Raw genomic sequence first — 57,671 nt, 5'->3', positions numbered from 1 at the left:
AATGTAAGTCCCAAGTATGACTCTGGATTGTAATATAATCCTTCATTTCCTTTAATTGATCCCAACTCATCTTTGCTGTTTCATTTGGATAGTGATTGTTCCCATTCATCTCTAGGATTCGGCTTGCAATCACAAAGATTTCTGCATGCATATCATATTTTTTCAATATCGGGTAAGCTTTTTCATAATTACTAAAATACCCATCGTCAAAAGTAATTAACACAGGCTTTTGAGGTAACGGCGCTTGGTCGTTTAAGTAATCATATAATTGCTGAACAGAAATGGCCTGATAGCCTTCCATTTTAAGTAATTTCATTTGATTTTCGAAGCTTTTGGGTGAAATAACTGTAGTATTGTTTATATTGTCCTCTAAATGATGGTACATAAGAATAGGTATTTCCTGTTCCTGATACCCATAAATAGGATAAGGTCTAATAAGAAAAAGGATATAAACAAAAACGAAAACAATTATTTTTTTTGTCATGTCCTCACCTTGTTTGCATGTTTATTGTAATAAGCATATAAGCTCTATGTTAGTGTGTACGAACAAGTACGGACTATTCCTTGAAAACTGTATAAAAAACAATAAGTAAGGTCACCTTGATAGTATGGGGGTGTTTATATGGAAGAATATTACCATATTATTTTTAGAACTTGCTTTTTGTATGTGTTTATCATCATCGTTTTCCGTTTAATGGGTAAACGAGAAGTAGGTGAATTATCAGTCATCGATTTGGTCGTATTTGTATTAATTGCAGAAGTAGCAGCCTTTGCGCTAGACGATTATAAAAATCCTCTCTTTAATGCCATACTACCGATCATTATTTTGCTCTTTATTCAAATATTAAGTGCCTTTTTGTCATTAAAGTTCAAAAAAATACGTGACCTAGTGGATGGTGATCCTGCTTTATTAGTAAAAGACGGTGTTATTTTAGAGAGTGAGATGAGAAAACACCGCTATAATTTAGATGATTTATGTCAGCAATTACGAGAAAACGGAATTGCATCTGTGACAGATGTAGCCTTTGCGTATTTAGAGCCTTCAGGCAATCTTTCTGTCTATAAAAAAGATGAAAAAGCCTTTGTGTATCCATTGATTATCGACGGTGATATCCAAGAGAGACATTTATTTACCATGCATAAAGATGTGGATTGGCTAATGGGTGAGCTAGCAAAAAATAATATTACTGACAGTGAAACAGTATTTTTTTGTATTTGGGAAGACAATAAGCTGCATATCCAATTAAAGGAATCCTAGACTTTCTTTGCTAATTTTTTAATGTAACGGAAATCTGTAATACGCAACTGATTGGTAAATAATAAAAAGGTAAATAGCAAAAATAATGTCACACCACTACTTAAAATAAATGGTAGTGATAGTATTGGAATAAGGAAATACTGGGCGACGCAAACAGCAATAAAACAACTATAAGGCACGACAAACATTCTGAAGCCAGCACGCAGGTTTTTACGTTGTCTAACTGTTGCAATATGCAAGAATGACGTTAGTAATACCCCAAAGCCAATAGCTACAACGGCTCCTTTTTCCTGGATTCCTGGTTGAGAGGCAAGTACAAACATCACGAAAAGTTTACCTAGTCCACCATAGATGGAGTTCATCATGGCAGCTCTTGCCTCACCAATTGCCTGTAAGATGGAGTGTAGAGGGCTTTGAATATAATAAAAATAAAAAATAGGAGCTAAAATTTTAACGTACCCGCGATTTTCTTCTAAATGAAAAAGCTTCATCGCTAATTCATCTCCATGCACAAAGAAATACGTAGCAGCAAAGCACCCCACTAGCGAAGACAATCTTAGGGACACCGATATTCGTTCCTGTAATAGAGGGGTGTGCTGACGAGCGACGGCATCACTAACAGCTGGAATGAGCACAATCGATAAGGCTGTTGATACAAACGCAGGAAATAACAGTAATGGCACCAAAACACCTGAGATGACACCATATAAAATAGTGGCAGCAGAAGCAGTTAAACCGGCCACAGTTAAAGCTTTTAAAAAGATAATCGGCTCTAAAAACCAAGTGAAAGAACCAAAAAGCTTACTGCCTGCAGAGGGAAGGGCAATACGCAACATTGGTGATGCAGGATACCCTTCAATTTTAGTTTTTCGTGTCAGTAATTTCTTTTTGGACACGATATAGTGTAGCCATAAATACAAGAAGGCTACAACTTCAGCTAGCAGTGTAATGCCCATTGCGGCCGCAGCCGTGACAGCAGCATTATTGTAATTAGCCACATAGGGTAGCATTAATGTAATGAAACTAATACGTACAATTTGTTCGATCATTTGTGCCCATGCTGTCGGTGTTATCTTAGCAACACCTTGTAAATAGGCACGTAATAAGCCAGATCCAACTGATACTGGTACAGCAAAGAGTGCAATCCATAGTGTAAATGTTGTCTGTTCATTATGTAATAGAGTTGTTGAAATATATGGTATTGTTAGTGCAACGAGTGGCATAAAAATGATCATGCCAATGAATGACCAAAGAATGGCTGTACGCATGACACCAAAGATGTTCTCACGTTTATTTTTTGCTAGTAATTCAGCCACTATTTTAGCCACAGCGATAGGTAGTCCTAGTTGAATGAGTGAGATGAAGAAAATAAACGCTGGATAGACGGTCATATAAATACCGACAGCCTCTTCACCAGCAATCCGCATAAATTGCATTCTATAAAAGAAGCCAAAAAGTTTAGATAAAAAAATCACAAACATTAAAAATAATGTACCTCGTACAAAAGAACTCATGCCATCCGTCCCTTCTCAAGCCGCAAAAATTCATTTACACTATTTGTATGCAAGCATGTCTTACGTTACGACTTTGATTGGAGATGATTCAAAATGAGTATGCAATATGAGCAACTATTTGAAAAGATTCGTCCGGCAATTGATAGTAAGATAGCAGAGTTTCAGCATTATCAATATACTGCTATTACAGCTGAAGAACTCTGGCGCTACTGTATTGAAAAAAAATGGCGTAAAAAGAAAGTTGATCAACTGCGTATACATGAAGTCATTTCTACCATTTTTTCGGTATCACCATCTGATATCGTCTCATTTAATCAAGTAGAGTTTTTACAAAGTAATAATTGGTTTGGAGAAGTCAATACAGAAGAGTTACAATTACTGCTTGGTCCAGTCAGAACGTAATCAATGATGTGTCAAATTTTACAATAATTCAAAGAATCCTATACGTGTTGAATTGACACCAAGCGCAACCTGTTTCATAATAAGTGTGTTGCGCTTTTTTTATTTTGAATAAGTTCTTACTTACATAAGTCTTCTATGCTTTTATTGACATTTAGAAGGCTAGTACCTAATAATACTAAGATAAACTTGCGCGTTATGAACGATTGAAATAAGTATAGCAACCTTTTTGAAGCACAGGTAACACGATTCTAGATGAAAAGGAGGATTAAACGTTTCAAAAGGTATTGCTAGTTACTTGTTTGGCGTGTAAGGACAGCCCTTACACCAATTCGAGGAGGATTTATTGATGAAACTAAAAAGTCGTATAGTTGCATTCCTACTGATTATCGTGCTATTGGCAGCAGGTATTAGTACGACTGTAACCGGCGTCTTAAAGGACATCAAGCTTGGTCTTGACTTACAGGGCGGGTTTGAAGTGCTTTACGAGGTAAATGAATTAAAAGAAGGACAAAAAATTACACCAGAAATTGTCACAGCAACATCCACTGCACTTGGTGAACGTGTAAATACGATGGGGGTTAGTGAACCGAGTATTCAGGTTGAGGACAAAAATCGTATTCGTGTGCAATTAGCTGGTGTTGAAGATCAGGAATCGGCACGTAAGTTATTGTCTACTTCTGCGAATTTAACATTCCGTGATGTTGATGATAATTTATTATTAGATGGAGACGATTTGAAAGCTAATGGTGCTAAAGGCTCCTTTGACCAACAAAATCGTCCGATTGTATCCTTAACTTTAAAAGATGCGAAAAAATTTGCTGATATAACAAGTAAAATTGCAGCAAAACCCGCAGGTCAAAATTTACTGGTTGTATGGTTAGACTTTGAAGAGGGTGTCGATTCCTATAAAGCGGAATCACAAAAAGCAAAGCCTCGCTATGCATCTGCAGCAACAGTTAGTCAAACATTAAATACAACTGATGTTATGATTAGCGGTAATTTCTCTGTTGAAGAAACAAAAAATTTAGCAGATATTTTAAATGCTGGGGCATTGCCTGTAAAGCTAGATGAAATTTATTCAACTTCTGTTGGTGCTCAATTTGGTGATGCAGCACTGAAAAGCACTATTTTTGCTGGTATTGTCGGCGTAGTAGTTATTTTCTTATTTATGCTATTCTACTATCGTTTACCAGGCTTTATTTCCATCATTACACTGGTTGTGTTTACATTCCTAGTATTAGTGGTCTTTGACTGGATTAATGCGGTATTAACACTCCCAGGTATTGCGGCCATTGTCCTGGGTATAGGGATGGCAGTAGATGCCAATATTTTAGCGGCAGAACGTATACGTGAAGAGCTACGAGTGGGTTATTCCGCTAAACAAGCCTTCCAAATTGGTTCTAAACAATCTTTATCAGCCATTGTCGATGCGCAGTTGACAACTTTATTAGCTGCAGCAGTATTGTTCCAATGGGGAACAAGCTCTGTTAAAGGATTTGCTACAACATTAATTATTAGTATTTTATTGAGCTTCTTAACAGCAGTTTGGGGCTCACGTGTCCTATTAGGACTACTTGTAAACAGTGGCTATTTCAACAGTCCTGCATGGTTTGGTATTGCAAAATCTAAACAGCATAGTCTAGATGAAAATATTGGTACATTAGATTTATCAACGAAATTCGATCGATTTGACTTTGTTCACAACCGTAAGAAATTCTATACGTTCTCATTAGCCATTTTAGTGGCTGGTTTAGTGGTTCTTGGCATCTTCCGCCTTAACCTAGGTATCGATTTCTCAAGCGGTACTCGTGTCCAAATTGAATCGAATCAAACATTAACAAAAGAAGAAGTGTCCAAATATCTAGATAGCATTGATTTTTCATCAGAAGATATCATACTCTCTGGTGAGAAAAGTAATACAGCAGTCATTCGCTATAAAGATGACCTTACACAAGCAGAAATTTTAGAATTTAAAAAAGAAGCTGGCGAAAAATATGGTCATGAACCAGCTGTAAGTACTGTATCGCCTACAGTTGGTAAGGAACTTGTAAAAAATGCGATTAAGGCTTTATCTCTTGCAGCAATAGGGATTATCATTTATGTAGCAATTCGCTTTGAATGGCGCATGGGTATTGGTGCAATTGTTTCATTATTGCATGATGTATTCTTAATTGTTGCCGTCTTTAGCTTCATGCGTTTAGAAGTAGATATTACGTTTATTGCGGCTGTATTAACAATTGTTGGGTATTCCATCAACGATACGATCGTTACCTTTGACCGTATGCGGGAAAACTTAGATCGTTATGATACCATTAATGACCGTGAAGTATTGGCGAATATTGTGAATAAATCGCTACGCCAAACAATGGGTCGTTCGGTTAATACAGTATTAACTGTAATTATCGTTGTTGTAGCCCTATTAATTTTTGGTGCACCATCTATTCAAAACTTCTCTATCGCGTTATTGATTGGTTTGATTACAGGTATGTATTCTTCAATCTGTATCGCAGCTCAAATCTGGTATTCATTAAAAATTCGTGAAATGAAAAAATCAGATGGGAAGCTACGTAAAAAAGAGAAGAAGCAATGGGGTACAGACGAGCCTACTGTATAATATAATGAGCAGAGAATGGAAAACATATGGTTTTCTATTCTCTGCTTTTTTCATGCAAAAAAACTGCTGCCTTTTATAAAAAGCAGCAGAATTTTCATATAGTTTTACAATTTAAATTGCTGGATTAAGCCTTGTAGCTGTTGCGCATTTTCACTTAATTCTTCTGCGACAGTATTTACCTGCTGCATGGTCGCAACTTGCTCGTCAACAGATTCTGCAATCATATGAGAATTCGTTGCTGATTCGTTAGAAACATTGGCAATTTCCGTGACAGAAGCTGCAACCTGCTCTGCACTAGCAGAGATTTCTTCTGATGTGGCAGAAATTTCTTCAATTTGCTCTGTGAATGCAGCAACAGCAGAGGTGATGGAATAGAAAGCATCTCCAGCCTCATGAATTTTGGCTACACCGTCCTTTACAGAAGCTAAACCATTATCTACTGATGCTGCTACATTTTGTGTATCGGTTAGAATTTCTTTTGTAATAGCAACGATTTGATTGGCAGATTGAGTCGATTCCTCAGCAAGCTTTCGTACCTCATCCGCTACGACTGCAAAGCCTTTCCCATGTTCTCCTGCTCTTGCTGCTTCAATAGCTGCATTTAGTGCCAGTAAATTTGTTTGTTCTGAAATTGCTGTAATCACTGTTGTAATTTGCCCAATTTCTTCTGATTGCTTACTTAGTTTTTGCGTTAATGTTGCAATATCAGAAGTTGCTAGTGCGATCATATTCATCTGTTCTTTTGCTGTTGCAATCGTTGCACCACCTGTATGGGCAAGCTGAGTCAGATTTTCTGCATTGTGATGAAGACTTTGAGTCGCCTCTGCAATGCGTTGGACACCTGATGCAGTTTCATCCATTGCCACAGCACTTTGCTGAGAGGCACTAGCAGAAGAAGTGATATGTGTTACATTATTTTGAATTCGTTGAGCAATATTATCGGACGTTGCAGTTACTTCTTCAGTGCTAGCAGAAAGCTCTTCTGAAACAGCCGATAAATGGGATGCACGATCTTGAATGTTAGTCATTAAACCAGCTAGATTTTGTTTTAATGTATTGACTGCATTGGCAAGTGTACCGATCTCATCTTTGGATTGATGGTCAAGCTCAGCAATTGTTAAATCACCTTGTGCTAATGTATCTGCTGCTCCAATAACCTTGCGTAGGGGCAGGACAATGGAGGCTTTGACCATATGCATAAAATATAAACCAATAATAATACTTGCAAGGAGAAGGCTAATAGCAATGATAATAGCGCGTGAAACGGTTTGATTAACAGATTGGTCAACATTTTGAAGCTGTTCATCGTGATAAGCTAATAATTCAGTTGTTAACTTAAAAATGTCCTTATTGTATTTTGTAACATCATTATTGATGATTGAGAGTGCTAGATCCGTGTTGCCACTATTAAACGCTTGTAAAGCTTTCTGTGAATTTGACAGTAACTCTTTTTGCAATTCCGTGATTTGCTGCATAATATTTTTTGTATAATCTGATCGAACAATAGTAGAAAGTTCATGAACTGTTTCAGGTAACAACTTTTCATAGCGATCTAAATTGGCCTTAGCTGTTTCGTCCTTCTTATTTAAAATATAGGCGCGTAAAAATAAACCTTGAGAAGCAAGTTGTTGTTGGATTTTATCTGTTAATTGGATTTGCACCATCCGATGCTTTAATACTTCTTCTAAATCATTCTGAGTTGTTTTAAATTGAATAAATGATACGATGCTTGAGATAAAAAGTAAACATGTTAAGGAAATGAATCCTATATTTAATTTTTTGCGAACGGACATAAACTTCCTACTTTCTTTTATTATATGGAAAAAATTGATGTACTGAAATTACTATAACTTGATATATTTACATGGTCAATAGTCAAGGAATTTTCAATCGTAGGAAATCTTATTCTCCAATAAGTTTTTATAGAAGGATAATATACCTACTTTTGATTCCTCTGATAAAATAGGAATTTCAACTTTTTTCGTCAGAATTGATTGACAATAGGATTGGATTGGCATAGAATTAAGGCTAACTTTTTGTTCGGTCAAGGTAGAAGATCTCGGGAGCGAGGTCAGCCACAGAACAGATGAGCTGAGTTTAGATGAGAATAGCTGAGAAATTGTTGAATAAGAGTAGTAGCCTAAGTGTGTAATAAAGAGAGTCAGTGGCTGGTGTAAACTGATTTACAGCTTATGTGAATGGACTTATGAGAGTCGCTTATAAAAAAGCGAACGTGATTCCCCACGTTATAGGGGTGCTTTCAAGGTATGGTTTACCATAGCCATGATGTAAAGCACAAAAGTGAGAGCATATGCTCTAATATGAGGTGGCAACGCGGTCATAATCGTCCTCTGCAATTAGGAATAATCCTTTTTGCAGAGGGCTTTTTTATTTTCATTCAGCATTCGTCTAGACATTAGCTAAAGGAATCTTTGAAAAAGGAGCAAAAAAGCTATGCAAATAACGAGTTCAAGAACAAAAATGAAAACGATCAATGGCGATTCTTTAACACCTATTTTGATTTTTAGGCGTTTACAGGGAAAACATAAATTTTTATTGGAAAGTTCTGCCCAACACGAAGGAGCTGGAAGATTTTCCTTCATTGGTGCTAATCCACGAAAAACATATAAAGGTGTGGGCCAAGAAATCCAAGAGTTTTCCTATAAAACAGGAAAAACATACGTGCATCAAGGGGAACTTTTTGTTCTTCTTAAACGCCTCATGCCACGTATTTCCAATACGACGAAATTTCCATTTTCAGGTGGTGCCGTTGGATATATAGGCTTTGGCGGTACAACGATGTTCGTAGATAAAAAAATAGAACTGCCTGATGCTTATTTTCATGTCTATGAAACGATTATTGTCTTCGATCATCAAACAGATGAAGTGACATTGATTCATACAAATATAGATGCAGAAAAGCAGGAACCTGATTTGGAAGAATTGGCTCAACAAATAGTAAACGGGCATATCAGTGACGAAGCATCTTATCGTTATCAACCGCTTGATACTACAACAAACGAATCATTTGCAACGGTTTTACAGACAATGCAAGCCAACTTACATGATGACATAACAAGGGTAGTTTTGCCGAACCACAATGTAGCCAATTTTCAAGGTGATACGTTGGCTTTGTATCGACAGCTACGTAAAAAAAAGCCTGCAGCCTATATGTATTATATTGAATTTGAGGATCATGTTGTGTTAGGTACTTCTCCTGAAAGTCTAATCCGAGTAAAAGGTGAAAGCGTTATTGCGACTCCTACAGAGGGAACATATCCGCGAGGGGAAACAAAAAATGAAGAACTAGAAAATGAACGTAAATTATACAACCATGAAAGCATTAGGCAATCACATGCACTTCTTGTTAGGGCTATTCAGCAAGAATTACAGTCGGTTTGTTTCCGAGATTCTGTTCAGGTCATGGAGGCTATGCGTATCCAGCGGTCCAAAAAGGCACTGCACATGACGACTATGGTGGAAGGAAAGCTTTTACCAATGCTTCATGCCCTGGATGTTTTAGCAGCAACCATATCCCCACTTTCAGCAACGGAGCTTCCGTATGCAGCTGGTTATTTTGGTGCTCTCGGCTTTATTGGATTTAATGGTCATTTGGATTTTGCCTTAACAGGTCAATCTATTGTAGTTAAACAGGATACCATGCATTTGCAAGCAACAATAACTGTTACCAAATATACAAATGTGCAAAACGTTTTACATCAAGTGCAAGAGGAAGAACTGGCATTTTTACAGTTACTGGTGAACAATGGGGGGCAAAACTAATGGAACGATTACAAAGGAAAGTACTGCAGGGAACACATCTCATGTACGAAGAAATGCTACAGGCAGCGCAATGGTTATTTCAGGATGATACTCCTAAAGAAGAAATAGCAAGCTTTTTAACAGCTTTAGCTGCGAAGGGAGAAACTGCACATGAAGTAGCCGCATTAGCAACTATTATGCGATCTTTTGCTCTTGATATAGCCGTAAAAGAAGGTGGCTATATGGATAATTGCGGTACAGGTGGAGATGGTCTTCATACTTTTAATATCAGTACAGCTTCTGCTTTCGTGTTAGCTGGGGCAGGTGTCAAAATTGCCAAGCATGGGAACCGTAAAATCTCTTCCTCCTCTGGTAGCTCAGATGTGCTAGAGGCACTAGGTATTCATACAGCTATTTCCATCCCACAAACAGCCCATTTGCTAGAGCGAGAGGGAATCGCTTTTATTTATGCACCGAATGTTCATCCGAAATTAAAGAGAATTGGTGAAGTTCGCCGTTCATTAGGAAAACCGACAATCTTTAATCTTGTTGGTCCTTTAACAAATCCGGTCCCATTATCCACACAATTTACAGGCATTAATCGACCGAATTTTGTTATGGAATATGCCTCAGTCTTACAAATGCTTGGACGTGAGCGGGCCATTGTCGTCTCAGGACCACAAGGCTTAGACGAGGCTTCATTAGCAGGTCAAAATACATTGGTTTTAGTAGATAAAGGAGATCTAATTCCCTTTTCCCTAACCGCAGAAGATGTCGGTCTTCAAATGGCCCCTTTAGAGGCCATCCGTGGTGACAATGCAGATGAAAATGCGGTGATTATGCAAAAAATATTGGCTGGGGAACAGAGTCCTTATTTAGATACAGTCGTATTAAATGCTGGCATCGGCTTATTTGGCTATGGTCAAGCGGAAACCATCAAAGAGGGTGTAGCTATGGCAAAGGAAAGTATTTTTAGCGGGAGAGCACAACAAAAATTAGAGGCGGTTGTAACATATAGCATGCAAATTAAAGAAGTGGAGGTAGGGTAATGAATATACTCAATAAAATATTACTGCAAAAAAAGATTGAGGTAGGTGCTTTATTAGAGCAGCCAGATCCTTTAGCAAACTTTACAGAAACGCCACGTCGCTCGTTCATTGAATCATTGTGTCAAGCTCATACACTGCAAGTCATCGCGGAAATGAAGCGTGCTTCCCCTTCAAAAGGGTTAATAGCTGGCGGAGCAGACCCAGTTGCTCAAGCAAAAGTCTATGCACTAGCAGGAGCAGCAGCTATTTCGGTCTTAACAGACAAGGAATTTTTTAAAGGCTCCTTTGAAGATTTAGCAGCAGTTGCTGCTGCTGTAGATACCCCACTTCTTTGTAAGGATTTTATGATTGATCGAGTGCAGATTCGATTTGCCAAGGCGGCAGGTGCATCCATTATTTTATTAATTGTGGCAGCCTTAACAGACGATGCCTTACGTGATTTATATAGCTATGCAACGGGCTTAGGCCTAGAGGTTTTAGTGGAAGTACACGATTGTGAAGAGCTTGAACGCGCTCTTGCGGTAGATGCAAAGTTAATTGGCGTTAATAATCGTGATTTACGTACCTTTGAAGTAAGCCTAGAGCGTACCAGAGAAATTGCTAATGTGTTTCCATTTGATGAGAATCGAGTATTAATTAGTGAGAGCGGTATATGGACGCAGGACGATGCGAAGCTAGTAGCCTCGATGGGGGCTAGTGGTGTCCTGGTAGGTGAAGCTTTGATGAGGAGTGGAGATGCGGGGCAAGCACTACGAGATTTGCAAGTAAGTAAAGAGGGGGCATCGGTATGACAAAGGTCAAAATTTGTGGTCTACAGGAGCAAGAACATGTCAAAACAGCTGTTCATGCTGGTGCAGATGCTATAGGGTTTGTTTTTGCACCGAGTAAACGCCGTGTATCCATTGAGCAAGCCCAACAGTTAGCGAAGCATGTACCACAAGGTGTTTTAAAAATAGGTGTCTTTGTGAATCCAACGTCAGCCGAATTAAAGGAAGCAGTAGAGCTAGTGCCCTTAGATTATGTGCAATATCATGGGGAGGAAACGCCAGCATTTATTCAGGAGCAAGGTTATCCCGCCATAAAGGCATTATCGATACGAGAAAAAGAGGATGTTCAAGCGGCTGCTAGCTATCAGGTAGATTATTATTTATTTGACGCGCCTGGTACAGAGTTTAAAGGCGGGAGTGGTCACACTTTTGATTGGACACTCCTTGAGCAAGTAGGGATTCCAAAAGAAAAATTACTATTAGCGGGTGGTCTCAATGTAGACAATATTGAAGCGGCTATTACAGATGTAGGGCCTTTTATGGTGGATGTTTCGAGTGGTGTAGAAACAGATGGAAGCAAGGATTCTAGCAAAATACAAGCTTTTTTACAGGCAGTAAAGAGGGGGAGCAGATGATGGGAATATCAATAGCAAATAGTGTACCGACAAAAGAAGGGCGTTTTGGACAATTTGGTGGTCGGTTTGTGCCCGAAACATTAATGACAGCCTTGCTTGAATTAGAAGCTGCTTATGAGCAAGCATTACTAGACCCTGCATTTACAGAGGAGCTGTCCTATTATTTAGAAGACTATGTTGGCCGTGAAACACCGCTCTATTACGCAGAAAATTTAACGAAGGCGCTAGATGGAGCAAAGATTTATTTAAAGCGTGAAGATTTAAACCATACAGGTGCACATAAAATTAATAATGCGATTGGGCAAGCACTTCTAGCCAAACGCATGGGTAAAAAGAAAATCGTAGCTGAAACAGGAGCTGGTCAGCATGGTGTGGCAACAGCTACTGCATGCGCATTATTAAATCTAGAATGTGTTGTTTTTATGGGAGCAGAAGATATAAAACGTCAGCAGTTAAATGTCTTTCGTATGGAGTTGCTTGGCACAAAGGTTCAATCGGTGGAAAGTGGTTCTAAAACATTAAAGGATGCTGTGAACGCTGCCCTACGTTACTGGGTAACAAATGTTGAGGATACCCACTATATTTTAGGCTCTGCCTTAGGTCCTCATCCATTTCCGAAAATTGTTCGGGACTTTCAGCGTGTCATTGGGGTAGAAACTAGAAGGCAAATCATGCAAAAAGAGGGGCGTTTACCTGATGCAGTTGTTGCCTGTATTGGAGGTGGCAGTAATGCAATCGGTATGTTTCACCCATTCGTTGATGATGAATCAGTTGCCTTATACGGTGTTGAAGCAGCAGGAAGTGGTCTTGAAACTGGGAAGCATGCTGCGGCCATCGCAGGTGGACAATTAGGTGTATTACATGGCGCCTACATGTATTTATTACAGGATGAAAACGGCTTTGTCCAAGAAGCACATTCTATTTCAGCTGGGTTAGATTATCCAGGGAAAGGACCAGAGCATTGTTATTTACATGATATTGGTCGAGCTCAATTTGACTCCATCACAGATGCTGAAGCACTGGAGGCACTACAATTATTAAGCCGAACAGAAGGGATACTGCCTGCACTTGAAAGTTCGCATGCCATTGCTTATACGGCAAAAATTGCAAAGACCATGGCAAAAGATCAGATCATTGTTGTGTGCTTATCTGGTCGAGGAGATAAAGATGTTCACACAGTTCGAGCAGCACTAGGGGGGGATGTAAAATGACAACTTTACAGCAAGCGATCGAACAGGCAAATGCTGCAGGTCATAAGGCTTTCATACCATATATCATGGCAGGTGACGGAGGGCTAGAGACCATTAAGCCAATTATCTTAAAACTGCAGCAATTAGAGGTAACAGCTATTGAAGTAGGAATTCCTTTTACAGATCCTGTTGCTGATGGTCCAACGATCGAACGAGCAGGAGAACGTGCTCTCATAGCTGGTGTGACATTAAGAAACGTGTTGCAAACACTCGCGTCATTTAAAGATGAAATAACAGTGCCTCTCGTAGTCATGACTTATTTCAATCCAGTATTAGCATATGGCTTAAAGTCTTTTGCGCAAGCCTGTGTAGCTGGAGGAGTTAAGGGATTAATTGTACCAGATGTCCCTTTGGAAGAGAGCGAGTTGTTACGTGATGCATTAAATCCATATGGCATTGATGTGGTACAGCTTATCTCATTGACAAGCCCTCCAGAGCGTATAGCACGCATCGCAGCAGCTAGTCAGGGCTTTGTTTATGCAGTGACCGTTAATGGGATCACAGGAGCAAGATCGCGTTTTGCCGATAATTTAGAACAGCATTTTGCCAGCTTACGTCAAGCAAGTCCAATCCCTGTGCTTGCAGGCTTTGGTATTTCAACACCTGAGCAAGTGAAAAAGATGGGGGCTTTGGGAGATGGTGTAATTGTCGGTAGTGCCATTGTGACGGCATTGCATCAAGGAGATTTGGCAATGGTGGAAGCATTAGTAGCCGCCTCGAAAGGTATGTTAGAAAAGTCTACTCTTTAGAAGAGTAGGCTTTTTTTGATGAAGTGCTTTAATTGGCGGAAAGAAATGGAAAAGTGACGGATAGAAATTAAAAACCAATGGATAAAACTATCAATCTAACGGATAGTGCGCAACCAATAGAAATTCGGTATAATAGCTTTCGTAAGGAAGTGAGCAGATGATTCTATCGAAAAAAAGATGGCAGGTGGAGCGTCCTGACGCAACATTTGTACAAGCATTACAAAATGACTTACAACTTTCTGCGATTGCAGCAAAAATTTTAGCAGCACGAGGCTGCGAAACAACGGCTGAGGCAGAAAGCTTATTAAATATGACTGAGGCAAATATCCATGACCCATTTCTTATGCATGGTATGGCTGAAGCGGTAGCACGAATTGAACAAGCACTAGAAAATGGTGAGAAAATTTTAGTGTATGGTGATTATGATGCGGATGGTGTGACAAGCACAACCGTTATGTTACATGTTTTACTAGATCTTGGAGCAGACGTCTCCTTTAAAATTCCGAATCGTTTTATCCATGGCTATGGTCCGCATGAAGCCCTATTTCGGGAGGCCTATGAAGATGGTGTACAGTTAATCATTACAGTGGATAATGGTATATCTGGTATTGAGCCTATTCGAGTAGCAAAGGAGCTTGGTATGGATGTCATTGTGACAGATCACCATGAACCAGGTGAGGAGCTACCACCAGCAGATATTATTCTTCATCCCCGAATACCAGAAGGGCAATATCCATTTGGCGAGCTAGCAGGAGTAGGGGTAGCCTTTAAGCTGGCACATGCTCTTTATGGTGAACTACCAAGCCATCTAATAGAATTTGTGGCGATTGGCACTGTAGCAGATTTAGTTCCGTTGGTGGATGAAAATCGCTATCTCGTGAAGAGGGGCATACAAGAAATGCGTCGTTCCCTTAGTCCATGGGTACAAGCGATGTGTGACATAGCCAGTACAGAGCAGACGAAAATTACAGAAGAAACGATTGGCTTTTATTTTGGTCCACGATTGAATGCTGTTGGTCGTCTAGGTGAAGCAGCTCCTGGTGTTGAATTATTAATGGCGGAGGATAATGCTAAAGCAACCGCATTGGCAAAAAAGCTAAATGCCTGCAATACCGAGCGCAAAGATATTGTGAAAAGTATTACAGATGAAGCCATCGCACTGATTGAAGCAGATGAAAAAATCGGCAATTCCTTAGTTCTTGTTGTTGCTGGCGAGGGCTGGAACGCAGGTGTTGTAGGAATTGTAGCCTCACGTCTCGTTGAACTGTATTACCGTCCAACGATTGTGCTGTCACTCGATCCAGAAAAGGGCATAGCAAAAGGTTCTGCTCGAAGTATTGAAGGTTTTCATCTATATAATGAACTAGCTAAAAATCGAGATATTTTACCACATTTTGGTGGACATCCTATGGCTGCAGGTATGACCTTATCATTAGAGCATGTGGATGAACTACGTACTCGCTTAGATGCTCAGGCAAGAGCCTGTTTAACAGAGGAGCAATTAACACCTGTAGTGCATATTGATATACCGCTCAGCATAGATGAAATTTCAGCGGATGCTATTGAGGAAATTTCAACACTAGGACCATTTGGCACAGATTTCCCTAAGCCTGTGTATGTGCTGGAGGATGTAGAAATCGCCTCCATGCGTAAAATTGGAGCGGGCGAGAATCATATTAAAATGGAAATAACAAACGGCTATGATAAATTGGATAGTGTTGGTTTTAACAAAGGGCATTTACATGATGAATTAACGTATGGCATCAAAGTTTCCTTTATAGGCGATTTGCAAATTAACGAATGGCAGGGGCGTAAAAAAGCCCAATTTATGATCGAGGATGTCCAAACTACAGAATGGCAGTTATTTGATATTCGTGGTATCCGTCAAACAGCTCGATGGCTGAATACCGTACCGAAGGACGTGGCCCGGTTTATCGCCTTTCGTCCAGAAACGATGACCTATTATCAATCATTAATAGGTGCATCTATTACACTGGTTGACCCAGCCCTTTCAAATATTGAACAAAGTGATTACATCGTGCTCTTAGACTTGCCACACAATGTTCAAAAGCTAGAGGACGTTTTACAGAAGACAGCCCCTTCACGTATTTATGCTCATTTTTATATGCCTGACTCACAATACTTCAGTGGTCTACCTACTCGTGAGCAATTTGCTTGGTATTATAAGTTCTTGAAAAATCGACCAGCCTTTCCGCTTGATATGCATATCGCAGATTTAGCGAAGCATACGGGGTGGCCATTAGATACACTAAAATTTATGACACAGGTGTTTTTTGAGCTTGATTTTGTTAAAATGGAGAGTGGACTGACGACTGTCAACGTGAATGCTCCAAAACAAGCACTAACAGAGGCACCGTCTTACAAACAACGTTCAGAACAGATTGAAATGGAGCAAAAGCTTGTCTATGCTCCTTATATAGAATTAAAACAATGGTTTGATGAACGTTTAACATCAGCGGACGAATAACGTTTCGTAGGAGGAGCAATAACATGGATTTAAAGCAATACGTTACAACGGTTGAAAATTGGCCGAAAGAGGGCATTACCTTCAGAGATATTACAACAATTATGGATAATGGTCCTGCATACAAATATGCAACAGACCAAATCGTAGAATATGCAAAAGAAGTGGGCGCTGAAATTATTGTTGGCCCTGAGGCACGTGGTTTTATTATCGGTTGTCCAGTTGCCTATGCACTTGAAATCGGCTTTGCCCCTGTTCGTAAACCTGGTAAATTACCACGTGAGGTAATAAGTGCAGACTACGGTCTTGAATATGGTAAAGATACGTTAACAATGCATCATGATGCAATTAAGCCTGGTCAAAAAGTTTTAATCTGTGATGATTTACTAGCGACTGGTGGTACAGTTGAAGCAACGGTTCGTTTAGTAGAACAATTAGGTGGTCAGGTAGTAGGCTGTGCATTCCTGATTGAACTTCTAGAATTAAATGGTCGAGAAAAGCTTGGCGATTTAAATATTAAAACACTTATTCAATATTAAGAGCATGGCAAAAAGCGCCCTATACTGTGGGCGCTTTTTTTATACTTCGTCATAGGCTTGAATAATTTTTTGCATTGTTCGCAAGGTATCGTAGAAATCTGCGTATTTTTCGGTTCCAATATCCTCGATAATTCTATCTTGAATGCCTTGCCAAATCGGTGCTGCTTCATGCAGCTTTTCTAAACCTTTTTCAGTGAGCGTTATTTTTTTGGTACGAGCATCATTGGTATCTCGCTTTAACTCAACATAGCCATGTTGCTTTAATAGATTAATATTACGTGTTATAGTGGTTTGATCCAGTTGTAAAATTTCACCTAAACGGCTGATTGAGACAGCTTGTTGAAGGTCAATATGTGCAAGCATTGAATATTGTGTAACTTTTAAACCTGTAGGCTGTAGCAGCTTATCATATAATTGTGTGACAACCCTTGTTTTTTTTCTAAGGTTTGCACAAACACAAATTTGTGTATAATCAATATTTTTAAGTTGATTCTTCATCGACAGTACTCCTTTAAGGGGATTCTACTCATTATAAGTATACACCCAATAACTAGAAATTACTTCTTGACAGCTTTATGAACGCTTACTATGATTATACATGTATATACATATAAATGAAATAAGCAGACTTAAACATGTATATACATGTTTTGTAGTCTATCAAAGAAAAGAAGGTGTTGAGGTGAAACGTGTTCATTATAGTTGGTTTATTTTAATCGTCACATTTTTCTCGATAATTGTCGCAGGAATTACAATGTCATCATCTGGCGTGTTTATCGACCCTCTTGAAAAAGAATTTCACTGGGATCGTTCAACCATTGCTTTAGCCTTTGCTGTAAGTTTGTTTTTATATGGCATATCTGGACCATTTATGGCTGCATTACTTGAAGTCATTGGCTTAAAGAAAATGATGCTAGGTGCTATGGCAACTTTAGTATTAGGAATGACTTTAACATTTTTGATGAGTGAATCCTGGCAGCTAATTGTTATTTGGGGGGGCATTATTGGTCTTGGAGCAAGTCTTTTTTTAACTGTCCTTAGCCCATATGTTGCGAATCATTGGTTTGTAAAACGCAGAGGATTAGCGGTTGGTATTTTAACGGCAAGTACAGCCACGGGCCAGTTAATTTTATTACCAGTTCTAGCTATCATTATTGAACACTATTCTTGGCGATGGGCTATCGCATTAATGCTACTCCTTAGTATCATAATGTTTTTCATGATTGCGCTTTTTATAAAAAATAGACCTCAGGATATGGGGTTAACTCCTTATGGACAAGAGGAGGCTATAGAGGAACAACAAATACAGCAAAAAAAGAATCCAATAGCTATGGCTTTTAAAGGTTTATTTGAGGCGATTAAGGTTAAAGCATTTTGGCTCTTAGCAGGTAGTTTTTTTATTTGTGGGCTATCGACAAGCGGATTAATTGGTACTCATTTTGTTTCTTATTGTATTAGCTTTGGCGTTCCTTTAGTCACTGCCGCATCATTCCTTTCTTTTATGGGCATTTTTAATTTATTAGGTACAACTGCGTCTGGCTGGTTATCTGATCGCTTCGATAATCGGTGGTTATTGTTTTGGTATTACCTGTTAAGAGGTGCATCTTTATTATTGCTCCCTTATGCACTCGCACAAGGATCATTTGTTTTATTAACGATTTTCACGATTTTTTACGGACTAGATTGGATTGCTACAGTGCCACCAACCATCAGTATGACACGACAAATTTTTGGTATGCAAAAAAGCAGTATTATCTACGGCTGGATATTTGCTTCACATCAAGCAGGAGCAGCGGTTGCTGCGTATGGTGGGGGGTTAATTTATAAATTTTTCAATTCTTATACATGGGCATTTTTCCTTGCAGGAATGTTTTGTGCAATGGCCAGTTTATTCGTTATCATTGTTAAAAAACAAACACCCCAGCAAGCGTAAACACATAAAAGTTGAACCTCGGTAAGATGAGGTTCAACTTTTTTAATAAAGAATCTTTTGACATAACACAAACAAAAGTTTATAATATAAACAAATATAATAAAAGGTGATGCTATGAATGAAAGAGAACAGGCGGTGCTTGCTTTAATTCGCCAGAATCCGTTTATGTCTCAGCAAGAAATGGCAGATGCAATGAATCTGTCGCGTCCTGTGCTTGCTAATTTAGTGTCTAGTTTAACGAAGCAAGGAAAAATTGTAGGTCGTGCTTATATATTACCCGAAGAAAATGAAATTATTTGCATCGGTGGAGCTAATTTAGACCGCAAATTCCATGTAAAGGGCAATGTTCAATTTGGAACATCTAACCCTGCCAGCTCTTCCTTTAGTGTAGGTGGCGTTGGTCGAAATATTGCTGAAAACTTAGGCAGATTAAATCACCAAGTGACGTTACTGACAACGGCAGGTAAGGATGCTGATTGGCAAGTGATCCAAGAGGCTTCGGAATCCTTTATGAATCTACGTTATGTAGAGCAGCTTGCAGAGGCTTCCACAGGTTCTTATACTGCCATCATGGATGAACAGGGTGAGCTAGCACTAGCTGTAGCAAATATGGAGGTTTACGATCTTCTGTTACCGAGCTTGTTGAAAAAACATGAAACAATGCTTGTAAACGCGGGCTGTTTTATTTTGGATTTAAACTGTCCAAAAGAAACTGTGGCGTATATCCAGCAAGTAGCCCTTGCTCGTGATATTCCACTTGTCATTGTGCCAGTATCTTCGCCAAAAATGAATCGACTACCTGAAACATTACAAGGCGTAACTTGGTTTATTTGTAACACAGATGAAGCGGAAACGATTGTTGGACATAAAATTGAAAACGCTACCCATTATGAAAAAGCTTTACAACAGCTCCTACAATTAGGTGCCGAGCATGTCATTATCACGGCTGGCAGCAAGGGCGTTTATGCAGCATCTACAACGATTGCCCCTTGTCATGTTGCCGCTAAAGTGATTGACAAAATTGAAGATGTGACAGGAGCAGGAGATGCCTTTGTCAGCGCTGTTATTCACAGCTGGCTGACTGGACAATCTTTTGAGACATGTATTGATGCTGGATTAACCAATGCAAAAAATACATTGGCATCTCCTTATACAGTAAGACCTGAATTATCAGTAGATTTGTTGAAAAATGAAATGGAGGAATAACAACATGAAAGAATTCATCGTATTATCAGAAGAAGTAAAAGCAGGACAAGCAAAAGGTCTACCGATCGTTGCGTTAGAATCAACAATTATTTCACACGGTATGCCATACCCACAAAACGTGCAAACTGCGCGTGAAGTTGAGCAAATTATTCGCGATAATGGTGCAGTCCCAGCAACAATTGCATTAATTGATGGGAAAATTAAAATTGGTCTATCAGATGAAGAGCTAGAAATGTTCGGTAATGCTCAAGGTGTTGCAAAAGCTTCACGTCGTGACTTAGGCTACTTACTAGCAACGAAAAAATTAGGTGCGACAACAGTTGCAGCGACAATGATCTGTGCAGAGCTTGCAGGTATTGAAATCTTTGTTACAGGTGGTATTGGTGGTGTACATCGTGGTGCGGAAACAACAATGGATGTCTCTGCTGATTTAGAAGAATTAGCACAAACAAATGTTGCCGTTATCTGTGCGGGTGCAAAATCTATTTTAGACATCGGTCTTACATTAGAATATCTTGAAACAAAAGGTGTGCCAGTGGTTGGTTATGGTACGAATGAATTACCAGCATTCTACACACGTCAAAGTGGATTTGATGTAAACTTCCAATTAGATACGCCAGAAGAAATTGCAGCAATGCTATCTGCGAAATGGCAATTAGGCTTAAAAGGTGGCGCTGTCATCGCAAATCCAATTCCTGAGTCTGAAGCATTAGAGCATGCATTTATTACAAACATTATTGAAAAAGCTTTAGTTGAAGCTGAAGAGAATGGCATTCAAGGTAAAAATGTTACACCATTCTTACTTGGCAAAGTTAAAGAATTAACAGAAGGTAAAAGTCTTGATGCCAACATTGCATTAGTGAAAAACAATGCAGTAGTCGGCGCGAAAATTGCTGTAGCTTACAATCAATTACATTAATCAATTTGTCGAAACAAGGACTCTTTGTGACGTGAAGTCGCAGAGGGTCTTTTTTATTAAAAAGAAGAATATTTTTTCCATTTTTCGAACTGTTCACGAGATTAACTAAACTAAATGATACAGTCTCTTTACAATAGACCACAATATTTTATACAATTAAGTTTATATCTAATCTGAAAAATTTGACGAGCAAGGTGGACATGTTATGGCGAAAGAGCAAATTTTGACTCCTGAGGACGTTTTTGAGTTAGTCAAATCCTACATGAATGATGAAAATGTCGCATTCGTGAAAAAAGCATATGAATTAGCAAGGGATGCCCATATTGAGCAATTCCGTAGCTCTGGTGAACCGTATATTATTCACCCAGTACAAGTAGCAGGTATTCTAGCTGAATTACAAATGGACCCAGAAACTGTAGCGGCAGGTTTTTTACATGATGTTGTCGAAGATACCGATTTTACACGGGATGATTTGGTACGTGAATTTGGCGAAGAGGTGGCCGTGCTTGTTGATGGTGTTACCAAACTAGGGAAAATTAAATATTTATCTAAAGAGGCGCAGCAGGCAGAAAATCATCGGAAAATGTTTGTGGCTATGGCGCAAGATATTCGTGTCATCCTCATTAAGCTAGCAGACCGTCTTCATAATATGCGTACGTTAAAGCATTTACCTGCTGAAAAGCAACGACGCATTTCAAAAGAGACGCTCGAGATTTTTGCACCACTTGCTCATCGTCTTGGAATTTCGACTGTAAAATGGGAGCTTGAAGATACAGCACTGCGCTATTTAAACCCACAACAATATTATCGTATTGTCAGTCTGATGAAGAAAAAACGTGATGAACGTGAAGCTTATTTAGAAAATGTGATGGCTGAGATGAAATCACAACTGAATGAGGTTGAAATTGACGCAGATGTCTATGGTCGACCAAAACATATTTACAGTATCTATCGAAAAATGGTGTTACAAAAGAAACAGTTTAATGAAATTTATGATTTATTAGCCATTCGTGTTCTTGTCGATAGTATTAAAGATTGCTATGCCGTATTAGGGATTGTGCATACACTTTGGAAACCAATGCCAGGACGCTTTAAAGACTATATTGCTATGCCAAAACAAAACCTGTACCAGTCTCTACACACGACTGTTATTGGACCTTATGGTGATCCGTTGGAGGTACAGATTCGTACAAAGGAAATGCACAAAATTGCAGAGTACGGGATTGCGGCGCACTGGGCATATAAAGAAGGTAAAAACGTTGATCATCAAAAGCAAAATGTCGACCAAAAATTAACGTGGTTCCGTGAAATTTTGGAGTTTCAAAATGAATCTTCCAACGCAGAAGAATTTATGGAATCCTTAAAATTTGATTTATTTTCTGATATGGTTTATGTCTTTACACCTGAAGGTGATGTCATTGAATTGCCAGCAGGTTCTGTTCCTATTGATTTTGCCTACCGTGTTCATTCCGAAGTAGGAAATCGTACGATTGGAGCGAAAATCAATGGCAAGATGGTACCGCTTGATACACCATTAAAAACGGGCGATATCATTGAAATTTTAACTTCTAAACAATCCTTTGGTCCGAGTCGCGATTGGCTTAAAATAGCTCAATCCTCGCAGGCGAAGAATAAAATAAAGCAATTCTTTAAACGACACCTGCGTGAAGAAAATATTGTCAAAGGTAAAGAAATGATTGAAAAAGAAATCCGTGCTCAGGATTTCGATTTAAAGGAAACGATGTCCTCCGAAAACCTAAAACGGGTATGCGACAAATTTAACTATACGAATGAAGAAGATTTGTATGCGGCAGTTGGTGTGAATGGTATTACTGCGCAGCAGGTCGTAAATCGTTTAGCTGAAAAACGTCGTAAAGAACGTGAGCAGGAAGAAGCACTAGAGAAAATTGAACAAAAAATGAAAAATCCAATTCCACAAAAGCGTACGGAATCGGGTGTTATTGTAAAGGGTATTGATAATATGCTCATTCGACTTTCTCGCTGCTGTACGCCCGTTCCTGGGGATGATATTGTAGGCTTTATTACGAAGGGGAGAGGTGTTTCTGTCCATCGTGAGGACTGTCCAAATATTCAAATTGAGGATGAGCAGGAGCGCTTAATTGAAGTGGAATGGGAGCATGGTGTCATTCCTGAGAAAAAGGAATACCCTGTTGATATTGAGGTTTCAGCTTTTGATAGACCTGGCATTTTAAATGAAATCATGCAAATTGTTAGTGAAACGAAAACGAATATTTTAGCAGTAAGTGGACGTGCTGACCGTGATAAAATGGCAACAATTCATTTAACAATTTCTATTTCAAATATTTCACATTTGCATAAAGTAGTTGAGCGAATTAAACAAACACCTGATATTTATTCGGTGCAACGCGTCATTAACTAATTGATAGGCAATATAGGATTGGGGTTTAGTACATGAAAGTAGTATTACAACGCAGTAAAGCTGCCTCTGTAACAGTGGACGGAACTGTTACAGGAGCAATTGATCATGGCTATGTTCTTTTAGTGGGAATTACACATGAAGACACACAAGAGGATGTTGCCTATTTAGCAAAAAAAGTAGCCAATTTACGTCTCTGGGAAGATGCAGATGGAAAAATGAATCATTCGATCTTAGAGCATGGGGGCGCTATTTTATCCGTCTCGCAATTTACACTGTATGGGGATGCAAAAAAAGGGAATCGTCCAAGTTTTATCAATGCAGCTAGACCAGAAGCAGCTGAGCCACTGTGGGAGGCTTTTAATCAAGCTTTACGCGAACAGGGCTTACATGTGGAAACAGGTATTTTTGGTGCCATGATGGATGTAGCACTAATTAATGATGGTCCAGTCACAATTCTTCTAGAGTCAAAATAATGGAACATTTCCTATAATTCCTTCATATACTAAAGAGTATGGTTAGTTTTATAGGAGGGAGTGTCTTAAACATGACGCAGACGAGAAGTATAACAAATCCATATTTATACGAAACTCTTAACATGATGATTGGTCAGGCAGTAGTTGTGCAAACAGAAAAAAATATTCAACAAGGTATTTTATTATCCATACTACCTGACCATATGGTTCTTGAGATAAATCGTACGCCTTTCTTCATTCGGATGGAGGAAATTGTATGGGTTACATTGGAAACTACAAAAAAATGAGAAAGTATGAACCTTCAAATCATCATAAATGATAGAAGGTTCTTTTTTATTTGTTTAATGCAAATAATAATACCTAAATAGCAAATTTATTTCGAAGAGATAAAAACTATTAAAACAGTTGCTACTCTTTGAATATTATTTTTTTAAAAAAATATAAACGATATGTAAGAAAGTCCATTTGATTCCTCATGGATAGTTAATCTACGATTTTCCATTCTACTTACAACCTTTGATGTCTTTCATCATTAATTTATCCCACTAATAAGGGGAACTTTATGAAGTTCATGAATAAAAAGCATTTAAGGACAATCCATTCAAACTTTATCATTTCTAACACCGCCGCATATTGCTCCTGCCTTAATAAAAAACAATTCGTCATATAAGATAAAATTATTATTTTGGAAAACAAAAAATAACGTTGAAAATGCCCATTATTATTTGAGTATGTGAATAAAATTTTCCATGTTTATAGAAGAGGAACAAGAGGTTTAATTAGGAAAGATAGCGTGTGCTTTCAGAAATAATAGAAAATTAATACTTTACAATAAATTTAAACTCATGTATATTTATTTTCAATTAGCGACAAATAGCGACAATATACGGCTAATGTCTAAATCAGAAAAAGGAGCGCGATTTAATGGAAAATGAACAGGGGGTCAAGAAGAAAAGCTGGTTGAAAGTACCTCATACATATACGATTATTTTTGCTATTATTTTTTTAGCAGGTATTGCAAGCTATATTATACCAGCGGGTGAGTTTGAACGTGTAGAGGATGAAGAAGGGCGAATGCTCGTTGTAGATGGAAGCTATCATCATATTGAGAGTGAGCCAGTTTCCTTTTTTGAAATGTTTACAGCGGTTCCAATGGGTCTCGAAAAAGGGGCTCAAATTATTTTCTACATTTTTTTAGTCAGTGGTGTATTTGGTATTATTCGTTCTACAGGTGCTATTGAGGCTGGTGTTTATAAAGGAGTAAAAGCTTTAGAGGGCAGAGAGAAATTACTGATTCCTTTATCGATGATTTTATTCTCTGTTGGTGGTTTTACAATGGGGATGGCGGAAGAAACTATTATTTTCGTACCAATTGGTGTGGCCATTGCACGCGCGATGGGCTTTGATGCTGTAACAGGAACAGCCATGATTACACTTGGTGCCGCCAGTGGATTTTTTGGAGGAATGCTTAATCCCTTTACGGTAGGTGTAGCACAATCATTAGCGGATGTACCATTATTCTCAGGGATTGGCTTCCGTGCTGTTGTCTATGTTTTTGTATTAAGTTTTGCTATTTTCTATGTATCTCGCTATGCTTTTAAGGTGAAAAAGAATCCTCAAGCAAGCGTTATTTACGATATTGAGCAAAAAGCTAAATCCAATGTTTCAGCGATTGACATCCCTGCATTAACAGGCAAGCATAAATTCGTATTTATTGTCATGGCTTGTGGGATTGGCTTTAATATTTATGGTGTCTTTAACTGGGGCTGGTTCTTAACGCAGCTAACTGCATCCTTTTTAATTATGGGGTTAATTGCAGGATTAATTGGTGGTTTAAAACCTGCTACTATCTTTGATTCCTTTATTGAGGGAGCCAAGGCCGTAACATTTGGTGCTTTAATTGTAGGTTTTGCCCGTGCTATTACAGTTGTTTTAGAGCAGGGGAAAATTATTGATACAATCGTTTATGCAGCATCAGAAACAATTGGACATTTGCCACATGCTATCAGTGCAATCGGCATGTTATTTATCCAAGCTCTTTTGAATTTATTTATTTCATCTGGTAGTGGACAGGCAGCTGCAACAATGCCGATTATGATTCCAATCACTGATTTATTAGGATTAGAGCGACAAGTGGCTGTTTTAGCCTTCCAATATGGGGATTCCTTAACGAACTCTATTATTCCTACTTCGTCTGCATTAATGGCGTATCTAGCTGTTGCAGGTATCCCATATGAAAAATGGATTAAGTTTATCTGGAAGATGATTCTTGGGTGGGCATTGATTGCCTGTCTGGCGCTAATTGCTGCGGTAGCATTAGGAATATCTTAAATATAAAAAAGCTGTGGATGTTATCATCATCCGCAGCTTTTTTTTGCTTATTCATCTTGTTCATTAAAGTAGCTGAGAATTCCCTGATAAATACCAAGAGTCGCTTGTTCACGGAATTTAGCTGTTGTAATGACGCGCTCCTCACTGGAATTACTTAAAAAGCCTAACTCAATAAGGACGGCCTTTTGACGATTCTCTCGTAAAACTAAATAATTTCCTTGTTGTGTACCACGATCTCTTAAATCTAGTTTACTGGAAAGGCCATCATGAATTGCTTCAGCAAGCCCTTTTTGATTGCTATTCATATAATAGGATGTGAAGCCGTTAATGGAGCTATCATCTGTCGCATCATAATGAAGGCTAATAAAGGCATCTGCCTCATATTGATGGGCAATCGATACACGCTTACGCAATGCCACATATTCATCCGATTCTCTCGTCATGACAACGTTTGCGCCAGCAGCACTTAACTTGGAAGCAAGCAAAGTAGCCGTTTTTAAAGTAATGCCCTTTTCCTCTGTACCTCGTTGACCAGTTGTGCCATGATCATTTCCACCGTGACCAGCATCAACAACGATCGTTAATCCAGTTAACGTACCTTTTTTGCGAGGCTCTTCCTTTTCTTTCTGTGGACTTGTCGCTTTATTGGAACTTGTTGTAACTACCCAGTTCGCGACAAAAGCTGTTTTTTCGTCGTCTATTTGTATTTCATAAAAATCATTTTTAACGCCTACAATTGGGTAATTTACACCAGCATCTACCCGTTCAACTACTTCTGCAGCTGTTGAGGCATCCGTTCGTAGGTTTGTCCCATTATAGATAATCGTAACAGATTCTAACTCTTTGGAAGTTGACGTTTTTGAGGTACTTTTTACTTTATTGGAGAATGTACCGTAAAAACTATAGACCCAACCTACTTTTTTATCATTGTACTGAATTTGTACCCAATTATGCTCATGTGTAAGTACTTTAAAGGCTTGTCCTTTTGTTGCTGTGCCGATTTTTTTAGCGTTCAAATCTGGCTTCTTACGAACATTAAGGGTGTCCACTAAAATGGTGAAGGTTGTATCTTTGTTGGCGGGTGCTGTGGGTGTAGTAGTTACTTCAACAGCATCTTCCTTGGGTTCCGTTTCTTTTTTAGGGTTATCGTTGATCGTGACATAATCCTTTGACACCCATCCTGTTAATCCATTCCAATCGATTTTTGCCCATTCTTCATTTTCTTCAACGAGGTTTGCTTGGTTACCTGTAGAAAGTTGACCAAGAACAGCTGAAGAGATATCTGGTTCTGTTCGAATATTTAAACGGTCAACTTGTGAAATGACGGTTTTGTCAATCACTTGTTTAGCATTAGTAGGTGCTGTCAACCAAGAGGCAACCCATCCTTCGTAATTACCTGCTTTGACTTGGTACCAATCACCTTCTCGACCGATTGAGGTTAAAGGGTCACCTTCTTCTAAAGTCGTAATAATGGGATAAGACAATCCAGGACCCTCTCGCAAATGAAGAATCGTTCCAGCGACTTTTAGATCACTGGTGTCAGCGGAAGCTCTTTGAACAAAGTTCTTATTTGGAATCGCCATCGTTACCATTAGTACGAAGATGATTATACTATGTAAAATTGTTGTCCTCATCAGATTCCTCCTATTCCTTGTGCTATTTTACCATGCTTTTATCATAAAATTCGTGGTAAAATGGTAACAGAATTAGTTATTTTCAAGATAGACTGATGAAAAATACAAAAATAGTTGACATTGCTTTGGCTAGTGACTAACATAAAGGGTAATCGAAAAATGATTAATCGCTTATGACCAAGCAAGTAGCGTATACCACTATTGGAAAAGAGAGGGAAAGACTTAGGCTGCAATCTTTCCTACAAAAATGTATCACGTGAATAACACTTGAGAGGCTTTTTTCTGAAAAGCAGTGCCTAGTAGGAAAAAACGGAATCGGCCGTTATCCGATTAAGAGGAGGACACATGTAATCATTTGTGTCAACTAGGGTGGAACCGCGGAAGCTTATACAGCTCTCGTCCCTTGCTATTGCAAGGGACGAGGGCTTTTTTGTTGTTCAAAAAGTAATGAGTTTTTGAAGAGGGATTGTTGTTTTTGCTCAGAAAAGAGGGGAAGGCGCTCTAATTAGTATGAAAAGCGCTCATCAAGGCTGTAACCCGCTCCAACAGGACAAAAATTTGCTCAACCAAAGCATGCATTCGCTCAAAGTGGGACTACAGCTGCTCTATCATAAGCAATCAATATAGGAGGGAATTACATGAGTTTTAAAGTGCCACGAGGGACACAAGATATTTTGCCAGGTCAATCTGAAAAATGGCAAAAAGTTGAAGCGATTATTCGTGATATTTGTCGTGTTTATCGCTATAACGAAATTCGCACACCAATTTTCGAGCAAACGGATCTATTTGCACGTGGTGTTGGGGAAACAACTGATGTTGTACAAAAGGAAATGTATACATTTGAAGATCGTGGAGGGCGTTCATTAACACTACGTCCAGAAAATACGGCTGGTGTCGTACGTGCCTATGTGGAGCATAAAATGTTTGGTGCTCCTGATCAGCCAGTTAAGCTTTCTTATTTAGGACCAATGTTCCGCTATGAGCGCCAACAGGCTGGTCGTTATCGTCAATTTGTACAGTTTGGGGTAGAAGCAATTGGTTCAGCAGATCCTGCGATTGATGCAGAAGTCATTGCTCTTGCGATGGACGTCTACGAATCAGCGGGTTTAAAGGATTTAAAATTAGTGATTAATTCTCTTGGCGATAAAGAAACACGTGATACACATCGTACTGCTTTATTACAGCATTTTGAGCCACATATTCATGAATTTTGCTCAGACTGTCAAAATCGTTTACAAAAGAATCCATTGCGAATTTTAGATTGTAAGGTAGATCGTGAGCATCCATTAATGCAAACGGCTCCAGCGTTAACTGATTTCTTAACAGAAGAGTCAGCTGCTTATTTCGCTCAAGTGAAATCGTACTTAGATACATTGGGTATTTCATATGAGGTCGATCCAAATCTTGTACGAGGACTTGATTATTATAATCACACAACTTTTGAAATTATGTCCACAGCATCAGGCTTTGGTGCTATTACAACATTATGTGGTGGTGGACGCTACAATGGATTAGTGCAAGAAATTGGCGGTCCAGATGTACCAGGTATAGGTTTTGCATTAAGTATTGAGCGCTTGTTGCTGGCACTTGAAGCGGAGGGTGTTGAATTAGACACAGCATCAGGGCTAGATGTTTACATTATTGCAATGGGCGATGAAGCGAAGCAAAAGGCTGTTGAGCTGACAAGCACTTTCCGAGCAAAGGGACTTGCGACAGAGATGGATTATTTAGACCGTAAAATGAAAGCTCAAATGAAATCAGCGGATCGACTAGGTGCAAAATATACGCTTGTTCTTGGCGAAACAGAACTTGAAGAGCAAGCAGCGGCTGTAAAACATATGGAATCTGGGGAGCAGCACAAAGTGGCGTTTTCAGAGCTAGTGAACTATTTAACACAAAAAGCTTAAAAATAAACAGAGGGCATTTCTAGGAAATGCTACATAAATTGAAGATATTTTGGAGGAATTTAACAATGGCTACAAGAACACATGCTAGTAACGAGCTGTCAGAAGCGTTACAAGGCGAAAAAGTCGTATTAAAAGGTTGGGTACAGCGTCGTCGTGACCTTGGTGGTTTAATTTTTATTGATTTGCGTGACCGTACAGGTATTACGCAAGTTGTGTTTAGTCCAGATGTTGCAGAAGCACACGCATTAGCGGATAAAGTGCGTAGTGAATATGTGATCGAAGTGGAAGGCACAGTCATCCTTCGTACAGAGGATCAAATCAACCCGAATGTACCAAACGGTAAAATTGAAGTGGAAGCAACAAAATTAGTCGTAATTAATACGGCAAAAACAACGCCATTCCAAATCGAAGATCGTACAGATGTATCAGAAGATTTACGTTTAAAATATCGTTATCTAGACTTACGTCGTCCCGTAATGTTCGATACTTTCAAAATGCGTTCTGATGTGACACGTACAATTCGTAACTTCCTACAAAATGAAGGATTCTTAGAAGTTGAAACACCAATTTTAACAAAATCAACGCCAGAGGGTGCTCGAGACTATTTAGTTCCTTCACGTGTACATGAAGGTGAATTTTATGCCTTACCACAATCACCTCAATTATTTAAGCAATTATTAATGGTTGCTGGTTTTGAAAAGTACTTCCAAATTGCGCGTTGCTTCCGTGACGAAGATTTACGTGCTGACCGTCAACCAGAGTTTACACAGGTGGACATTGAAACGAGCTTCTTAACACAAGAAGAAGTATTAGAAATGAACGAACGCTTAATTCAAGTGGTTATGAAAGAAGTAAAAGGAATTGACATTCCTGCACCATTCCAGCGCATGAAATACCAAGAAGCAATGGATCGTTATGGTTCAGATAAGCCAGATGTACGTTTTGGATTAGAGCTTGTGGCGTTAAATGATATTTTTGAAGGCTGTAATTTCAAAGTATTTGCTGATACGGTTGCACAAGGAAAACAAGTGAAAAGTATCAATATTAAAGGTGCAGCTGACAAATATTCTCGTAAAGACATGGACGAGTTAACAAAATTCGTTGGGATTTACGGAGCAAAAGGTCTTGCCTGGTTAAAGGTAACAGAAGAAGGCTTAAACGGACCAATTGCGAAATTCTTTGACGAGGCATTAGCAGCAGCCTTAATCGAGCGTATGGGAGCAGAAGTTGGCGATATTCTAGTATTTGTAGCAGATAAAGCCGATGTTGTAGCAGCTTCATTAGGTGCTCTTCGTACAAAATTAGGACAAGATTTAAATCTGATCGATGAATCACAATTTGCTTTCCTTTGGATTACTGATTGGCCATTATTCGAATACTCTGAGGAAGATGGACGCTACTATGCAGCACACCATCCATTCACACGCCCGTTTGATGAAGATATAGCGTTAATGGACACAGACCCTGCAGCAGTACGTGCACAAGCATATGATATCGTTTTAAACGGCTATGAACTTGGTGGTGGTTCATTACGTATTTACGAACGTGACCTACAAGAGAAAATGTTTGAATTACTTGGCTTCTCAGAAGAAGAAGCACAAGCACAATTTGGCTTCCTATTAGAAGCGTTTGAATACGGCGTACCACCACATGCAGGTCTTGCCTTTGGTCTTGATCGCTTCGTTATGCTATTAGCAGGTCGTACTAATTTACGCGATACAATCGCATTCCCTAAAACAGCTAGTGCAAGCTGCTTGATGACAGAAGCGCCAAGCGAAGTATCTCCTGAGCAACTAAGTGAACTAAGCCTGGCTATCAAACCATTTAGAAAATAATGTATAATTCAAAATACCTGGATTACCTAGCAAATACTGTTGGGAATCTAGGTATTTTTTGCGTTTTCGTAAGAAATTATAGATTATTAGAGAAAATCGTTTGAATTATCAGAAAAGTGGTGTTATGATAACTGTAATACGAATCCTGATGTGTTTGTCTAACTGCTAACTCTACTTCACAGTTTTGACCGAACATTATAGAATCGGGAGCCTTCATTTTGTAGTCGCAAACATGCCCCTAACAAAGCGGGACGTTTAAAGTTGCAAAGCGGGCACCCACCTGCAAATTGCGGGTTCAAAACGAATGTTTCTTGGCATTACGGCACAATTGGGATTCGTCCTATACATAGGATTGAGAGGAGCTTATTAATAGCTCCTTTTTTTTACATAAAATTAAACAAGAACTAGTGGAGTTTTTTGAGTGAATGTTTAGAAAATATGAAAAATTACTTTTTATTTCTGATGAAGCAGCATATAATTGGTATAGACAACTATACCTTTTGAGAAGCTATATCCGCTAAAGGAAAAGATACATTATATCTTTAGGCAGATATTACGAGGAAAAACACTTTATTTAAATGATTTTGAAAACGTTTTAATTGTGGTTGATACAAAACACAGTGAGGGAAAAGCCTATTGAAAGAAGGCAAATTGGATCAAAATTACAAGACGGTGATTAGTCAGTTGAGAATATAATGGTACAATGATTGAGCTCAGATGCTACAATGATAGTGAGAAAGTTACCACATCAAGCGACTGTGTAAATATGTCTTTTTCACACTGTTATCGTGGATATCATTTAGCTTTGTTTAATCATGCGAAATACAAAAACCGATCTAACGAGGTAAAGTTGTATGGAGAAATCATAAAGGCGATAAGGAAGGTGCAAGAATTGTTAGAGAAAAATTCTCATATACCTATTTATATACAAATAGAAGAGATTATTAAACAACGGATTTATTTAGAAGAATACAGAATTGGTGAGACTATCCCATCAGAACGAGAGCTTTCTGCACAATTTGATGTAAGTAGAATGACTGTTCGTCAATCCATTACCAATCTAGTAAATAGTGGTCTATTATATCGAGAAAAAGGGAGAGGAACGTATGTTGCAAATCCAAAATTAGAGCAACCGTTAAAAGGCTTAACGAGTTTCACGGAAGATATGCGGGCAAGAGGAATGGAACCAAGCAGTAAGGTATTACGATTTGAGAAAATCATACCACCAGTGGATATTGCAAGAGATTTGATGATAGAGTCTGGCGAAGAAGTATTTTTTGTAGTGCGCATAAGAAATGCAGATGCGCAACCAATGGCAATCGAAAGAACATATATCCCAGTTAAAATTTATCCGGAGTTGGATGAGAAGCAAATAATGGGCTCGCTTTATGCCTTAATCGAAGCAAAGTTCCATCAAAAAATTGGGAATGCGGTACAACAGATGGAGGCAGCCATCGTATCGAAAGAGGATAGTAAGTTTCTACAAATTAATCAAACAGCACCAGTTTTAATTATCAAACGTACAAGTTATTTATCAGATGGTAAGCCCTTTGAGCTTGTGCGCAGTACGTATCGAGCTGATCGTTATAAATTCATAAGTGAAATTAAAAGGTGATTTTATGCATGCATATTTTTCTGAAATCGAAAAGCTTATCCAGATTGTGAAGGAAAAGGAGGCATCACATATAAGTAATGTGGCTCAAATCATTGTCCAACGTCTCCAAAAAGGTGGGATAATTCAATTATTTGGTTGTGGTCATTCACAGCTATTGGCACAGGAGGCATTTTATCGAGCAGGTGGTTTAGTACCCGTCCGTCCTATATTCATTGAACCATTAGCTTTACATGCTGGAGCATTAGCTTCTTCAATCAATGAGAAAGATTCAACTATTATTGAACAGCATAAGGAACAGTTTGACTTTCGTGAAAATGATGTTTGCATCGTCATTTCAACCTCAGGGAGAAATGCAGCACCTATTGACGCCGCTTTATTAGCAAAGGATTCAGGGATATTTGTGCTATCCCTCCAATCGCTCCACTATAAGGAACAGACTACACGTCATCACAGTGGGCTGCGGCTAGAAGATGTGGTAGATTTTGTAATTAATACCCATATACCGATTGGTGATGGTGTACTAACTATACATGACATACAGTATGCGCCAGCATCTACTGTTATTGGTTCATTACTATTAAATGCTTTGTTCAGTGAAATCATAGAAACACTAGCAAAGTCCTCAATAGAGTTACCGATTTTTGTCAGCAATAATGTTGATTCGGATTGGTCACATAATGAGAAAATGATTGCCAAATATCAACATCGGATTAATTTCACGTGAAAGAGTGGAGGTATGTAAATGAAGAAAATGTATAAAATTACATCTACTGAAGGTATTCATGCCAGACCGGCTGCATTACTCGTAACTGCAGTGACACCATTTCAAAGTGATATTAAATTAACATACGCAGAAAAATCCGTTAATTTAAAGTCTATTATGGGCGTGATGTCATTAGGTGTTAAACCAGGAAGTGTAGTGGAAATTTCAGCAGATGGGCCAGATGTAGCAACATTATTTCAAACTATTACTGAAGTCATGTTGTCTAAAGCAATAGGAGAAGAATGGCAAGAGGGATAATAGATTCTTGCAGTGGTTGTGATTATGCCACTGTAAAAGAATCTTATGAATAATTATCTGAATATTTGGAATTTAAGGGGTGATTAAATGGACATTCACATCGTCTCGCCTAATGATTATGGGCAGATTCATCGATTGAGAGACTATTGCTTTCCAAATAAGTACTCAGGGGCTCGTCGAGAGGATTTTCATTATTGGATTGAACAAAGCACGACCTTAGGTGCTTATGATGACAAAAAAATTGTTGGGCAGCTATTAATATTACCGCTAAATATTACAGTGCATGGAGTTTCATTTAAAATGGGAGGCATCGGCTTTGTTGCAACGTATCCTGAGTATCGACAACAGGGTATTATCAAAAGGCTTATGACAGAAGCGCTGCAAAAAATGAGAGACAATGGACAAACGATTTCAGTATTAGCGCCATTTTCTGTGTCCTTCTATCGTTATTTTGGTTGGGAATTATTTTTTGAGAAGCTCCATTATACAATCCCTCAAACTATGTTTCCCTCTTTAGGGAAACAAGTAGACGACATGAAAAGGATGAGCTTTGAGTGGTTAGATCCTGCGCTCTTTCAGATGATTAAGGATTTTCATAATGCACAGGCAATCATTCGAAATGGTGGCATGGTAAGGGATGAAGGATGGTGGAAAAGACTTGAAAGAAGGAGCCCAGATAGTCACTTTGCTGCCTATTTTCAAGACAATAACTTAGAAGGCTATATTCGTTATACGATTCGAGATGGGACATTTACTATCCAAGACTTTATTGTAGCAAATCTCTTAGCTGAACAAGCTATGTGGCGTTATATGACATCTCATGCAGCAAGTGTCAGTAGCATAACTGGAGTTACTAGTAATCATTATCCTTTTGGCTTTTATTTCAAGGAGCCGCAATTCAAAAGGGAAGTCATACAGGATGTGATGATTAGAGTAGTAGATGTTTATGTATTTATGCAGCAGTATCCGTGGAAGGATATTCAAGAAACACTAACTATTCGTATTGAAGATCCATTTTGTCTCTGGAATGAGCATGTTTATCAAATAAATAAAAATGGTCAGGTCTCAATAATTGAGACAAATTCGGTCTCTGACAAGCATATGCTAACACTACCAATTAATCTTTTTTCTGCGATGATGGTAGGTTATCTTTCTGTCAAAGAAGTGGTGGTCTATGCTAATCAACCTACGGTAGAAAAGGTTATCGAACAGTGGCAATGGGCAATCCCTACTGAAAAACCAGCATTTTATGAGTATTTCTAGGTATTGAATAATAAGAAAATTTAAAAATTTTTTGCGTTTTTTTCTGGACTATACCAGTTGGTTTTAATCATTAATTTCACGACAAAATTGATATAGTCCAATTTTGTAAATAACTTGATATAAATAAAATTAATGGAAAATTTGTATTGTGGTATATACCAATAGGTGCTATTCTCAAAATAAGTAAGCGATTACACAATCGAAGAAAATAAAAGGAGTGTATCGAATGAAAAACATCATGTTAGTGTGTGTAGCAGGTATGAGTACTAGTTTATTAGTGTCAAAGATGCAAAAAGCAGCGCAAGAGCAAAATATTGAAGCGGATATTTACGCCATTGCAGAAGGAGAGGTGGAAAAAATATTAGCGACAAAGAAAGCTGATGTTCTTTTATTAGGCCCACAGGTTCGTTATTTGAAAGGGTCATTTGAAACAAAATATAAGGATAAAGGTTTTCCAATCGATGTGATCAATATGGCGGATTACGGCATGATGAACGGTGAAAATGTCCTGAAACAGGCTCTACAACTAATTGGATGAAAGAAGGGGCAATGGGGAATGGAAGATACAGCATTAATGGCATCCATTATGGGACTGATTGTGCATAGTGGAAATACGAAAAGTGAGTGTATGGAAGCTATTCAGCTAGCAAAAAAGGGGCAAATTGAGGCAGCAAAAGAAAAAATCAAATTAGCGAATGAGTCATTAATTGAAGCGCATCATGCTCAAACGGGGTTACTGTCTCAAGAAGCAAGGGGAGAAAAGGTAGAGGTTTCCATGTTATTAATTCATGCCCAGGATCATTTAATGAATGCTATTACTTTTCGAGATTTAGCACAGGAAATGATTGAGCTATATGAACGAATCCAAGGGGAGTAACATCAAATTTTGATGTTATCAATAAAAAGTAAAGGGAGTGTATGTGAGTGTTCCGTTTTTTAGAAGAAAAGTTTGTACCGGTTGCTGCTAGGGTTGGGAATCAGCGTCATTTAGTTGCCATTCGTGACGGATTTATTACGATTATGCCTTTAACGATTGTGGGATCTTTGGCTGTACTTATTAACAATTTGCCTATCAAATTTTATCAAAATACACTCGATGCCATTTGGAAACATGAGACATGGACTCAATTTGGCGGTAATATTTGGAGTGCTACATTTAATATCATTTCACTGCTACTTGCCTTTACTGTTGCTTATCATCTTGCTAAAAGTTATCAAAAAGATGGTCTGTCTGCTGGAGTAATTAGTCTATCAAGCTACATGACGTTTGGGACTTTCGGGGAAGGCGGATTAACCGGCTTAACAACAGGCACGGGTGGTATATTTATTGCTCTGATTGTAGCACTACTTTCTACAGAATTGTTTTGTAGATTGTCTGGCAATCCTAAACTACTAATTAAAATGCCAACTGGTGTACCACCAGCTGTTGCCAAATCATTTGCTGCGTTACTTCCTGCCATTATTACGATTGGAATATTTGCTTTAGTACGTACAATTATTTCAGCAGGTTTTGATATACCAGATATTGTCGGGTCCTTCTACTCTGCGATTCAAGAGCCATTTATGGGTCTAACAAATACATGGCTTGCTGCTTTAATTTTGGCATTTATACCTACATTTTTATGGACACTTGGCGTACATGGAGCAAATATCATCGAACCATTCATGCAAACGATTAATTTACCAGCTATTAATGAAAATGTTGCAGCAATCTCTGCTGGTAAAGTTGCGCCTTACATTGTCAATAAACCATTCTTTGATGCTTTTATTAATATGGGAGGCTCTGGTACAACAATAGCACTTATTATTGCGATTTTCATATTTGCGAGAAAGAATAAGCAATATAATACAGTTGGGAAATTATCCGCAGCACCTGGGATTTTCAATATCAATGAGCCATTACTTTTTGGGTTACCAATTGTATTAAATCCGGTTTTATTTGTTCCGTTCATTTTGACACCAATGATAAACGTAACAATTGCATTCTTTGCAACGAAATGGGGCTGGGTGCCAGCCGCTACCGTTTCACCGCCTTGGACAACACCGCCGATTATTAATGGTTTTTTAGCAACTCAATCTTGGCGTGGTGCAGTTTTGAGTATGGTTTTAATTGTCATCGCTGTTTGTATTTATCTGCCATTTATCTCAATGGCGAACCGTATGGCAAGGCAGAATGAGCAAAAAGCTGCTTTAGCGGCACAGAGTGAGGAATCTGTAGTGGAATCCAGAGGACAAAAAGTGGAAGTATAAGCGTCAATTAACGGAGGGTTTGAAGTGAAAAGATTAGGAATCTCGCTATATCCGCAGCATAGTACGCTAGAGGAGATGAAGCGCTATGTTCAACTGGCTCATGACAATGGCTTTGATCGTATATTCACATGCCTAATGTCATTAAAACAGGATGAGGAGCGTCAAAAATTACAACAAATCAACGAATTTGCGCAACGCCTTGGCTTTGATATATCCGCTGATATTGCACCAGGTATTTTTGATGATTTAGACTTAACCTATAAGGATATTGGCTATTTAAAAGAACATTATTATTTGGCAGCCTTACGTTTAGATATGGGATTTTCAGGTCAAGAAGAAGCGTTGATGTCACTTGATGGGAGTCATCTAAAAATAGAATTAAACATGAGTAATGGTACGAAGTATGTAGATAATATTATCTCTTATCAGCCCAATAAAGAGAACATTATCGGCTGTCATAATTTTTATCCAAAACGATTTACGGGGCTATCTCGTCAGCATTTTTTACAAACGTCACAACACTTTAAAGCGCACAATGTGAGAACAGCAGCAATGATCTCCTCACAACATGGTCAATATGGACCTTGGGAGCAAACAGAGCACGGGTTACCTACATTAGAGGAACACCGTTATCTCCCAATCACTGTACAGGCGAAAGATTTATGGCATACAGGGTTAATTGACGATTGTATTATTGGCAATATGTTTGCTTCTGAGGAAGAACTACGTGCATTAGGACAATTAAATCGTAATAAGCTTGAGTTAAGGGTTGTCCAGTCTGAAGACACAAGCATTCTAGAGGAGACAATTCTTTATAAAGAGCCTCATTTTAATCGAGGTGATGTGTCTGAATACGTGATTCGAAGCACCCAATCCCGTGTGAAATATAAAAATGGAGATTTTCCTGTGCATGATATACGGCCATTAAAAAGAGGAGATGTCACGATTGATAATAATTTAGATGTTCGTTATAAGGGAGAGCTACAGATTGTGCTAAAGGACATTCCGAATACAGGATCGAGTAATGTCGTAGCTAGCATTGTAGAGGAAGAACTATTTTTATTAACATGCATTCAACCATGGGCATCATTTGGTTTTACAAAGTAAAGAAGAGTGAGAAAGAGATTGAGTCATCAATCTCTTTTTCTTTATGTGGTTGAGCATAATGTTATCTAAGATTTACCTAATTAAATTAACTAATTTTTAAAGTGCTATTTTACCATATATTGAACTAAAAGGGATGAAATCTTTTTATGGATTATTATCTCAGAGGATTTAAGTAGACAATTTTGACTTTTTCTTTATATTTTTATCTTGAACAATAACATGATAAAATGTAAGATAGGTTTTGATTTTATCTTAGTATATAACTAGGTTTACTAATAAAATTTCATAGATGGAGAGTGTCAGGATGTTACATCAATTTTCACGTAACGAGCTCGCAATAGGAACAGAGGGTCTCGAGAAATTAAAAAATACAACGGTTGCCATTCTTGGCGTGGGTGGTGTTGGTTCATTTGCTGCTGAGGCATGTGCACGAAGCGGAATCGGCCGTATTATTCTAGTCGATAAGGACAATGTAGATATCACAAATGTCAACAGACAACTTGTTGCATACTTATCAACAGTTGGTCAATCAAAATCAGCTGTCATGAAAGAGCGTATTGCAGATATTAACCCAGCATGTGAAGTGATTGACATGCACATGTTTTATACGGAAGAAACCTATGAAGAATTTTTTGCACAAGGTATTGATTATGTGATCGATGCAAGTGATACAGTGATGTATAAAATTCATATAATGAAGGAATGTTTAAAGCGTAATATTCCTATTATTTCAAGCATGGGTGCAGCAAATAAAATGGACCCTACTCGCTTCCAAATTGCAGATATTTCAAAAACACATACAGACCCATTGGCTAAAATCATTCGTACTAAGCTACGTAAAGAAGGAATTCATAAGGGTGTTACGGTTGTATTTTCAGATGAAAGTCCAATTGTCGTACGTCCAGATGTTGTCGAACATGTAGGTAAGCCTGATGCAGCAATTCGTAAAGCAAAGATGCCACCTTCATCTAACGCTTTTGTACCGTCGGTAGCAGGTTTAATTGCAGCAAGCTGGGTAGTCAATACCATCCTAAAAGATGTGAAAATTACGCGCGTACAAGGTTAATACCAAGTACGGTGCTTTGGTAATAGTCAAAAAACAGCATAAATGTTCATTTTCGTAGAAGTAGCTGCCTTAATTGTCTTTAGAGGTAGCTACTTTTTCTATGTTACAATTAGACCGTTGTAAAAAAGGAGGCGTATACAAATGGAAAAAATTTATCAAATGGCGTATAGAGGTTTAAATCTTTTTGACGAGATTAGTACAGTAGAGTTAGCTATAGATGAAGAAAACCAAACTATACATATTTTTGATGTTGGACAGGTTGTCAGCCCCATTTTTAATTTTGATGTATCAGCCTACGAATTGTCAGATGGTTTTTATAAAATGGCCGATGTTCTGCGACACAAAAAAATCTTAACGAATCAACAAGCAGGTAGTGATTTAACATTAAGTGAATGGTTAATTATGAACAATGCTTATTTTTATATACCTCAAAAGCGCATTAAAAAATATGTGCATGGAAGTATTATTGAAATTATCGATCGAGCAAACGAACCATGCTTATTTGAGGATTATGTACAAAGGGTATAATTTTACCAAAATAGTTCCTCTTATGTACATAAAATGCTATTAATTCACGAAATTGTCTTATTTTTTTCATGTCCACACTACTTCAGATGGTTTATTGCTATAATTTGAATCATCCATTAGATAATCGATCTGTTTGTTTGGGATGCTTGGTGCTACTCAGTGAATAGCCAGGAAGCTAAACAGCAAATGACATATGGGAGAGTGGGAAAATGGAAATTCAAGTAATTCGTGATCATTTAGATATTGTTAAACTTCAAGAGAAAATGAATGCCATTGTATTTGACTATTTGGATACATCCAACAACTATCCGAAAGCCATGAGAGAATTGAATCCTTTATATATACAAGTCACTACCTATTATAAGGAATATGTTAATCAACGGGCAGGGGAATTACCAAAAGCAAATACGTATTGGCATTTATTTATCGATTGTTGTGCAAAATTATGCTACTTTTTAGCTGCATCGACCTATTATTCTTCGAATGCTTTGCAAGAAACACCTGAAAAAGTAGAGCATTTATTAAAAATAGCAGCGTATTCCTTACCGAGTATTGAGCAGGAAGAGAATGAGCAATTATTAGAAGATATCATGGCTCTTTTAACTGAAGTGCTAGAGGATGAAGAAAAAGCAACAAACATACGCAACGAGGTGCTGTCACAAAAAGGTGAAGTGAAGCAATGTCTTCAACACTTTAAATTATTTGTGGATCAAGAACTTCCAGCATAGACCTTAGACAATAATAGACTATCTATTTTCTGAAAATAGCCTATACGTCAAGAATCTACGTAACTAATAGGAATTGAATCAGTCTTTCTACAATGTTCGATTGGAAAGAGAGTGATTTACTTGCCTTTTTTAGTAGCGTGGATTCTTTTTTAGTTGTAGGGAAAGTAAAAAGACATATTTTCTAGAAAGGTATTTATGTTTTTTTGTCGAATTATAGTTAAAAAATGGGTAATAGATATGCTCACTCTGCTTAACGCTGTAAAAACTTATGGGAAGGGGGCTAAGCAATGATTGTAAATGGAATAGAAATAGATTTGGCGAATTTGGAAAATCCGCTTTTATTAGTTAGTGAGGAAGATGAACTTTTATTTCTACAGCTTATCCAACCGACAATTGAGCAGGAGCTTATTCAATGTCAATTAGCGCTCTCAACAAGGAAATCTATTTCATTGGTCAAAGATATTTGGTTGGCTATGTATAGAGATCGAGAAAAGCTGTACATCAATAGCGGTCATGCCATGCTTTATCCAATACGTTTAATTCTTTTTGAACTAGTCACACAAGCAGAATATTTCCAACGCTTAGCAAAAAAATCACGTGGCGATGAATGTCTTTCCCTTATGTATGCAGTCATTCTTTTGCAATTTGTCTTGCAATGGTTAAAAGATCGATTTAGTGGAAATAAAGAGGTATATGGTGCATTAAAACGGTTATACAGAGTGTCGGATGATGAATTAAGTAAGGAGCCCTCCTGTGAAACAAGAGAACAAAAAATTGCACAAGCAATTGCTGTAAAAGCAATTCGCTTTGAGGTAAGAGAAAACAGTCAAGAGTTCGCGAGCTTGTTGTATCAGTCGTATAATTTGATTGTTTTTTTGCATAGTAAGGCAAATGAAGGAGATGTGAAAGAATCCATCTTGCCATCACTTCGACATTTGGCAGAACCATTAAATTTGTTTTATCAAGAACGATATACGACAAATAACCCGAGCTTTACGGGATGATTGCTAGAGCAGCCCATCCTGTTGTTATATAAAAAGCAAAGTCATTTCAATTACTTAAGATAGTGACTTTGCTTTTGTTTTATTATTTCTTATCATGAAATGATTTTAGTTTGTCGTAGATGCCAGCCATGCGCTTTTCCTCACCAGCAATAACAGGTTTGTAGAATTCAGTTCCTACAAGTTCGTCTGGCAAATATTGTTGGTCTACCCAACCACCAAAAGTACCAATTGGTGTGTTATGAGGATATTGATAGCCAACGTGTCCTAAATCTTTTGCACCCTCGTAATGAGCATCTCGCAAATGATGAGGTATATCACCTGTTTTGCCTTCATGAATAGCTTTAATGGCAGCATCAATTGCCACAATGGCTGAGTTGGATTTTGAGGCAAGGCACATTTCAATGACAGCACTCGCAAGTGGGATACGTGCCTCTGGTAATCCTAGTCGTTCTGCTGCTTGAATAGCAGCTAATATATGAGGTCCGACGTCGGGATTAGCTAGACCAATATCTTCATAGGCCATCACAAGTAGGCGTCTGCTGACAGCCACTAAATCACCTGTTTCCAATAAATGCGCTAAATAATACAGAGCAGCATTAGTATCACTGCCACGCACAGATTTTTGCAGGGCTGATAGTAAATTATAAAAATGTGATCCTTTTTTATCACCATACACACCAATTCGACTAATGAGATGTTCAATGACATGGTCGGCAGCAACCGTTTGTCCATCCACCTCATCACTGGCATAGTAAATGGATTCTAGCAAAGTTAATGCCTTTCGTGCATCTCCGTTTGCTGCGGCTGCAATTTGTTCAATTTGTGATGGTGTTAAGGCAAAATGATATTTACCTAGTCCCCGTCTTTCATCAGCCAGTGCTTTTTCAACTAGTTCGATTAAATTTTCCTTCGTTAAGCGTTTCAGCTGGTAAATTTCGCCACAGCGCGAACGAATTGCTGGATTAACATCATGATATGGATTTTCTGTCGTGGCACCAATTAATACAATTGATCCATTTTCTACATGTGGTAACAGCGTATCCTGCTGTAATTTATTGAAACGGTGAATTTCATCTAAGAAAAGTATTACTTTCCCTGAAATTCTGGCTTCCTGTACAATATCTTCCACATCTTTTTTGCCAGCTCGTGTGGCATTAAGTGCGAAGAAAGGGAGCTTGGAACTTCCTGCAATGGCATTGGCAATGGATGTTTTACCGATTCCAGGTTCTCCATATAGCAACATAGAAGGGACATGTTCATTTTGAATCATTTTATAAAGGGCTGTGTTGGGACCAATGAAATCCTGATGACCAACAATCTCATCAAGGGTCAAAGGTCGCATTCGAAAAGCGAGTGGTTCATTGTGCAAAATAACTTCCCCTTTCTGTCGTTGTCATTTTGTTTCATACATTTTTTACGCTAAAATAAAGCACTCATATGGATTTTGAACGATTTTGAATCGCTTTAATTAGTATATCATATCCTTCTAGGTGTATTTCCGAGTTCATCAAGAGGAGATTATGATATACTGTTGGTAGTATTTTGACTAGACTAATTGAGGGTGATAAAATGAAAATTTCAACAAAGGGCCGTTATGGGCTTACAATTATGATTGAATTAGCAAAGCATTATGGGGAAGGGCCAATTCCCTTGCGTAAAATTGCGGCGGAAAAGGAGCTTTCAGAGGCATATTTAGAGCAATTAGTATCTCCGCTTCGTAATTCAGGCTTAGTAAAAAGTGTACGTGGTGCTTATGGTGGTTATATGCTAGCAAATCCACCTAGCGAAATTTCAGCAGCCCATGTTATTAGTGTGCTAGAAGGGCCGATTCAACCAGTAGAGGGTATTGAAAATGAAGAAGCACCTCAGCGTGAGTTATGGCTACGTATTCGCGATGCAGTAAAAAATGTGTTAGATACAACGACAATTGAAGATTTAGCACAGTATACAGAAGAAAATGTAGTGGAAGGCTACATGTTCTATATTTAAAATAGTTTAAGCTAAAGCGCTACTCCTGCATTCACTTCATCTTTATGGGAGATTGTGAACTATTCACATCCCAATGACTATTTTTACGATGAGTGATGTGGGTTTTGTGCTTTTATCTCGATTCAGCAATGTTTTTGTACTAAAATGAACCACTAAGTACGGAAGACTCCCCACTTATAGAGGAGCGAAGAACACTTGTATTATTTTGCAAGCATTAACTGAATCAAGCGAAAGCCTCTGGCGGATGTCACAGAGTTTAAAAAGGAGTTTTCAACATGAATTCATATATCTATCTCGATCATGCGGCCACATCTCCAATGAATGGCCAAGTAATAGAAGCGATGACGACTGCTATGCAAGAGGTTTTTGGCAATGCATCGAGTATTCATAAAGCAGGTCGAGAAGCAAGGAAATATCTAGATGATGCACGTGAGCTATTGGCGAAATCAATTGGTGCGCAAGCAGGGGAAATTATTTTCACAAGTGGTGGCACAGAAGCTGATAATATGGCAATTTTAGGAACTGTCTATGCCCGTGCAAATGAAGGAAAACACATCATTACAACGCAAGTAGAGCATCATGCAGTATTACATACGTGTGAAAAACTTGAACGTGATGGCTTTGAGGTGACCTATTTACCTGTCGATCAAAGAGGGCGTGTCGCGGTTGAGGATGTCCAAAAAGCCCTTCGTGATGATACCATTTTAGTAACAATTATGTATGGAAATAATGAAGTAGGAACGATTCAGCCAATTGCTGAAATTGGCGCGTTATTGCGTGAGCATAGTGCCATATTCCATACAGATGCGGTTCAGGCTTATGGCTTAGAGTGCATTGATGTAAATGAATTACAGGTGGATTTATTAAGTGTATCTGCTCATAAAATCAACGGTCCAAAAGGTGTTGGATTCCTTTATCAAAAAGCAGGAACACCGTTAGCAAGTTATGCTCTTGGGGGCGCACAAGAGAAAAAACGTCGTGCAGGTACTGAAAATATACCTGCCATTATTGCTTTTGCGACTGCAGTGCAAGTTGCAAATGAGTTGCGTGAAGAAAAGCGTTCACTATACAATCACTTTAAGCAAATTATGCTTGCTGTTTTTTCACAGGAAAAGCTAGCATTCCATGTAAATGGTGATGAGGTGTATTCGTTGCCTCATGTCTTAAATATTAGCTTTGCAGGCATGGAGGTAGAATCATTTTTAGTGAACCTTGATATGGCAGGTATCTATGTTTCGAGTGGTTCGGCATGTACTGCAGGATCGATTGATCCTTCTCATGTGTTAGTAGCAATGTTTGGACAAAGTGCAGAGGAGCTACGGAATTCAATCCGATTCAGCTTTGGGCAGGGTTTAACGGAAAAGGATATACAAGATGCAGCAGAAAAAACGGCTCAAATTGTGAAAAAACTAGCTAAAAAATAATTTGCAAAATACTTATGTTATGTTTCGTTAAAATATGGAAACATAAACTGTAATTAGATAAAAGAAAAGGTGACCACAATGAAAGAAACACGTGACCCCTCTCAAATTCGAGTTGTTGTCGGCATGTCAGGTGGGGTAGATTCATCGGTGGCGGCATACTTGTTAAAACAACAAGGGTATGAAGTAATCGGGATCTTTATGAAAAACTGGGATGATACAGACGAAAACGGTGTTTGTACGGCAACGGAAGATTATGACGATGTAATAAAAGTATGTAATCAAATTGGTATCCCATACTATGCTGTCAATTTCGAGAAACAATATTGGGATAAAGTTTTCACATACTTTTTAGAAGAATATAAAGCAGGGCGTACACCAAATCCTGATGTTATGTGCAATAAAGAAATTAAATTTAAAGCATTTTTAGAGCATGCCATGAACCTTGGTGCTGATTATTTAGCGACAGGTCACTATGCACGAATTGATCGTAATGGTGATGGTGAAGTTAGAATGTTACGTGGCGTTGATGATAATAAAGATCAAACATACTTTTTAAATCAATTATCGCAAGAGCAATTGGCGCATGTAATGTTCCCAATTGGTGATATAGAGAAAAAAGAAGTACGAAAAATTGCAGAAGAAGCTGGCCTTGCTACGGCAAAGAAAAAAGATTCAACAGGCATTTGCTTTATCGGTGAACGTAATTTCAAGGAGTTCTTAAGTCAATATTTACCAGCGCAACCTGGGAAAATGGAAACAATGGATGGCGTTGTAATGGGCCAACACGATGGTTTAATGTACTATACACTTGGCCAACGACACGGGCTTGGTATTGGTGGGGATGGCGAGCCTTGGTTTGTGCTAGGAAAAGATTTAGCACGTAATGTTCTACTTGTTGGACAAGGCTTTGACAATGAATATTCGTATTCAACATCATTAACAGCTGTGAAAATGAACTATACTTCGACAAAAAAATTGCCTGGGAAATTTTCTTGCACCGCAAAATTCCGTTATCGTCAAACTGATACACCAGTAGAAGTTGAAATTTTACCAGATGGGCGTGCACACATTACATTTGCAGAACCTGTACGTGCAATTACACCTGGCCAAGCTGTAGTACTATACAATGGAGAAGAGTGTATGGGTGGCGGAACGATTGATGAAGTCTTTAAACGTAATGAAAAACTAACATATGTTGGATAAATTGCGTTAAGACTGCTTTTATGGCCTCTTGGCTTCCTAAAAGCAGTCTTTCGCTACATAGAGGTGAAGAACAAATGAATTATAATGAACAGGGCATCCAAGCATTTCAAGAAAAACGTTATGAGGATGCTGCTCAACTATTTACAAAAGCAATAGAGGCAGAGCCTGAAAATGCTATTGGGTATGTAAATTTCGGCAATTTATTAGCCGTATTAGAGGATACTGAACGCGCAGAACGTTTCTTCCAAAAGGCAATCACTGTAGATGAATCAGCAGCTACAGCCTATTACGGTCTAGCGAATTTATATTACAATGCTGAACGCTATGCCGAGGCTGTGAAGCTATATGAGCAAGCGCTAAAACATCATATTGAAGGTGCCGATGTCTATTATATGATGGGGAAATGCTTTGAACGGTTGGATAACTCAAAATTGGCATTACCTTATTTACAACGTGCGGTAGAAATTGCTCCTGAAGATACACAGATTCGTTTAGCCTATGCGATAGTACTATGTGCATTAGAAATGTTTGAGGAAGGGAAGCAGGAACTGGATCTTTTGGTTGAACAGGATTGGAATAATGCCGATGCACATTATAATTTAGGCGTACTATATGCCGTGTCTACTGAACAAACAGAGGATGCAATGTATCATTTGAAACAAGCCTTTACCTTACAACCTGAATATGACCAAGCACGTTATATTTACGATATGATTGCTCAACGATTTAACTGATAGATAATAAGCAGCGAGTGAATGTTGATTAACATTCTTGCTGCTTTTTTATTGATTTTTTCTAGTAAAACATAAAAACATCGTTTATTTTTTTCATAAATTGAATCCCTTTCTCTTTTAATTCTAGTTCAAACTTGGTAATGTATGTCATGCAGGAAAGGAAAAGGTGACAGAATGAATAAAGTATTTATTGCACTATTACTTGTAACAGCACTCGCTGCAATTGAGGGAACTATTGTTAGTACTGCTATTCCGAGTATAACAGCTGATTTATTAGGCGTAGACTTAATAAGCTGGATTTATTCTGCTTATTTACTAGCTTCAGCCATAGCGGCGATTATTTTTGGTAAATTAGCCGATTTATTTGGGCGTAAACGGATGATTATTACAGGTATCATTATTTTTTTAGTAGGTTCTATGTTATGTGGTTTAGCTCAATCCATGGAGCAATTAATTGTTTTTCGAGCAATTCAAGGTATCGGCGCAGGTTCAATTTTGCCGATTACATTAACAATGGTGGGTGAATTGTTTAAGACTGAAAAAGAGCGTGCCAAAGGACAAAGCTATTTAAGTATGGTATGGGGCGTTTCTGGTGTAGTAGGTCCGTTATTTGGAGGCTTTATAGTTGACCAAGTATCTTGGCATTTTATTTTCTTCATTAATGTACCGTTTGGTTTAGCCTCTATTTATTTAATTGCTAAACATTATAAAGAACAACTAGAGGCAGTGAAGCGTAAAATTGACTACCTAGGTGCAGTGTTTTTTACAATTGGCATGGTAGCGTTACTATTTGTTATTATCGAAAACAGTAAAACACAAACCTGGTTATCAGGTCAATCGCTGTTAATGTACGGTGTTGCTCTTGTATTCTTAAGTATTTTTATCTGGGTGGAGTTACGAGCAGAGGAGCCAATTATTCCGTTAACACTGTTTAAAAATGGACGACTAATGGTCATTAATGCATTAACTTTAAGCGGTATGTCTATTGTCATTGGTGTAACTGTTTATATTCCTATATTTGCTCAAAGTGTTTTAGGCAAAAATGCAACGCAGGCTGGTTTATTATTAACACCAATGTCTATTTTTTGGACGGTGAACTCGATTATGGCAGGTTATTTAATCGGTCGTTTAACAAATAAACGCATTATCCAAATGGGTACGATTTTACTTGTTACGGGTACACTATTGTTGGCAAGACTATCTTCAGATTCTAGTGATTTCAGCGTTTATTTCGCCTCATCGTTAATAGGGCTTGGGATGGGCTTTATTATGCCGATGTTGATGATTTCCATACAAAAGGTGGCAGATCCAAAGCAGCTTGGTATTTCAATTGGTTTGAACTCTTTTACAAATACATTTAGCCAAGCGATTGGTGCAGCGCTATTCGGTATGATTTTCAACCTAGCAACGAGTGAAAAAATGGCTTCATTAGGAAAAGGTGAAATTCAATTAAACGGTGAATTTGCAAAAGGTGGGTTTAATTTAGAAGAAGTAAGCTTTTTAAAGGACACTATCGCGAATGGCGTCAGTTATGTATATATAGCTACCTTTATTTTTGCTATTGGTGCACTTATTTTCTCCTTTTTTGTAGCAACGAAATCCACAAGGAAGGCGCAATAGCAACTAATAGTAAAATCCACCTCACATTCTGTGGTCAAGCAGCATGTGAGGTGGGTTTTTTATTTGATGACTAAACCATAGCATAATTTTACTTTTTGAATAGAGCGTCATCCATTATTTTATTGCCAGGTAGTTCCGTTAAGTATTTCGCTAAATGTGCGATGGGGGTACTGTCTAGCAATGAAGGCTCGGCTTCATTTTCTTTTAAAATATTGATTTCCTTATTCAGTCGCTCCATTTTTCGATCTAATTCAGCTGCTTGTAGCGCGGCTTCCTTTAATTCATGTCGAATATGCTCAGGTACTTCTTTGTTATACTTATAATAAATTTTGTGTTCTAAGCTTGCCCAGAAATCCATTGCAATTGTACGAATTTGGATCTCTGTATAGACCTTTTCCATATGGTCTGACATAAAGATAGGAATTTTAATAATGAGATGTAAGCTTTGGTAGCCATTTTCTTTTGGATTGGCTATATAATCCTTCACCTCAACAACTTCTATGTCATGCTGTGCTTGTAACATGGCGCTTACCTTGTAAATATCCTCCACGAAGGAACAGGTGATGCGAGCACCAGCTATATCGCGGATATTTTCACGCACAGCTTCTATCGATGGAGGAAGCTCTTTTTTCATCATCTTCGTTAAAATACTTTTAGGTGATTTTACACGTGTAGATACATGCTCAATTGGATTATATTCATGAATTAACTTAAATTCTTCTTGTAATATATTAATTTTCGTTTCCACTTCCTGTAGAGCAAATTTGTAAGCTAAAAAGAAGCGTGTTAATTCAGTTTGAAATGATTTTAAAGTGTTTACTTCTAGTTCAGTTTTCATCGTTTGTAAATCCTTTCTTTTCGGTTTGTTCAATTTTTATTTTTTGTATAGCTGTGATGGCAATGAGATAGCCAATAATTGGTGAAATGCCATAGCCCATAATAGGCATAGGAAAATGACCCGCGAATGTGACAAGGATTGTCATTAGAAAATATAAGCCTAAAGCTAATGACAAGGTATCTTTTTTCCATGGGATAAAGAATGGATAAATTAACAATAGGAGTGCTAAAACACCTAAACAAAGAAAAATACTGCCCATATCAGCCACTAAAAAAATAATTTGCTCGACATATGGGACTGGAGCTAAATGATCAAGAAAAATCCATGATGCGATGACAAAAAAAGCTAATAAGAGTAGTGAAATGTACTTCCAAATGGAATTTTCTATAGCTCTCCACAAAATAATGGTGGATGCACTAGCGAACGCAGTGATTTGCCCTGCATCAGGTTGCAATAATAATATACCTTCTATGAGGAACATGAATCCTATCATGAATGATAAATTTTTATTGATTGAAAGCGTCCATAAATTAATAATTAATATAGGCAAACAAATACTAGCTATATAAAAATTAAAAGGACCGAAAGTTATCCATCGATGGACACCCTCTATACCATTAAACCAAAAGGGCATAATGAGTAAAAAGATTAAAAAAGTTAGAATAGAAAGAGGGCTAATATCTAAAAATTTAAAGGTATTTTTTGTTGACATAACATAGCAAAAACTAATGCCAACAACCCAGATGAACATGTTCTGTATCCAAATATGAAAGCCTACGCCATAGGAGATCATGGTGATCATCCCTATTAGAAGAGCAGGGAGCATAAAAAAATAAGGAAGGAAATTTTGAGTATGTAGATTAGTCACGTAAACCTCCTATGGTTATGCTATACAATATATAACTCACATAACAATGAAAAGGTTTCATAAATAGGGGTAAGGAAGAATGCAGAAGAGGATTTAAGGTTAAAAACAAAGGGAACCATCTGTCCCCCTGTTTTAACTAATAATTTCAGCATTTAAGTTATAGCGCTTATTAAACTCATCAACGAAAATTTGTAAATCAATATAGGTTCCGATATAAGGCTCTGTTTCTTGATCGCGTAAGAACCCACATGTTGCCTTCAGTGATTTTGAAAATTCCAGTAACATTTGTTCGTTGTCAAGTTGCACATGAATCGCAAGAGAATGATCTTTTTTATTCACTTTAAAATACTTACCATCTATAATTCTCTCTAAATTTGTTTCTTGAAATGGAAAAACATAATCTTTATAAATAAGCTTCACAAGATCCCGCCTTTTTTACAATATTCGACTACATCTGTATAAGGTAAATCGCCACCAAAAATTGAGAGCGCACTTCCAATGGTTACATGAAGTTTTCCATGGGCTAATTGATTAAATTTTTCTAAGTCTTCGATTGAACGAACGCCACCTGCATAGGTAGTTGGAATAGATGTCCAGTCAGCTAAATCCTGTACCAGGCTTTCCTGCATGCCACCCTTTTTTCCTTCAACATCGACAGCATGTATTAACAGCTCATCACAAAAATCTTCAATATAGGCAATCGACGCAGCATTAACTTCGAAATGACTAAATGTAGTCCATTTATCTGTCATGACAAACCACTTCCCGTCACGCATCTTACAACTAAGATCGATGACAAGGTGTTCTTTACCAATTAATTGATTTAAACGCTTTAAACGCGCTAAATCGAGCTGACCATCATGAAAAATATAGGATGTGACAATGACATGCGAAGCACCTGCGTCAATATATTTTTGAGCATTGTCAGCCGTAATACCACCACCTATTTGCAAGCCTTGAGGATAGGTTGTTAAAGCGGATATGGCAGCTTCTTCATTACCAGAGCCTAGCATAATAACGTGTCCACCTGTTAAACGATCTTGGGCAAACATTTGTGCATAGTAGCTAGCGTCATGTTGAGAAATAAAGTTTTCTATAACTGCTTGATTTGTATATCCCAAAGTGCTGCCCACAATTTGCTTTACTTTGCCATCGTGTAAATCGATGCAAGGTCTAAATTCCAATAATTTCACAATCCTTCCGTGCAACTAATTCATATTAATCATAGCATGGAACGGAGGATAAAGGCAGAGAATTGTCATTTGTCAAAATAATGTAAAAATAACGAAGTGAATATATTTTTGTCTGCGATATTTTCATGTGGCTATGGTAAAATAAAAAGATTGAAAACTATAAGAAAGGACGGACCGAACATGACAGATCATTTAGATTTATTTGAACTCAATAAATTTTTTATACTCGGACGTCCGATCGTCTCTATCTTTCATAATGCGCAAAATATGTATTCGATTGTACGTGTGAAAATTCAAGAGACGAATTTGCAATATGAAGATAAAGAGATTATTGTTGTAGGTTATTTTCCCCCACTACAAATGGATGAACAATATCGATTTACTGGTATTTTAAAACAGCATCCTAAATACGGCGCTCAATTTCAAATTGAGACATTTACAAAAGAGGTACCAGCAACCGAGCAAGGAATTATTCATTATTTATCTAGTGATCTCTTTGTAGGGATCGGGAAAAAAACAGCTGAAACGATTGTTGAAAAACTAGGTGCTAATGCACTCCGTGTTATTTTAGAAGATCCCAGTGCCCTCGATGCTGTTCCACGTCTATCTGCTGAAAAAAAAGAAGTCATTCACCGCACCATTGAGCAAAACTTAGGCTTAGAGCGGGTCATGATTCAATTGAATGAGTGGGGATTTGGTCCACAGCTTGGGATGAAAATTTACCAAACCTATCGAACAGAAGCCATTGAATTACTGACAGAAAATCCATACCGCTTAATTGAAGATGTGGAAGGGGTAGGTTTCTTTCGAGCTGACGAGCTAGGTGCGAAATTGGGTATAACTGGTAAACACCCTGATCGTGTCAAAGCAGCGATTTTACATATTTTAAATACAGCAGCTTTATCGGATGGACATGTCTATCTAGACGCAGAACATGTTTTACCGCTCGTTAAGGAAATGCTTGAACAAAGCCAACGACAGGAGATACCATTCGAGGATATTTCTCAAGCCTGTATCGGTCTCCGTGAAGAAGGCAAAATTTGTGGTGAAGAGACAAGGTTATATTTACCGTCACTCTATTTTTCAGAGGTAGGGATTGCATCGAAAATCTTATCGCTTATCGAGCGAAATAATAAGGCTGAACATTTTAGTAAAGATGAAATTCGAAAAGCCATTGGAGAAACAGAGGAGCTACTCAATGTTACCTATGCAGAAACACAAGCGAATGCCATCGAACAGGCTTTAAATTCAGCTGTTATGATTTTAACGGGTGGTCCTGGTACGGGGAAAACCACTGTTGTACGGGGAGTTGTGGAAGTTTATGCAAAGCTTCATGGCTTATCCTTAAATCCAAAAGAGTATGCTCAAAAAGAGGAGCCTTTTCCGATTATTCTTTGTGCACCAACTGGACGTGCTGCTAAACGATTAGCCGAATCAACAGAGCTTCCTGCGATGACCATTCATCGACTGCTCGGTTTTACAGGGCAAGAAAAAGAGGAAGAAACAGAGCGTGAAGTGACAGGTAAGTTGATTATCGTGGATGAAATGTCCATGGTTGATACATGGCTTGCCCATCAATTATTAAAGGCTTTACATGAAGATGTTCAAGTTGTCTTTGTTGGAGATCAGGATCAGCTTCCACCAGTAGGTCCAGGACAGGTGTTAAAGGATCTATTAGCATCCAAGCAGCTACCAACTGTCGAGCTAACAGATGTTTACCGACAAGCAGAAGGCTCGACGATTATTGAACTTGCCCATCAAATAAAAAAAGGAACGATTCCACAAGAGTTAACAGCTAAAACCTCTGATCGTTCGTTTATAAAGGCTTCAGCCGATCAAGTTGCCAACGTTGTTACACAGGTTGTCAAAAGTGCTGTCGCAAAGGGCCAGGAAATCCGTAATATTCAAGTGTTGGCGCCCATGTATAAAGGACCAGCTGGGATAGATAATTTAAATAAAATGATTCAGGAGCTAATTAACCCAAATGATACTGGCACACGAAAAGAGCTAGTTTTTGGGGATGTCACCTATCGAATAAAGGATAAAGTGCTTCAGCTTGTCAATCAACCTGAAAGCAATGTCTTTAATGGAGATATGGGTGAGGTCATTAGTATTATTAAAGCGAAAGAGACGGTCGAAAAACAAGATTTACTGATCGTATCCTTTGATGGCATTGAGGTGACCTATCAACGAAGTGATCTCAATCAATTGACACTAGCTTATTGTTGCTCCATCCATAAATCACAGGGCTCTGAGTTTCAAACGGTCATTATGCCAGTGGTTAGAGGGTATTCCAAAATGTTACGGCGTAACCTTTTATACACAGGTATTACACGTGCTAAAAACTTTTTGATTTTATGTGGTGAACCAGATGTGCTTGCGGATGGTTTACAGCGTACAGATGACCTTCAGCGTTTCACCTCTTTACGTGCAAGACTTAACCCAATGGAAATTGAGGAAGAACTTGTGGAAGTCGAGGCAGTGCCAGTAGAAAATGAAGGGATGCAGGAGCCGGTTTCCATTGAACCAAAGCTAACAGTAGAAACAGCCCCTTATATTCATCCAATGATTGGTATGAATGATGTCTCTCCATATGATTTTTTGGATGACTAAAATATATATTCCCGATTAGACTGTCTAATCGGGTTTTTCTAATTGATGTATCGTCACCTAATATTTGGACATTTCATATACTAGATGAGTACAAAAACATAGGGAATATATAGGGGTGACAGCATGCCGATAATGACAGGGCAGCAGTATATTGAACGAATTGATGCTTTAAAAACGTATATTTCGATAGATGGGAAAGTCGTGACAGGAAAGGTGTCAGAACATCCTGCCTTTAAAGGAATTATCCAGAGTCAAGCGAAACTTTTTGATTTACAACATCAAGAGGCACTTCTTGAAAAAATGACCTATGAATCGCCAACTAGTAAACAGAAAGTTGGCATGTCATTTCTTCAAGTATTGACGCCAGAAGATCTTGTGAAAAGGCGCCAAGCGGCAAGGGAATGGGCATTATCTTCTCAAGGCTTTATGGGGAGAAGCCCTGATTATATGAATACAACATTAATGGCCCTTGCATCAGCGTCAGATTTTTTAAAAGAGAAGCCAAATTGTTTCCCAGAGCATTTGCTAAAGTTCTATGAGTATGCTCGCGAGAATGATATTACGATGACACATACCTTTATCGAACCACAGGTAAATCGCAAGCGCTTTTACTATGAGGATGAAGAAGTAACCATTGCAGCTAAAATCATTGGGAAAACAAGTGAGGGCTTAATCATTAAAGGGGCAAGATTACTAGCGACACAGGGTGGCATCACAGATGAGCTTCTTGTTTTATCGACAAATGGCTATGATGAAGGAAAAGGTTTCGGGTTTTCTATTCCAAGTAACACGAAAGGCTTAAAGTTTTTATGCCGGCAATCATTTGTAGGGGGAGATTCTACCTTTGATTATCCGTTAAGTGCACGTTTTGAAGAAATGGATGCAATCGTTGTGTTTGAGGATGTAGTTGTCCCCTGGGAACGAGTATTTTATTACGAAAATGTTGAAGTAGCCAATCAATTTATGAATGTTAGTGGCTTCCAAGCGTATACTTTGCATCATGTGCTATCACGTCAAATTGCTAAGACGGAATTCATCTTAGGGGTTGTACAAATGATTGTGGATTCCATAAATATTGGGGATTACCAACATGTCCATCAAAAAGTGGTAGATGTCATCGTAGCATTAGAAACGATGAAAGCATTGCAATTAAAATCAGAAATTGAGGCACAAAGGGATTCCTTTGGCTATATCAGACCAGACCAATCAACATTACAGGTCGCTATTCATATCTTCCCGAAAGTATATCCTACCTTTACAGATATCATCCAGCAACTGGGAGCAAGTGGATTAATGTCTATACCGAGTGCAAAAGCTTTTGCAACGGATGACGGTGATCTTGAACATTATTTGCAATCATTCAAAGACAAAGGAGAAGAGCGAGTAAAGAAATTCCGTTTAGCTTGGGATTTAACGATGAGTAGTTTTGGCACAAGACAGACATTGTACGAACGCTTTTTCTTTGGTGATCCTGTACGTTTATCTAGCCTGCTTTATCAATCTTATCAACGAGAGCATCTAGTGCAAAGAGTGGAAGACTTTTTGAAAAATGAATGATAGAAAGTTTGACAGTTGTGAAACTATCCGTTATCATTTACAGGAATAAAAAAATAAGACTCCCTTCGTTAGGTGAGGCTCCTATGCTGGAGATACGCTACTACCCAAAAATGTCGAGAGACGCCAATGGGTCAACAGAAATCATCGAAATAAGGTGTTTTTTAACGTAGCTGGACATATTCCTATGCCGCATAGTGCTAAAACTCAACGTTTGAAGGTAACAAGCATGCAATGTATTTTATTGCTATTTTTTTGATATGTGTATTCAACACGCCTTCATTCGTCGAAGGCGTGTTTTTGTTATGGAAGGAAGGTGATGAGAAATGGATAGTAGTCCTGAACCGAATAAGTATCATTTAGGCAAACGGAAACACATAAAAAGTCATCGATTTCTGATCACCGATGCAGACAAAGGGTGATTCAGGATGACCTTTTGTTTCCCTCAATAACAAACACGAGGTGAAATGCAATGATTAAAATCCACTATTATAATAGCTGCAGTAAGACAGTCCAACATGATTTCAATATGATTGATTTACAACTCCCTATTCATAACGAAGATTTATTATGGGTAGATTTATATGCTTATAGTTATAATGAATTGAATAATATAGCTGATGTATTTGGCTTTCATCCACTCGCAGTTGAAGATTGCTTACATGAAGGCTCACGTCCAAAAATGGATAGTTATGGTGATTATAAATTTTTTGTGCTCCATGCACCAATTTATAATGAGAAAAGTAACAATGAAATTACAACCGTTGAGTTAAATATTTTTATGGGACCAAACTATATTGTGACTGTGCATAAACAAAAGTTGCAATGGCTAGGAAAAATGGAAAATGTTTGTGTTAATAGCCCAAGATTTTTGGAAAAGGGTACTGATTTTTTATTGCATACAATTATTGACGGTATTACAGACGAATACTTCCCAGTATTAGAACGAATTCGCGCACGTATAGATGAACTAGAAGAAGAAATTTATGATTATCAACCAAAAGTGGTGACAGAGGAATTTCTTGCATTGAAGCGGACAATTATTTTAATTCGTCAGGCCATTATGCCACAAAGAAGAATTTTTTCTACAATCAATGGCCAGTGGAAATTTGATATTCAAGAAGAAAATATTCCATTCTATAAAGATTTGAATGACCATCTAGAGCGTATTGTCGACTCCACAGAGACATATCGCGATTTAGTGAACAGCACGCTTGATACGTATTTTTCAATTATCAGTGGGAAATCCATTGAAAAGCTGAATTTATTAACGGTCATTTCGACAATTATGTTACCACTATCAGTAATTACTAGTTTTTTTGGAATGAATGTACCTTTGCCTTATCAAGATACCCCTTATACAACTATTGCAATTAGCGCCTTCTTAGTT

Annotated in this window: 50 protein-coding genes, 1 other RNA gene, 1 riboswitch and 2 other annotated features (2 of these 54 running past the window's edge); of the genes, 41 read left to right on the top strand and 10 right to left on the bottom strand. The window is 38.1% G+C overall.

Features of this window, described 5'->3' with window-relative positions; genetic code table 11:
* On the bottom strand, positions 1 to 484 hold the 5' portion of the coding sequence (locus tag QH639_RS10815) for a polysaccharide deacetylase family protein (RefSeq protein WP_281116048.1). Its footprint begins 368 nt before the window's first position; only the first 484 of its 852 coding nucleotides appear in the window; the start codon lies at positions 482 to 484; its stop codon lies beyond the left edge, outside the window.
* A gap of 138 nt (positions 485 to 622) precedes the next feature.
* Between QH639_RS10815 and QH639_RS10810 the strand changes: the two genes are divergently transcribed.
* A complete protein-coding gene (locus tag QH639_RS10810) occupies positions 623 to 1,258 on the top strand; it encodes a DUF421 domain-containing protein (protein WP_066036504.1) in 636 nt (211 codons plus the stop codon).
* Here the strand turns inward: QH639_RS10810 and QH639_RS10805 are convergent.
* Positions 1,255 to 2,772 carry a putative polysaccharide biosynthesis protein gene (locus QH639_RS10805; protein ID WP_048395180.1) on the bottom strand — a complete coding sequence of 506 codons (1,518 nt, stop codon included), beginning with the start codon at positions 2,770 to 2,772 and terminating at the stop codon, positions 1,255 to 1,257. The two genes, QH639_RS10810 and QH639_RS10805, sit on opposite strands and share 4 nt — an antisense overlap.
* Before the next feature lie 93 nt (positions 2,773 to 2,865).
* On the opposite strand from QH639_RS10805, the gene QH639_RS10800 reads away from it, so the two are divergent.
* Together QH639_RS10800 and secDF are read left to right on the top strand one after the other, a co-directional pair.
* Complete coding sequence (locus QH639_RS10800) at positions 2,866 to 3,174, top strand: post-transcriptional regulator (protein ID WP_237898307.1); 309 nt, start codon at positions 2,866 to 2,868, stop codon at positions 3,172 to 3,174.
* 346 nt (positions 3,175 to 3,520) lie between these two features.
* Positions 3,521 to 5,788, top strand: coding sequence for a protein translocase subunit SecDF (secDF, locus tag QH639_RS10795; RefSeq protein WP_131520496.1), 2,268 nt, complete (start codon positions 3,521 to 3,523; stop codon positions 5,786 to 5,788).
* Between the two features lie 104 nt (positions 5,789 to 5,892).
* Here secDF and QH639_RS10790 read toward each other — a convergent pair whose 3' ends face one another.
* The gene (locus QH639_RS10790; RefSeq protein ID WP_281116047.1) at positions 5,893 to 7,581 is read right to left on the bottom strand and encodes a methyl-accepting chemotaxis protein; all 1,689 of its coding nucleotides are present in this window, start codon (positions 7,579 to 7,581) and stop codon (positions 5,893 to 5,895) included.
* Positions 7,582 to 7,901: 320 nt separating this feature from the next.
* Positions 7,902 to 8,143, top strand: a binding site (T-box leader).
* Positions 8,144 to 8,242: 99 nt separating this feature from the next.
* Between QH639_RS10790 and QH639_RS10785 the strand changes: the two genes are divergently transcribed.
* The 8 genes from QH639_RS10785 (at position 8,243) to QH639_RS10750 (ending at position 17,024) form a co-directional block, all read left to right on the top strand.
* Positions 8,243 to 9,571: a chorismate-binding protein gene (locus tag QH639_RS10785; protein WP_281116046.1), complete on the top strand. Its 1,329-nt coding sequence runs from the start codon at positions 8,243 to 8,245 to the stop codon at positions 9,569 to 9,571.
* Positions 9,571 to 10,599 carry an anthranilate phosphoribosyltransferase gene (gene trpD, locus QH639_RS10780; RefSeq protein WP_281116044.1) on the top strand — a complete coding sequence of 343 codons (1,029 nt, stop codon included), beginning with the start codon at positions 9,571 to 9,573 and terminating at the stop codon, positions 10,597 to 10,599. The genes QH639_RS10785 and trpD overlap by 1 nt, the downstream gene beginning before the upstream one ends.
* Positions 10,599 to 11,390: an indole-3-glycerol phosphate synthase TrpC gene (trpC, locus tag QH639_RS10775; protein ID WP_048392105.1), complete on the top strand. Its 792-nt coding sequence runs from the start codon at positions 10,599 to 10,601 to the stop codon at positions 11,388 to 11,390. Before trpD ends, trpC begins: the two co-directional genes overlap by 1 nt.
* Positions 11,387 to 12,001: a phosphoribosylanthranilate isomerase gene (locus QH639_RS10770; protein ID WP_281116043.1), complete on the top strand. Its 615-nt coding sequence runs from the start codon at positions 11,387 to 11,389 to the stop codon at positions 11,999 to 12,001. The genes trpC and QH639_RS10770 overlap by 4 nt, the downstream gene beginning before the upstream one ends.
* A complete protein-coding gene (trpB, locus tag QH639_RS10765; protein WP_131520502.1) occupies positions 12,001 to 13,212 on the top strand; it encodes a tryptophan synthase subunit beta in 1,212 nt (403 codons plus the stop codon). The genes QH639_RS10770 and trpB overlap by 1 nt, the downstream gene beginning before the upstream one ends.
* A complete protein-coding gene (gene trpA / locus QH639_RS10760) occupies positions 13,209 to 14,000 on the top strand; it encodes a tryptophan synthase subunit alpha (protein ID WP_259419341.1) in 792 nt (263 codons plus the stop codon). Before trpB ends, trpA begins: the two co-directional genes overlap by 4 nt.
* 157 nt (positions 14,001 to 14,157) lie before the next feature.
* On the top strand, positions 14,158 to 16,488 hold the full coding sequence (gene recJ, locus QH639_RS10755; RefSeq protein ID WP_281116042.1) for a single-stranded-DNA-specific exonuclease RecJ: 2,331 nt from the start codon (positions 14,158 to 14,160) through the stop codon (positions 16,486 to 16,488).
* A 23-nt stretch (positions 16,489 to 16,511) separates the two neighbouring features.
* Positions 16,512 to 17,024 carry an adenine phosphoribosyltransferase gene (locus QH639_RS10750; protein ID WP_004226730.1) on the top strand — a complete coding sequence of 171 codons (513 nt, stop codon included), beginning with the start codon at positions 16,512 to 16,514 and terminating at the stop codon, positions 17,022 to 17,024.
* A 39-nt stretch (positions 17,025 to 17,063) separates the two neighbouring features.
* Here QH639_RS10750 and QH639_RS10745 read toward each other — a convergent pair whose 3' ends face one another.
* Positions 17,064 to 17,522, bottom strand: a complete 459-nt coding sequence (locus QH639_RS10745; protein WP_009373748.1) for a MarR family winged helix-turn-helix transcriptional regulator — start codon at positions 17,520 to 17,522, stop codon at positions 17,064 to 17,066.
* A gap of 184 nt (positions 17,523 to 17,706) precedes the next feature.
* On the opposite strand from QH639_RS10745, the gene QH639_RS10740 reads away from it, so the two are divergent.
* From QH639_RS10740 to QH639_RS10710, 7 genes are all read left to right on the top strand, one after another.
* Positions 17,707 to 18,957: an MFS transporter gene (locus tag QH639_RS10740; RefSeq protein WP_259419339.1), complete on the top strand. Its 1,251-nt coding sequence runs from the start codon at positions 17,707 to 17,709 to the stop codon at positions 18,955 to 18,957.
* A 114-nt stretch (positions 18,958 to 19,071) separates the two neighbouring features.
* A complete protein-coding gene (locus QH639_RS10735) occupies positions 19,072 to 20,163 on the top strand; it encodes a carbohydrate kinase (protein ID WP_009373750.1) in 1,092 nt (363 codons plus the stop codon).
* A 4-nt stretch (positions 20,164 to 20,167) separates the two neighbouring features.
* Entirely contained in the window at positions 20,168 to 21,082 is a 915-nt protein-coding gene (locus QH639_RS10730) for a pseudouridine-5'-phosphate glycosidase (RefSeq protein WP_048392113.1), read from the top strand.
* Between the two features lie 205 nt (positions 21,083 to 21,287).
* Complete coding sequence (locus QH639_RS10725) at positions 21,288 to 23,483, top strand: RelA/SpoT family protein (protein ID WP_048392114.1); 2,196 nt, start codon at positions 21,288 to 21,290, stop codon at positions 23,481 to 23,483.
* A 32-nt stretch (positions 23,484 to 23,515) separates the two neighbouring features.
* Positions 23,516 to 23,956: a D-aminoacyl-tRNA deacylase gene (dtd, locus tag QH639_RS10720; protein ID WP_048392115.1), complete on the top strand. Its 441-nt coding sequence runs from the start codon at positions 23,516 to 23,518 to the stop codon at positions 23,954 to 23,956.
* A 71-nt stretch (positions 23,957 to 24,027) separates the two neighbouring features.
* The gene (locus QH639_RS10715) at positions 24,028 to 24,243 is read left to right on the top strand and encodes a DUF2642 domain-containing protein (protein ID WP_004226745.1); all 216 of its coding nucleotides are present in this window, start codon (positions 24,028 to 24,030) and stop codon (positions 24,241 to 24,243) included.
* A gap of 637 nt (positions 24,244 to 24,880) precedes the next feature.
* Positions 24,881 to 26,287, top strand: a complete 1,407-nt coding sequence (locus tag QH639_RS10710) for a YfcC family protein (RefSeq protein WP_054550044.1) — start codon at positions 24,881 to 24,883, stop codon at positions 26,285 to 26,287.
* Positions 26,288 to 26,334: 47 nt separating this feature from the next.
* Here the strand turns inward: QH639_RS10710 and QH639_RS10705 are convergent, their stop codons facing one another.
* Positions 26,335 to 27,921, bottom strand: a complete 1,587-nt coding sequence (locus QH639_RS10705) for an N-acetylmuramoyl-L-alanine amidase family protein (protein ID WP_281116040.1) — start codon at positions 27,919 to 27,921, stop codon at positions 26,335 to 26,337.
* A gap of 164 nt (positions 27,922 to 28,085) precedes the next feature.
* Positions 28,086 to 28,328 (top strand) — a binding site (T-box leader).
* Positions 28,329 to 28,559: 231 nt separating this feature from the next.
* Here QH639_RS10705 and hisS point away from each other — a divergent pair.
* The 15 genes from hisS to QH639_RS10630 all read left to right on the top strand — a co-directional run bounded on the left by hisS (position 28,560) and on the right by QH639_RS10630 (position 42,245).
* Positions 28,560 to 29,828 carry a histidine--tRNA ligase gene (gene hisS, locus QH639_RS10700; RefSeq protein WP_054550047.1) on the top strand — a complete coding sequence of 423 codons (1,269 nt, stop codon included), beginning with the start codon at positions 28,560 to 28,562 and terminating at the stop codon, positions 29,826 to 29,828.
* 65 nt (positions 29,829 to 29,893) lie between these two features.
* Positions 29,894 to 31,663 (top strand): aspartate--tRNA ligase, encoded by a 1,770-nt coding sequence (gene aspS, locus QH639_RS10695; RefSeq protein WP_112118166.1) that lies wholly within the window; start codon positions 29,894 to 29,896, stop codon positions 31,661 to 31,663.
* Positions 31,664 to 31,802: 139 nt separating this feature from the next.
* Positions 31,803 to 32,002, top strand: a non-coding RNA gene (gene ssrS, locus QH639_RS10690) — 6S RNA.
* Positions 32,003 to 32,555: 553 nt separating this feature from the next.
* Positions 32,556 to 33,278, top strand: coding sequence for a GntR family transcriptional regulator (locus tag QH639_RS10685; RefSeq protein WP_004226770.1), 723 nt, complete (start codon positions 32,556 to 32,558; stop codon positions 33,276 to 33,278).
* 4 nt (positions 33,279 to 33,282) lie between these two features.
* The gene (locus QH639_RS10680) at positions 33,283 to 34,002 is read left to right on the top strand and encodes an SIS domain-containing protein (RefSeq protein WP_281116039.1); all 720 of its coding nucleotides are present in this window, start codon (positions 33,283 to 33,285) and stop codon (positions 34,000 to 34,002) included.
* An 18-nt stretch (positions 34,003 to 34,020) separates the two neighbouring features.
* The gene (locus QH639_RS10675; protein ID WP_281116038.1) at positions 34,021 to 34,299 is read left to right on the top strand and encodes an HPr family phosphocarrier protein; all 279 of its coding nucleotides are present in this window, start codon (positions 34,021 to 34,023) and stop codon (positions 34,297 to 34,299) included.
* Between the two features lie 87 nt (positions 34,300 to 34,386).
* Positions 34,387 to 35,562, top strand: coding sequence for a GNAT family N-acetyltransferase (locus tag QH639_RS10670; RefSeq protein WP_131520509.1), 1,176 nt, complete (start codon positions 34,387 to 34,389; stop codon positions 35,560 to 35,562).
* 226 nt (positions 35,563 to 35,788) lie between these two features.
* Positions 35,789 to 36,100 carry a PTS sugar transporter subunit IIB gene (locus tag QH639_RS10665; protein WP_103118482.1) on the top strand — a complete coding sequence of 104 codons (312 nt, stop codon included), beginning with the start codon at positions 35,789 to 35,791 and terminating at the stop codon, positions 36,098 to 36,100.
* Between the two features lie 18 nt (positions 36,101 to 36,118).
* The gene (locus tag QH639_RS10660; RefSeq protein WP_004226783.1) at positions 36,119 to 36,439 is read left to right on the top strand and encodes a PTS lactose/cellobiose transporter subunit IIA; all 321 of its coding nucleotides are present in this window, start codon (positions 36,119 to 36,121) and stop codon (positions 36,437 to 36,439) included.
* Positions 36,440 to 36,486: 47 nt separating this feature from the next.
* On the top strand, positions 36,487 to 37,812 hold the full coding sequence (locus QH639_RS10655; RefSeq protein ID WP_237898299.1) for a PTS sugar transporter subunit IIC: 1,326 nt from the start codon (positions 36,487 to 36,489) through the stop codon (positions 37,810 to 37,812).
* 24 nt (positions 37,813 to 37,836) lie between these two features.
* A complete protein-coding gene (locus QH639_RS10650; protein ID WP_281116037.1) occupies positions 37,837 to 38,919 on the top strand; it encodes a DUF871 domain-containing protein in 1,083 nt (360 codons plus the stop codon).
* Between the two features lie 304 nt (positions 38,920 to 39,223).
* Positions 39,224 to 39,985 carry a tRNA threonylcarbamoyladenosine dehydratase gene (locus tag QH639_RS10645; RefSeq protein WP_048392126.1) on the top strand — a complete coding sequence of 254 codons (762 nt, stop codon included), beginning with the start codon at positions 39,224 to 39,226 and terminating at the stop codon, positions 39,983 to 39,985.
* A gap of 141 nt (positions 39,986 to 40,126) precedes the next feature.
* On the top strand, positions 40,127 to 40,513 hold the full coding sequence (locus QH639_RS10640; RefSeq protein WP_237898297.1) for a hypothetical protein: 387 nt from the start codon (positions 40,127 to 40,129) through the stop codon (positions 40,511 to 40,513).
* Between the two features lie 209 nt (positions 40,514 to 40,722).
* Positions 40,723 to 41,241 (top strand): hypothetical protein, encoded by a 519-nt coding sequence (locus tag QH639_RS10635; RefSeq protein ID WP_237898296.1) that lies wholly within the window; start codon positions 40,723 to 40,725, stop codon positions 41,239 to 41,241.
* Between the two features lie 287 nt (positions 41,242 to 41,528).
* Positions 41,529 to 42,245, top strand: a complete 717-nt coding sequence (locus tag QH639_RS10630) for a hypothetical protein (protein ID WP_237898295.1) — start codon at positions 41,529 to 41,531, stop codon at positions 42,243 to 42,245.
* A gap of 82 nt (positions 42,246 to 42,327) precedes the next feature.
* On the opposite strand, the gene QH639_RS10625 is transcribed toward QH639_RS10630, so the two are convergent.
* Positions 42,328 to 43,614, bottom strand: a complete 1,287-nt coding sequence (locus QH639_RS10625) for a replication-associated recombination protein A (protein WP_237898294.1) — start codon at positions 43,612 to 43,614, stop codon at positions 42,328 to 42,330.
* Between the two features lie 200 nt (positions 43,615 to 43,814).
* Between QH639_RS10625 and cymR the strand changes: the two genes are divergently transcribed.
* From cymR to QH639_RS10600, 5 genes are all read left to right on the top strand, one after another.
* A complete protein-coding gene (cymR, locus tag QH639_RS10620; protein ID WP_004226809.1) occupies positions 43,815 to 44,234 on the top strand; it encodes a cysteine metabolism transcriptional regulator CymR in 420 nt (139 codons plus the stop codon).
* 275 nt (positions 44,235 to 44,509) lie between these two features.
* Positions 44,510 to 45,658, top strand: coding sequence for a cysteine desulfurase family protein (locus QH639_RS10615; RefSeq protein ID WP_237898293.1), 1,149 nt, complete (start codon positions 44,510 to 44,512; stop codon positions 45,656 to 45,658).
* A 78-nt stretch (positions 45,659 to 45,736) separates the two neighbouring features.
* Positions 45,737 to 46,861, top strand: coding sequence for a tRNA 2-thiouridine(34) synthase MnmA (gene mnmA, locus QH639_RS10610; protein WP_237898292.1), 1,125 nt, complete (start codon positions 45,737 to 45,739; stop codon positions 46,859 to 46,861).
* Between the two features lie 74 nt (positions 46,862 to 46,935).
* Positions 46,936 to 47,595: a tetratricopeptide repeat protein gene (locus tag QH639_RS10605; RefSeq protein ID WP_237898291.1), complete on the top strand. Its 660-nt coding sequence runs from the start codon at positions 46,936 to 46,938 to the stop codon at positions 47,593 to 47,595.
* 174 nt (positions 47,596 to 47,769) lie between these two features.
* Complete coding sequence (locus QH639_RS10600; RefSeq protein WP_237898290.1) at positions 47,770 to 49,215, top strand: MDR family MFS transporter; 1,446 nt, start codon at positions 47,770 to 47,772, stop codon at positions 49,213 to 49,215.
* Positions 49,216 to 49,303: 88 nt separating this feature from the next.
* Here QH639_RS10600 and QH639_RS10595 read toward each other — a convergent pair whose 3' ends face one another.
* The 4 genes from QH639_RS10595 to hisA all read right to left on the bottom strand — a co-directional run bounded on the left by QH639_RS10595 (position 49,304) and on the right by hisA (position 52,105).
* Entirely contained in the window at positions 49,304 to 50,053 is a 750-nt protein-coding gene (locus QH639_RS10595; protein ID WP_237898289.1) for a GTP pyrophosphokinase, read from the bottom strand.
* The gene (locus QH639_RS10590) at positions 50,043 to 50,921 is read right to left on the bottom strand and encodes a putative peptidoglycan glycosyltransferase FtsW/RodA (RefSeq protein WP_237898288.1); all 879 of its coding nucleotides are present in this window, start codon (positions 50,919 to 50,921) and stop codon (positions 50,043 to 50,045) included. The genes QH639_RS10595 and QH639_RS10590 overlap by 11 nt, the downstream gene beginning before the upstream one ends.
* A gap of 132 nt (positions 50,922 to 51,053) precedes the next feature.
* Positions 51,054 to 51,341, bottom strand: a complete 288-nt coding sequence (locus QH639_RS10585) for a hypothetical protein (RefSeq protein WP_048392136.1) — start codon at positions 51,339 to 51,341, stop codon at positions 51,054 to 51,056.
* Complete coding sequence (gene hisA, locus QH639_RS10580) at positions 51,338 to 52,105, bottom strand: phosphoribosylformimino-5-aminoimidazole carboxamide ribotide isomerase (RefSeq protein WP_237898287.1); 768 nt, start codon at positions 52,103 to 52,105, stop codon at positions 51,338 to 51,340. The genes QH639_RS10585 and hisA overlap by 4 nt, the downstream gene beginning before the upstream one ends.
* 189 nt (positions 52,106 to 52,294) lie before the next feature.
* Between hisA and recD2 the strand changes: the two genes are divergently transcribed.
* From recD2 to corA, 3 genes are all read left to right on the top strand, one after another.
* Positions 52,295 to 54,727 (top strand): SF1B family DNA helicase RecD2, encoded by a 2,433-nt coding sequence (gene recD2 / locus QH639_RS10575; protein ID WP_237898286.1) that lies wholly within the window; start codon positions 52,295 to 52,297, stop codon positions 54,725 to 54,727.
* A gap of 123 nt (positions 54,728 to 54,850) precedes the next feature.
* Positions 54,851 to 56,284 carry a 4-hydroxyphenylacetate 3-monooxygenase, oxygenase component gene (gene hpaB, locus QH639_RS10570; RefSeq protein ID WP_281116036.1) on the top strand — a complete coding sequence of 478 codons (1,434 nt, stop codon included), beginning with the start codon at positions 54,851 to 54,853 and terminating at the stop codon, positions 56,282 to 56,284.
* A 57-nt stretch (positions 56,285 to 56,341) separates the two neighbouring features.
* Positions 56,342 to 56,507: riboswitch (M-box (ykoK) riboswitch) on the top strand.
* Between the two features lie 246 nt (positions 56,508 to 56,753).
* Positions 56,754 to 57,671: the 5' portion of a magnesium/cobalt transporter CorA gene (gene corA, locus QH639_RS10565; protein ID WP_131520515.1), read on the top strand. Its footprint extends 48 nt past the window's final position; the window shows 918 of its 966 coding nt (coding positions 1-918); the start codon lies at positions 56,754 to 56,756; the stop codon falls past the right edge of the window.

The organism is Lysinibacillus sp. 1 U-2021 (genome assembly GCF_029916965.1).
GTDB lineage: Bacteria > Bacillota > Bacilli > Bacillales_A > Planococcaceae > Lysinibacillus > Lysinibacillus capsici.
This window is presented reverse-complemented; position numbering and strand designations above follow the sequence as displayed.

Coding starts and splice junctions, on each gene's coding strand:
- QH639_RS10770 (WP_281116043.1), top strand. CDS start 11,387: ATGACAAAGGTCAAAATTTGTGGTCTACAGGAGCAAGAACATGTCAAA.
- hisS (WP_054550047.1), top strand. CDS start 28,560: ATGAGTTTTAAAGTGCCACGAGGGACACAAGATATTTTGCCAGGTCAA.
- QH639_RS10810 (WP_066036504.1), top strand. CDS start 623: ATGGAAGAATATTACCATATTATTTTTAGAACTTGCTTTTTGTATGTG.
- QH639_RS10715 (WP_004226745.1), top strand. CDS start 24,028: ATGACGCAGACGAGAAGTATAACAAATCCATATTTATACGAAACTCTT.
- QH639_RS10680 (WP_281116039.1), top strand. CDS start 33,283: ATGCATGCATATTTTTCTGAAATCGAAAAGCTTATCCAGATTGTGAAG.
- hpaB (WP_281116036.1), top strand. CDS start 54,851: ATGCCGATAATGACAGGGCAGCAGTATATTGAACGAATTGATGCTTTA.
- dtd (WP_048392115.1), top strand. CDS start 23,516: ATGAAAGTAGTATTACAACGCAGTAAAGCTGCCTCTGTAACAGTGGAC.
- QH639_RS10670 (WP_131520509.1), top strand. CDS start 34,387: ATGGACATTCACATCGTCTCGCCTAATGATTATGGGCAGATTCATCGA.
- QH639_RS10665 (WP_103118482.1), top strand. CDS start 35,789: ATGAAAAACATCATGTTAGTGTGTGTAGCAGGTATGAGTACTAGTTTA.
- trpA (WP_259419341.1), top strand. CDS start 13,209: ATGACAACTTTACAGCAAGCGATCGAACAGGCAAATGCTGCAGGTCAT.
- QH639_RS10600 (WP_237898290.1), top strand. CDS start 47,770: ATGAATAAAGTATTTATTGCACTATTACTTGTAACAGCACTCGCTGCA.
- QH639_RS10785 (WP_281116046.1), top strand. CDS start 8,243: ATGCAAATAACGAGTTCAAGAACAAAAATGAAAACGATCAATGGCGAT.
- QH639_RS10605 (WP_237898291.1), top strand. CDS start 46,936: ATGAATTATAATGAACAGGGCATCCAAGCATTTCAAGAAAAACGTTAT.
- QH639_RS10630 (WP_237898295.1), top strand. CDS start 41,529: ATGATTGTAAATGGAATAGAAATAGATTTGGCGAATTTGGAAAATCCG.
- trpC (WP_048392105.1), top strand. CDS start 10,599: ATGAATATACTCAATAAAATATTACTGCAAAAAAAGATTGAGGTAGGT.
- QH639_RS10745 (WP_009373748.1), bottom strand. CDS start 17,522: ATGAAGAATCAACTTAAAAATATTGATTATACACAAATTTGTGTTTGT.
- QH639_RS10660 (WP_004226783.1), top strand. CDS start 36,119: ATGGAAGATACAGCATTAATGGCATCCATTATGGGACTGATTGTGCAT.
- trpD (WP_281116044.1), top strand. CDS start 9,571: ATGGAACGATTACAAAGGAAAGTACTGCAGGGAACACATCTCATGTAC.
- QH639_RS10595 (WP_237898289.1), bottom strand. CDS start 50,053: ATGAAAACTGAACTAGAAGTAAACACTTTAAAATCATTTCAAACTGAA.
- QH639_RS10635 (WP_237898296.1), top strand. CDS start 40,723: ATGGAAATTCAAGTAATTCGTGATCATTTAGATATTGTTAAACTTCAA.
- QH639_RS10640 (WP_237898297.1), top strand. CDS start 40,127: ATGGAAAAAATTTATCAAATGGCGTATAGAGGTTTAAATCTTTTTGAC.
- mnmA (WP_237898292.1), top strand. CDS start 45,737: ATGAAAGAAACACGTGACCCCTCTCAAATTCGAGTTGTTGTCGGCATG.
- QH639_RS10705 (WP_281116040.1), bottom strand. CDS start 27,921: ATGAGGACAACAATTTTACATAGTATAATCATCTTCGTACTAATGGTA.
- QH639_RS10730 (WP_048392113.1), top strand. CDS start 20,168: ATGAAAGAATTCATCGTATTATCAGAAGAAGTAAAAGCAGGACAAGCA.
- QH639_RS10675 (WP_281116038.1), top strand. CDS start 34,021: ATGAAGAAAATGTATAAAATTACATCTACTGAAGGTATTCATGCCAGA.
- QH639_RS10805 (WP_048395180.1), bottom strand. CDS start 2,772: ATGAGTTCTTTTGTACGAGGTACATTATTTTTAATGTTTGTGATTTTT.
- QH639_RS10710 (WP_054550044.1), top strand. CDS start 24,881: ATGGAAAATGAACAGGGGGTCAAGAAGAAAAGCTGGTTGAAAGTACCT.
- secDF (WP_131520496.1), top strand. CDS start 3,521: ATGAAACTAAAAAGTCGTATAGTTGCATTCCTACTGATTATCGTGCTA.
- QH639_RS10735 (WP_009373750.1), top strand. CDS start 19,072: ATGAATGAAAGAGAACAGGCGGTGCTTGCTTTAATTCGCCAGAATCCG.
- QH639_RS10615 (WP_237898293.1), top strand. CDS start 44,510: ATGAATTCATATATCTATCTCGATCATGCGGCCACATCTCCAATGAAT.
- QH639_RS10790 (WP_281116047.1), bottom strand. CDS start 7,581: ATGTCCGTTCGCAAAAAATTAAATATAGGATTCATTTCCTTAACATGT.
- cymR (WP_004226809.1), top strand. CDS start 43,815: ATGAAAATTTCAACAAAGGGCCGTTATGGGCTTACAATTATGATTGAA.
- QH639_RS10725 (WP_048392114.1), top strand. CDS start 21,288: ATGGCGAAAGAGCAAATTTTGACTCCTGAGGACGTTTTTGAGTTAGTC.
- QH639_RS10750 (WP_004226730.1), top strand. CDS start 16,512: ATGGATTTAAAGCAATACGTTACAACGGTTGAAAATTGGCCGAAAGAG.
- aspS (WP_112118166.1), top strand. CDS start 29,894: ATGGCTACAAGAACACATGCTAGTAACGAGCTGTCAGAAGCGTTACAA.
- recD2 (WP_237898286.1), top strand. CDS start 52,295: ATGACAGATCATTTAGATTTATTTGAACTCAATAAATTTTTTATACTC.
- QH639_RS10645 (WP_048392126.1), top strand. CDS start 39,224: ATGTTACATCAATTTTCACGTAACGAGCTCGCAATAGGAACAGAGGGT.
- QH639_RS10800 (WP_237898307.1), top strand. CDS start 2,866: ATGAGTATGCAATATGAGCAACTATTTGAAAAGATTCGTCCGGCAATT.
- recJ (WP_281116042.1), top strand. CDS start 14,158: ATGATTCTATCGAAAAAAAGATGGCAGGTGGAGCGTCCTGACGCAACA.
- trpB (WP_131520502.1), top strand. CDS start 12,001: ATGGGAATATCAATAGCAAATAGTGTACCGACAAAAGAAGGGCGTTTT.